The 56,196-nt window shown below is 66.8% G+C and carries 52 protein-coding genes and 1 pseudogene (2 of these 53 cut by a window edge); 33 read left to right on the forward strand and 20 right to left on the reverse strand.

All coding sequences use genetic code 11. The features are described from left to right. The 3 genes in view from ASE66_RS23105 to ASE66_RS23115 are tightly spaced (at most 5 nt apart) and all read right to left on the reverse strand, a layout consistent with a single transcriptional unit that may run on beyond the window. Positions 1-1,087: the 5' portion of an acetyl/propionyl/methylcrotonyl-CoA carboxylase subunit alpha gene (locus tag ASE66_RS23105; protein WP_057192120.1), read on the reverse strand. Its footprint begins 413 nt before the window's first position; 1,087 of the gene's 1,500 nt are visible here — the first part of the coding sequence; it begins with the start codon at positions 1,085-1,087; its stop codon lies beyond the left edge, outside the window. Next, the gene (locus ASE66_RS23110) at positions 1,087-2,907 is read right to left on the reverse strand and encodes an acyclic terpene utilization AtuA family protein (RefSeq protein ID WP_057193293.1); all 1,821 of its coding nucleotides are present in this window, start codon (positions 2,905-2,907) and stop codon (positions 1,087-1,089) included. Before ASE66_RS23110 ends, ASE66_RS23105 begins: the two co-directional genes overlap by 1 nt. 5 nt (positions 2,908-2,912) lie before the next feature. Beyond that, the gene (locus ASE66_RS23115) at positions 2,913-3,695 is read right to left on the reverse strand and encodes an enoyl-CoA hydratase-related protein (RefSeq protein WP_244495036.1); all 783 of its coding nucleotides are present in this window, start codon (positions 3,693-3,695) and stop codon (positions 2,913-2,915) included. Positions 3,696-3,941: 246 nt separating this feature from the next. On the opposite strand from ASE66_RS23115, the gene ASE66_RS23120 reads away from it, so the two are divergent. Next, complete coding sequence (locus ASE66_RS23120) at positions 3,942-5,153, forward strand: acyl-CoA dehydrogenase family protein (protein ID WP_200964639.1); 1,212 nt, start codon at positions 3,942-3,944, stop codon at positions 5,151-5,153. After that, a complete protein-coding gene (locus ASE66_RS23125) occupies positions 5,146-6,033 on the forward strand; it encodes an SDR family oxidoreductase (protein ID WP_057192122.1) in 888 nt (295 codons plus the stop codon). Before ASE66_RS23120 ends, ASE66_RS23125 begins: the two co-directional genes overlap by 8 nt. Before the next feature lie 9 nt (positions 6,034-6,042). On the opposite strand, the gene ASE66_RS32220 is transcribed toward ASE66_RS23125, so the two are convergent. Further along, on the reverse strand, positions 6,043-6,777 hold the full coding sequence (locus ASE66_RS32220) for a TetR/AcrR family transcriptional regulator (RefSeq protein WP_057192123.1): 735 nt from the start codon (positions 6,775-6,777) through the stop codon (positions 6,043-6,045). A gap of 193 nt (positions 6,778-6,970) precedes the next feature. On the opposite strand from ASE66_RS32220, the gene ASE66_RS23135 reads away from it, so the two are divergent. The 9 genes from ASE66_RS23135 (at position 6,971) to ASE66_RS23175 (ending at position 17,197) form a co-directional block, all read left to right on the forward strand. Further along, entirely contained in the window at positions 6,971-7,933 is a 963-nt protein-coding gene (locus ASE66_RS23135) for an NAD(P)H-dependent flavin oxidoreductase (RefSeq protein ID WP_057192124.1), read from the forward strand. A gap of 299 nt (positions 7,934-8,232) precedes the next feature. Continuing rightward, positions 8,233-9,072, forward strand: coding sequence for an ABC transporter ATP-binding protein (locus ASE66_RS23140; RefSeq protein WP_057192125.1), 840 nt, complete (start codon positions 8,233-8,235; stop codon positions 9,070-9,072). After that, positions 9,069-11,021: an AMP-dependent synthetase/ligase gene (locus ASE66_RS23145; protein ID WP_057192126.1), complete on the forward strand. Its 1,953-nt coding sequence runs from the start codon at positions 9,069-9,071 to the stop codon at positions 11,019-11,021. Before ASE66_RS23140 ends, ASE66_RS23145 begins: the two co-directional genes overlap by 4 nt. Then, complete coding sequence (locus ASE66_RS23150; RefSeq protein WP_057192127.1) at positions 11,021-11,908, forward strand: branched-chain amino acid ABC transporter permease; 888 nt, start codon at positions 11,021-11,023, stop codon at positions 11,906-11,908. The genes ASE66_RS23145 and ASE66_RS23150 overlap by 1 nt, the downstream gene beginning before the upstream one ends. Before the next feature lie 4 nt (positions 11,909-11,912). Further along, positions 11,913-12,986, forward strand: a complete 1,074-nt coding sequence (locus tag ASE66_RS23155; RefSeq protein WP_057192128.1) for a branched-chain amino acid ABC transporter permease — start codon at positions 11,913-11,915, stop codon at positions 12,984-12,986. Positions 12,987-13,023: 37 nt separating this feature from the next. Continuing rightward, positions 13,024-14,286 carry an ABC transporter substrate-binding protein gene (locus ASE66_RS23160; protein WP_057192129.1) on the forward strand — a complete coding sequence of 421 codons (1,263 nt, stop codon included), beginning with the start codon at positions 13,024-13,026 and terminating at the stop codon, positions 14,284-14,286. Positions 14,287-14,338: 52 nt separating this feature from the next. Next, a complete protein-coding gene (locus ASE66_RS23165) occupies positions 14,339-15,130 on the forward strand; it encodes an ABC transporter ATP-binding protein (protein ID WP_057192130.1) in 792 nt (263 codons plus the stop codon). Positions 15,131-15,139: 9 nt separating this feature from the next. Beyond that, a complete protein-coding gene (locus tag ASE66_RS23170; protein ID WP_057192131.1) occupies positions 15,140-16,372 on the forward strand; it encodes a phenylacetate--CoA ligase family protein in 1,233 nt (410 codons plus the stop codon). Positions 16,373-16,408: 36 nt separating this feature from the next. Next, positions 16,409-17,197 (forward strand): enoyl-CoA hydratase/isomerase family protein, encoded by a 789-nt coding sequence (locus ASE66_RS23175; RefSeq protein WP_057192132.1) that lies wholly within the window; start codon positions 16,409-16,411, stop codon positions 17,195-17,197. 43 nt (positions 17,198-17,240) lie between these two features. On the opposite strand, the gene ASE66_RS23180 is transcribed toward ASE66_RS23175, so the two are convergent. Further along, positions 17,241-17,951, reverse strand: coding sequence for an orotate phosphoribosyltransferase (locus ASE66_RS23180; RefSeq protein WP_057192133.1), 711 nt, complete (start codon positions 17,949-17,951; stop codon positions 17,241-17,243). A 400-nt stretch (positions 17,952-18,351) separates the two neighbouring features. Between ASE66_RS23180 and pyrC the strand changes: the two genes are divergently transcribed. Then, positions 18,352-19,446, forward strand: coding sequence for a dihydroorotase (gene pyrC, locus ASE66_RS23185; RefSeq protein WP_057192134.1), 1,095 nt, complete (start codon positions 18,352-18,354; stop codon positions 19,444-19,446). A gap of 9 nt (positions 19,447-19,455) precedes the next feature. Here pyrC and ASE66_RS23190 read toward each other — a convergent pair whose 3' ends face one another. Together ASE66_RS23190 and ASE66_RS23195 are read right to left on the reverse strand one after the other, a co-directional pair. Next, the gene (locus tag ASE66_RS23190) at positions 19,456-20,742 is read right to left on the reverse strand and encodes an amidase (protein WP_057192135.1); all 1,287 of its coding nucleotides are present in this window, start codon (positions 20,740-20,742) and stop codon (positions 19,456-19,458) included. 92 nt (positions 20,743-20,834) lie between these two features. Continuing rightward, entirely contained in the window at positions 20,835-21,782 is a 948-nt protein-coding gene (locus ASE66_RS23195) for a LysR family transcriptional regulator (RefSeq protein WP_057192136.1), read from the reverse strand. Between the two features lie 128 nt (positions 21,783-21,910). On the opposite strand from ASE66_RS23195, the gene ASE66_RS23200 reads away from it, so the two are divergent. The 3 genes from ASE66_RS23200 (at position 21,911) to ASE66_RS23210 (ending at position 27,283) form a co-directional block, all read left to right on the forward strand. Continuing rightward, on the forward strand, positions 21,911-22,753 hold the full coding sequence (locus ASE66_RS23200) for an alpha/beta hydrolase fold domain-containing protein (protein ID WP_057192137.1): 843 nt from the start codon (positions 21,911-21,913) through the stop codon (positions 22,751-22,753). Positions 22,754-22,802: 49 nt separating this feature from the next. After that, positions 22,803-24,020, forward strand: coding sequence for an efflux RND transporter periplasmic adaptor subunit (locus tag ASE66_RS23205; RefSeq protein ID WP_057192138.1), 1,218 nt, complete (start codon positions 22,803-22,805; stop codon positions 24,018-24,020). Between the two features lie 80 nt (positions 24,021-24,100). After that, positions 24,101-27,283, forward strand: a complete 3,183-nt coding sequence (locus ASE66_RS23210) for an efflux RND transporter permease subunit (protein ID WP_057192139.1) — start codon at positions 24,101-24,103, stop codon at positions 27,281-27,283. Positions 27,284-27,399: 116 nt separating this feature from the next. Here the strand turns inward: ASE66_RS23210 and ASE66_RS23215 are convergent, their stop codons facing one another. Both ASE66_RS23215 and ASE66_RS23220 read right to left on the reverse strand, forming a co-directional pair. Then, positions 27,400-27,711 carry a hypothetical protein gene (locus tag ASE66_RS23215; protein WP_057192140.1) on the reverse strand — a complete coding sequence of 104 codons (312 nt, stop codon included), beginning with the start codon at positions 27,709-27,711 and terminating at the stop codon, positions 27,400-27,402. Between the two features lie 46 nt (positions 27,712-27,757). Next, positions 27,758-29,815 (reverse strand): prolyl oligopeptidase family serine peptidase, encoded by a 2,058-nt coding sequence (locus ASE66_RS23220; protein ID WP_057192141.1) that lies wholly within the window; start codon positions 29,813-29,815, stop codon positions 27,758-27,760. Between the two features lie 154 nt (positions 29,816-29,969). On the opposite strand from ASE66_RS23220, the gene ASE66_RS23225 reads away from it, so the two are divergent. From ASE66_RS23225 to ASE66_RS23260, 7 genes are all read left to right on the forward strand, one after another. Further along, a complete protein-coding gene (locus ASE66_RS23225; RefSeq protein ID WP_162262528.1) occupies positions 29,970-30,629 on the forward strand; it encodes a TetR/AcrR family transcriptional regulator in 660 nt (219 codons plus the stop codon). 591 nt (positions 30,630-31,220) lie between these two features. After that, positions 31,221-32,363: a threonine synthase gene (gene thrC / locus ASE66_RS23235; protein WP_057192144.1), complete on the forward strand. Its 1,143-nt coding sequence runs from the start codon at positions 31,221-31,223 to the stop codon at positions 32,361-32,363. A gap of 202 nt (positions 32,364-32,565) precedes the next feature. After that, positions 32,566-33,441 carry a transporter substrate-binding domain-containing protein gene (locus ASE66_RS23240; protein WP_057192145.1) on the forward strand — a complete coding sequence of 292 codons (876 nt, stop codon included), beginning with the start codon at positions 32,566-32,568 and terminating at the stop codon, positions 33,439-33,441. 82 nt (positions 33,442-33,523) lie between these two features. Beyond that, positions 33,524-34,189, forward strand: a complete 666-nt coding sequence (locus ASE66_RS23245; protein ID WP_057193297.1) for an amino acid ABC transporter permease — start codon at positions 33,524-33,526, stop codon at positions 34,187-34,189. Between the two features lie 10 nt (positions 34,190-34,199). Then, positions 34,200-34,877: an amino acid ABC transporter permease gene (locus tag ASE66_RS23250; protein ID WP_057192146.1), complete on the forward strand. Its 678-nt coding sequence runs from the start codon at positions 34,200-34,202 to the stop codon at positions 34,875-34,877. 17 nt (positions 34,878-34,894) lie between these two features. Continuing rightward, positions 34,895-35,677 carry an amino acid ABC transporter ATP-binding protein gene (locus ASE66_RS23255; protein ID WP_057193299.1) on the forward strand — a complete coding sequence of 261 codons (783 nt, stop codon included), beginning with the start codon at positions 34,895-34,897 and terminating at the stop codon, positions 35,675-35,677. A 497-nt stretch (positions 35,678-36,174) separates the two neighbouring features. Further along, positions 36,175-36,993: a DUF3108 domain-containing protein gene (locus ASE66_RS23260; protein WP_057192147.1), complete on the forward strand. Its 819-nt coding sequence runs from the start codon at positions 36,175-36,177 to the stop codon at positions 36,991-36,993. A 36-nt stretch (positions 36,994-37,029) separates the two neighbouring features. Here ASE66_RS23260 and ASE66_RS23265 read toward each other — a convergent pair whose 3' ends face one another. Beyond that, positions 37,030-38,034: an AraC family transcriptional regulator gene (locus ASE66_RS23265; RefSeq protein WP_057192148.1), complete on the reverse strand. Its 1,005-nt coding sequence runs from the start codon at positions 38,032-38,034 to the stop codon at positions 37,030-37,032. 326 nt (positions 38,035-38,360) lie between these two features. Here ASE66_RS23265 and ASE66_RS33380 point away from each other — a divergent pair. The 6 genes and pseudogenes from ASE66_RS33380 to ASE66_RS33390 form a co-directional block, all read left to right on the forward strand. Beyond that, positions 38,361-38,988: DUF1254 domain-containing protein (locus tag ASE66_RS33380; RefSeq protein ID WP_244495039.1), on the forward strand; the 628-nt coding region annotated here is incomplete at its 3' end. Between the two features lies 1 nt (position 38,989). Continuing rightward, positions 38,990-39,773: pseudogene (locus ASE66_RS33385) on the forward strand (DUF1254 domain-containing protein); the annotation flags it as partial. 203 nt (positions 39,774-39,976) lie between these two features. Then, a complete protein-coding gene (locus ASE66_RS23275; protein ID WP_057192150.1) occupies positions 39,977-40,333 on the forward strand; it encodes an HdeA/HdeB family chaperone in 357 nt (118 codons plus the stop codon). Between the two features lie 101 nt (positions 40,334-40,434). After that, entirely contained in the window at positions 40,435-41,235 is an 801-nt protein-coding gene (locus ASE66_RS23280) for a hypothetical protein (protein ID WP_057192151.1), read from the forward strand. 142 nt (positions 41,236-41,377) lie between these two features. Continuing rightward, entirely contained in the window at positions 41,378-42,058 is a 681-nt protein-coding gene (locus ASE66_RS23285) for an outer membrane protein (protein WP_057192152.1), read from the forward strand. 71 nt (positions 42,059-42,129) lie between these two features. Next, entirely contained in the window at positions 42,130-42,351 is a 222-nt protein-coding gene (locus ASE66_RS33390) for a hypothetical protein (RefSeq protein ID WP_082613681.1), read from the forward strand. Between the two features lie 30 nt (positions 42,352-42,381). Here the strand turns inward: ASE66_RS33390 and ASE66_RS23290 are convergent, their stop codons facing one another. The 6 genes from ASE66_RS23290 to ASE66_RS23315 form a co-directional block, all read right to left on the reverse strand. Further along, entirely contained in the window at positions 42,382-43,653 is a 1,272-nt protein-coding gene (locus ASE66_RS23290) for an acyl-CoA dehydrogenase family protein (protein WP_057192153.1), read from the reverse strand. 145 nt (positions 43,654-43,798) lie between these two features. Beyond that, positions 43,799-44,839, reverse strand: coding sequence for a phosphotransferase family protein (locus ASE66_RS23295; protein ID WP_057193301.1), 1,041 nt, complete (start codon positions 44,837-44,839; stop codon positions 43,799-43,801). A 61-nt stretch (positions 44,840-44,900) separates the two neighbouring features. Beyond that, positions 44,901-45,215 carry a type II toxin-antitoxin system RelE/ParE family toxin gene (locus ASE66_RS23300; RefSeq protein WP_057192154.1) on the reverse strand — a complete coding sequence of 105 codons (315 nt, stop codon included), beginning with the start codon at positions 45,213-45,215 and terminating at the stop codon, positions 44,901-44,903. After that, complete coding sequence (locus ASE66_RS23305) at positions 45,212-45,490, reverse strand: type II toxin-antitoxin system ParD family antitoxin (protein WP_057192155.1); 279 nt, start codon at positions 45,488-45,490, stop codon at positions 45,212-45,214. Before ASE66_RS23305 ends, ASE66_RS23300 begins: the two co-directional genes overlap by 4 nt. Positions 45,491-45,524: 34 nt before the next feature. Next, positions 45,525-46,937 (reverse strand): bifunctional serine/threonine-protein kinase/universal stress protein, encoded by a 1,413-nt coding sequence (locus ASE66_RS23310; RefSeq protein WP_057192156.1) that lies wholly within the window; start codon positions 46,935-46,937, stop codon positions 45,525-45,527. 9 nt (positions 46,938-46,946) lie between these two features. Then, complete coding sequence (locus ASE66_RS23315) at positions 46,947-47,687, reverse strand: metallophosphoesterase family protein (protein WP_057192157.1); 741 nt, start codon at positions 47,685-47,687, stop codon at positions 46,947-46,949. Positions 47,688-47,981: 294 nt separating this feature from the next. Here ASE66_RS23315 and ASE66_RS23320 point away from each other — a divergent pair, with 294 nt between their 5' ends. Together ASE66_RS23320 and ASE66_RS23325 are read left to right on the forward strand one after the other, a co-directional pair. Then, positions 47,982-48,776 carry a phytanoyl-CoA dioxygenase family protein gene (locus ASE66_RS23320; protein ID WP_057192158.1) on the forward strand — a complete coding sequence of 265 codons (795 nt, stop codon included), beginning with the start codon at positions 47,982-47,984 and terminating at the stop codon, positions 48,774-48,776. Between the two features lie 115 nt (positions 48,777-48,891). After that, positions 48,892-50,478: a CYTH and CHAD domain-containing protein gene (locus ASE66_RS23325; RefSeq protein ID WP_244495090.1), complete on the forward strand. Its 1,587-nt coding sequence runs from the start codon at positions 48,892-48,894 to the stop codon at positions 50,476-50,478. 12 nt (positions 50,479-50,490) lie between these two features. On the opposite strand, the gene ASE66_RS23330 is transcribed toward ASE66_RS23325, so the two are convergent. Beyond that, on the reverse strand, positions 50,491-50,865 hold the full coding sequence (locus ASE66_RS23330) for a hypothetical protein (protein WP_082613683.1): 375 nt from the start codon (positions 50,863-50,865) through the stop codon (positions 50,491-50,493). A 133-nt stretch (positions 50,866-50,998) separates the two neighbouring features. Next, on the reverse strand, positions 50,999-52,237 hold the full coding sequence (locus ASE66_RS23335; protein ID WP_057192160.1) for an aspartate kinase: 1,239 nt from the start codon (positions 52,235-52,237) through the stop codon (positions 50,999-51,001). Positions 52,238-52,387: 150 nt separating this feature from the next. Here ASE66_RS23335 and ubiG point away from each other — a divergent pair, with 150 nt between their 5' ends. After that, the gene (gene ubiG / locus ASE66_RS23340) at positions 52,388-53,140 is read left to right on the forward strand and encodes a bifunctional 2-polyprenyl-6-hydroxyphenol methylase/3-demethylubiquinol 3-O-methyltransferase UbiG (RefSeq protein WP_057192161.1); all 753 of its coding nucleotides are present in this window, start codon (positions 52,388-52,390) and stop codon (positions 53,138-53,140) included. Between the two features lie 5 nt (positions 53,141-53,145). Here the strand turns inward: ubiG and ASE66_RS23345 are convergent, their stop codons facing one another. Beyond that, on the reverse strand, positions 53,146-53,508 hold the full coding sequence (locus ASE66_RS23345) for a DUF4180 domain-containing protein (RefSeq protein WP_057192162.1): 363 nt from the start codon (positions 53,506-53,508) through the stop codon (positions 53,146-53,148). Between the two features lie 176 nt (positions 53,509-53,684). Between ASE66_RS23345 and ccrA the strand changes: the two genes are divergently transcribed. Further along, on the forward strand, positions 53,685-54,959 hold the full coding sequence (gene ccrA / locus ASE66_RS23350) for a crotonyl-CoA carboxylase/reductase (protein WP_057192163.1): 1,275 nt from the start codon (positions 53,685-53,687) through the stop codon (positions 54,957-54,959). Positions 54,960-54,969: 10 nt separating this feature from the next. On the opposite strand, the gene ASE66_RS23355 is transcribed toward ccrA, so the two are convergent. Then, a complete protein-coding gene (locus ASE66_RS23355) occupies positions 54,970-55,827 on the reverse strand; it encodes a YihY/virulence factor BrkB family protein (RefSeq protein WP_057192164.1) in 858 nt (285 codons plus the stop codon). A 151-nt stretch (positions 55,828-55,978) separates the two neighbouring features. On the opposite strand from ASE66_RS23355, the gene ASE66_RS23360 reads away from it, so the two are divergent. Next, positions 55,979-56,196: the beginning of a DMT family transporter gene (locus ASE66_RS23360; RefSeq protein WP_057192165.1), read on the forward strand. It continues 667 nt past the right edge of the window; only the first 218 of its 885 coding nucleotides appear in the window; its start codon is at positions 55,979-55,981; its stop codon lies beyond the right edge, outside the window.

Below are 56,196 nucleotides of genomic sequence, written 5' to 3' on the forward strand. Positions count from 1 at the left end.
TCGTGCCGGTCTCGGGCAGGAAGTCGCGCTCGGGATCCTCGGCGCAGATCCGGCATTCGATCGCGTGGCCATTTGCGACGATGGCATCCTGCGTGAACGGCAGGTCGCACCCAGCGGCGATCTCGATCTGCAGGCGCACCAGGTCGAGCCCGGTGATCATCTCGGTGACGGGATGCTCGACCTGCAGGCGGGTGTTCATCTCCAGGAAGAAGAAGCGGCCATCGGCGCCGAGGATGTACTCGACCGTCCCGGCATTGCGGTAGTTCGAGGCGGCCGCGAGCCTCACCGCAGAGGCGCAGATCTCGTCGCGCAGCGCTGGCGGCAGGTTGGCAGTCGGCGCCTCCTCGATGATCTTCTGGAAGCGGCGCTGCACCGAGCATTCGCGCTCGAACAGGTGGATGGCGCTGCCCTTGCCGTCGCCGAAGACCTGCACCTCGATATGGCGGGGGCGCTCGACGAAGAGCTCGGCATAGACGCGCCCGTCGCCGAAATAGCGCTGCGCTTCGCTCGCGGCGAGGCGCGCCGCGCCCTCCAGTTCCTCGGCCGAGCGCACGATGCTCATGCCCTTGCCGCCGCCGCCCGCCGCCGCCTTGATCAGCAGCGGAAAGCCAATCTCGATGGCCCGGCGGGTGAAATCGGCAAGGTCCTCGGTCGGCATCACCGAAGGCGCGACCGGGACGCCGTGATCGGCCGCGAACTGGCGCGCCGAGATCTTGTCGCCCATCAGCGCGATGGTGTCGGCATCCGGACCGATGAAGGTGAGGCCGGCCTCTGCCACGGCACGGGCGAAGCGCGCATTCTCGGAGAGGAAGCCATAGCCGGGATGGATCGCATCGGCCCCGACGGCGCAGGCGGCGTCGACGATCTGGGCGATGTCGAGATGGGCGGCGACCGGCATCTCGCCTGAAATCTCGATTGCCTGATCCGCCTCGCGCACATGCCGGGCGCGGGCCTCGACCGGGTGATGGATCGCGACCGAGGCGATGCCCATCTCGCGCAAGGTCCGGATGATGCGGCAGGCGATTTCGCCGCGATTGGCGATCAGGACCTTGCGGAACGGTGCTGGCGCGCTCGGAGAGGCCGACATCAAGCGTTGTCCGTTTTGGCGAAGGAATGGAGGGCACCACCCGCTGCGAGCCAGGAAGCAGGCACCGGCACCGGCAGGCTCATCAGCACCTGCGCCATCGCCTTGCCCTGCGGGTCATGGCGTAGCGAGGCGATGCCGCCGCCGCCGAGCGCGCGGTGCATGACGAGGTTAAAGCCGCCGAGGCCCGGCCAGTCGAAGCGTTCGACCTTGCCCGCGACATGGTGGGCGAAGTGCCGGCCGACCGCCTCCGGCGTCAGCGCCCGGCGCAGCCAGGGCAGGAAGGCGGCATCGCGCGCGATCACGCCGATATTGGCGATGTCGCCCTTGTCGCCGCTGCGGCCGAAGGCGAGGGCGACGAGCGGCACCTCGGCCGTCTCGCCGGTCGCGATATCCGGGACGTCCGCGGTGACAGGCGAGGGCGCATTCACCGCCGCTGCGGGGATATGTGCTGGCACCGGCAGTTTCGTCTCGCCGAGGCTGACGGTAGGCTGCAATTCGGCCTTGTCGATCAGGAAGGAGAACAGCCTGATCACCGGCTGCGGCTCGGGCCGGCCGCCGGCAAAGCCGGTCAGGCTCTGGGCCATCGCGGTCGCGGCCGGATAGATCTCGCGGGCGAAGATCTGCAGGGCCTCCTTGGAAGGGTGGCGCACGCCGATCTTGAGCACGACCTCGCGCGTCGCCCGCGTCCGGCTCTGGGCGCCATAGCTCGCCTCGGCGCCGAGCGTCTCGATCGAGCTTTCAGCGAAGTCGGGAAGACCGGCCTCGCGGATCAATCGGCCGCAGCGGGCGAGAACCGCCTTCGCGACCGCTTCGGCCCGCTCGGCCGCGTCGTCGCCGACGATCATCATCGTCGTCGCGCAGCGATAGCCGTCGGGATAGGTGGCGCTGACCTTGTAACTGTTCGACGGAGCCCGCCCGCGCACGCCGGAAACCCGGACGCGATCGCGGCCGGTGGCTTCCAGCTTCACCTGCGACCAATCGCAAGCGACATCCGGCAGCATATAGGCGGCGGGGTCGCCGACCTCGTAGACGATCTGCTCGGCGATGGTCGCCGGGCTGACGCGCCCGCCGGTTCCCTCCGGCTTGCCGACCTCGAAGCTGCCGTCGGCCCGGCAATCGGCGACGGGGAAGCCCATATCGGCCCAGTCGCCGGCGACGTCGCGCCAGTCGGTGACGATGCCGCCGGTCGCCTGCGCGCCGCATTCGAGGATGTGGCCGGCGAGGCTCCCGGCCGAGAGCCGGTCATAGTCCTGAGGGGACCAGCCGAATTCATGGATCAGCGGGCCGAGGACCACGGCCGAGTCGACGCAGCGCCCGGTCACCACGACATCGGTGCCGGCCGCGAGCGCCGCCGCGATCGGGAAGGCGCCGAGATAGGCGTTGATGCTGGCGATCCTGTCGGGGAAGGGCGCGCCGGAGAACATCTCGCTGACACCCGCTGCACGCAGGCGCTCGGCCTCGCCCGAGAGGTCGTCGCCGGTGACGATCGCGACCTTGAGGTCGACGCCGACCTCGTTGAAGGCGGCGAGCAGCGCGTCGCGGCAGGCTTCCGGATTGACCCCGCCGGCATTGGTGACGACGCGGATGCGCTTCTCCGCGATCTCGCGGGCGAGCGGCTTCATTACCAGCGAGACGAAGTCGGTGGCATAGCCGAGCGCCGGGTTCTTCGCCTTCATCCGGGCGAGGATCGACATGGTGATCTCGGCGAGATAGTCGAGCACGAGATAGTCGATGCCGCCGCGTTGGACGAGCTGGCGCGGCCCCTCCGGGCTGTCTCCCCAGAAGCCGGCGCCGCAGCCGATGCGGATGCTCTCGCGCATGGCGTTCACCGCCCGGTCCAGGCCGGCGGACGCTTCTCGGCGAAGGCGGCGAAGCCCTCGCGCGCGTCTTCGGTTCGGGCCATGTTCGCCAGCATGAACTGGGCGTATTCGAGCGCCGTATCGGTCGACATCTCGCGGATCTTGGCGAGGCTCTGCTTGCCCAGGCGAATGCCGGTCGGCGATTTGTCGACGAGGCGGCCGACCAGCCATGCCGTCTTGGCGTCGAGCTCATCAGCCGGCACGGCGTAGTTGACGATCGCGCCAGCTTCCGGATCGCCCGCCTTGATGGTCTCGCCGGTGAGGCAGAGTTCCATCAGTCGGCGATAGGGCAGGACCCGCATCAGATAGGGCAGGATCATCATCGGGAAGAGCCCGACCTTGACCTCGGTGACGCCAAGCAGGGCGTCGTCGCGCGCCACCACCAGATCGCAGGCGCAGATCAGGCCAAAGCCGCCGGCGAGCGCATGGCCGTTGACCCGCGCCACCAGCGGCAGCCGGCAGGCATCCATCCGGCGCAGCAGGCCGGCGACGTAATGGCGGGGATCGGCAGCCTCGATGGTGAAAGGCGTTCCGTCCGCATTCGGCTTGAGGTCGCCGCCGGCGCAGAAGGCCTTGTCGCCGGCTCCGGTCAGGATGATGGCGCGAACCTCAGGGACGGCTTCGGCCGCATCGAGCGCGGCCACGATTCCCGCGGCAACCGCCTCGTTCAGGGCGTTGCGGCGGTTCTCGCGATTGATCGTGACGACCAGCGCCGCGCCCTCGCGTCGGGTGATGACCTCTTCGCTCACGGATTCCATCCCTGCGCGGCTCGCTGAGGGAGCCTTTGTGCAGTAAATGATTTCAATTCATTTGCTGTGTCAATAGGTGTGAAGCGGTGAGAAGGTGCCGGATAGCACGCAAATGGATTGTTCGATTTTGCCGCATAGGCTCACGTTGACAGTCGTTGCCGCCGCTGATGAAATACGCTCAATAAGATCAATCGAGCCGAATGGCTCGCTGCCTGCACGCTGCGTGGGGCGAGGGAGGAACTAGACGTGAATGCCGTGAACGGTAGCAATCGCGCCCACGCCTTCGGGCTCGACGAGGAGCAGAACGCGATCCTCGACGGTGCCGACCGCTATGCCCGCGCCGAGCTCTATCCGCTGTCGCAGCGCATGGACGATGAGGAGTGGTGGCCGGACGAGGCCTTCCGCCATATCGGCGCCAGCGGCTTCCTCGGCGCGACCATCCCCGAGCAATATGGCGGGGCGGGGCTCGACCTGCTTCAGGCCGGGCTGGTGCTTCAGGGCTTCAGCCGCTGGAACCATGCGATGGCGCTGTCGGTCGTCGCCCATGACAACCTCTGCGCCAACAACATCTACCGCAACGGCAATGAGGAGCAGCGGCGCAGGTATCTGCCCGATCTCTGCTCGGGGAAAACGCTCGGCGCACTCGGCCTGACCGAGCCGGGGGCGGGTTCCGACGCGCTCGGCTCGATGCGGACCACGGCGCGCCGCGAGGGCGACCACTACGTCCTCAACGGCAGCAAGATCTTCATCACCAACGGCCCGGTCGCCGACGTGCTCTTGGTCTACGCCAAGACCGACAAGGAGCGCGGCGCCCACGGCATCTCCGCCTTCATCGTCGAGAAGGATTTCCCCGGCTTCAAGGTGGCGCAGAAGCTGACCAAGATGGGCTATCGCGGCAGCCAGACCGGCGAGCTGCTGTTCGAGGATTGCCGCGTCCCGGCCGCCAATCTCGTCGGCGCCGAGAATCAGGGCGTCGCCATCGTGATGAGCGGGCTCGATCTCGAGCGCGCGATGATCTCGCCGCTCTGCCTCGGCATTTCCGAGCGGGCGCTCGAGCTCTCGATCGACTACGCCAAGACGCGCAAGCAATTCGGCAAGCCGATCGGCTCGTTCCAGATGGTCCAGTCGATGCTGGCCGAGATGTATGTGCTGGTCGAGACCATGCGCAGCTTCAGCTATCGCACGCTCGCCGAGGCGGCCCCGCTCGAAGTCGGCGGCGGCGGGCGCGGCGACATCCACCGCCTGACCGCGGCCTCGGTGATGTATGCGGCGCAGGCCTGCCACGATGTCCTCGACAAGGCCGTGCAGGTCCATGGCGGCGCCGGCTATATCTGGGAATCGGAGATCAACCGGCTCTTCCGCAGCACCAAGCTGCTCGAGATCGGCGCCGGCACCACCGAAGTCCGCAAGATGATCATCGCCGGCGAATTGCTGAAGGGGATGGAGCGTCATGGCTGAGGAGGCCGCCGAACCCCGCGAGCTCGGGCTGGAGGATGCCGATCTCGCCCGGCTGCCGACGGTCTATGCGGCCGACGCCTTCGCCGGGCGGACCATTCTGATCTCCGGCGGTGCCGGCGGCATCGGCCGTGCCACCGCCTGGCTGCTCGGCCGGCTTGGCGCGCAGGTGATCATCGCCGGGCGCGACGAGGGCAAGCTGGAGGCGGCAGCCGAGGCGATGCGCGCCGCCGGGCTGAAGGTGGCCGCGAAGACAGTGAACGTCCGCGACCCGACAACGATCACGGCGCTGCACGACTGGATCGCGGCGGAGTTCGGCGGCATCGACATCCTGGTCAACAGCGCCGGCGGCCAGTTCCCGCAGGCCGCGATCGACTTTTCGGTGAAGGGCTGGAACGCCGTCGTCGACACCAATCTCAACGGCACCTGGTACATGATGCAGGAGGCCGCGCGACGCTGGCGCGATGCCAAGCGGCCGGGCAGCATCGTCTCGATCGTGGTGGTGACGCGTCAGGGGCTGCACGGCGTCGCGCATACGATTGCTGCGCGCGCCGGTGTGGTCGGCCTGACCCAGGCGCTGGCGGTGGAATGGGCGCCGCTCGACATCAGGGTGAACTGCATCGCGCCGGGCGCGATCGAGACGCCGGGCTGGCGCGTCTACGATCCGCAGGTGGTCAAGGCCTATCCGCGCTCCAACCCGATGATGCGCACGGCGACGACCTGGGAGGTGGCGGAGGCCTGCGCCTATCTCTGCGGACCGGCGGCGGCCTATGTCACCGGCGAGGTGCTCAACGTCGCCGGCGGCGGACAGCTCTGGGGCGAGACCTGGACGATCCCGCGCCCCGAATTCTTCGATGGCCCCGGTAGTCGCGGTGGCGAGTAGGCGATGATCTCAGCGTGGCCGGCTGGAAGAGGACTTCGCTGGAGCGATCCCGGCCGCCGCCTCAAGCCGCGCCGTCGCGGTTTCCAGCCGGGCGACCACGCTTTCCATCGGCGAGGCCGGCTCACTGCCGAGCGCCAGGCCGTGATGGACCAGATTGGTGATCGCGTCCGCCATCTCGGCCGGGTCGAAGTCGCCTTCGCCGCGCAAGAAGGCCCAGGTGCGATGCTCGATGCAGCCGAAGACCAGGTCGCGCACCAGGTTCGGCGAGCTCTCGGGCCGCAGTTCCCCCGCGGCGATGCCCGCCTTCACCACGTCGACCAGGCGATGGGTGTAGGCGCGGTTCAGCTCGAACAGATGCGAGCCGCGATAGTCCGGCGCCGGCCGGATCTCCTGGAACATCAGGCGCGACAGCGCCGGGTCGCGATGGATCGAGGTGAGGTGGGTGTAGACGATGAAGCGGATCTGGTTCCAGCTGCCGCGCACTGCGGCGAACTGCTCGGCATCGTCGCGCAGCATCTCCTCGAACCAGTGCTCGACGACCTTGACCAGCAATTCGCGCTTGTTGGCGAAGAACCGGTAGATGCTGCCCTCGACCACGCCGGCGCGCAGCGCGATGTCGGTGATCAGTGCGTCGTTGTAGCCCTTCTCGACGAACACCTGCTTGGCCGCGGCCATGATGTCGGAGATGCGCCGCTCGGGCGGAAGCCGGTTGACCTGTCGCTTCAGGGCGCTGCGTGGTGGCATCGATGATCCTTGCTGAGGCACAGCGCGGGAGCGCTGCGGTCGCTTTCCGGCGGCAGCTACGTCCGGACGGGACAGCGGCGCTAATAAATACCATTCATCATCGTCGCATTCCGCGCAAGAGCGTGGCCGCAAGCGGCGCTTTGCGGGATGGCCGCTCGTGCGGAGTCGAGCGCGTTCTTTAGGGGAGGGGTCCTTGCCGTTGCCTGCCGCTTTCGCCGGACGCCTGCGCGTCCCCGTCATCGCCGCGCCGATGTTCCTGATCTCGGGGCCGGATCTCGTCGTTTCCTGCTGCCGCAACGGCGTCGTCGGCAGCTTTCCGGCGCTCAATCAGCGCACGACGGAAGGATTTGCTGACTGGCTCGACGAGATCGCCGGGCGGCTCGGCGATGCGGGCGATGTCGCGCCGTTCGGCGTCAATCTTGTGGTTCATCGCAGCAATCCGCGGCTGGATGCCGATTTAGCCGTCGTCATCGACCGCAAGGTGCCGCTGGTCATCACCTCGCTCGGCCTCAACCGCGATCTGATCAAGGCGGTGCAGAGCTATGGCGGTCTCGTCTTCCACGACGTGACGACGCTTGCCTTCGCGGCCAAGGCGGCCGACGCCGGTGTCGACGGGCTGATCGCCGTCTCGGCCGGAGCCGGCGGCCATGCCGGCCCGCTCAACCCCTTTGCTGCGCTGGCCGATATCCGTCGCATCTTCGATGGCGCGCTCGTGCTCGGCGGAGCGTTGAGCAATGGCGCGCAGGTCGCGGCAGCGATGATGGCAGGCGCCGACATGGCCTATCTCGGCACCCGTTTCATGGCGACGCGGGAAAGCATGGCGCCCGAAGCACTACGCGCCATGCTGCTCGACGCGTCCGCCAACGACATCGTCTACACCCCGGCGATCAGCGGCGTGCACGGCAATTTCCTCAGACCCAGCATCCTGGCGGCGGGACGCGATCCCGACGACCTCAGCAAGCCGGCGAGCTATGATTTCGGCACGGCCGAGGCCAAGGCCTGGCGCGACATCTGGGCGGCGGGGCAAGGCGTTGGCGCGATCGATGACTTGCCTGCGACTGCCGAACTCTGTCGGCGGCTGGCCGATGAATATGAGACGGCTCTGGCCGGCGCGTCGCGCCTGTCATGCCGGGCTGCTGTCGAGGCGGTCGGCTGAGCCCGGTTCATTGGTCGCTAGCCTGGGTGCGCGATGGCGCGTCGCCAGGTCGGCCGGTGCAAAAAATCACAGCTGCCAATGGCGCTGAAGCAGGGGCTCTGAAGAGTTGACAGCACAAGATGAATTGTATTCATTAGCTGCATCGAGCTGACGCTTAGACAGACAACAAACCAGCGCAGCCGGGGAGGACATCGTGGGAGAAGACGCCGTTCATCCGGCGGCGCCGCACGTGCGCCGGGTACCCGTCAATGCTGTGGCAGCGATCGCCGGCCGCAGCGTCCGGATGGCGGGCGCTTCGGATGAATGACGCTCAATACCGTTCCGTCGCGAGCGTGGCCGACGCGCCCGTCGCGCTCTCCTGTACCGGGATCGAGCGCAGCTTCGGCGGCCTGCGTGCGCTGAAGGGCGTCTCTCTCGACGTCCGCAAGGGCGAGATTCTCGGCCTCGTCGGTCCGAACGGCTCCGGCAAGACCACCATGGTCAACGTGATCACCGGCTTCTACCCGCCCAATGCCGGCAAGGTGACCCTGTTCGGCGAGGACATCACGGCGCAAAAGCCGCATCGCATCGCCGCCCGCGGCGTCGCCCGCACCTTCCAGAACCTCGCTCTGTTCAAGGGCATGAGCGTTCTCGACAACATCCTGATCGGCCGGCACACCCACATGAAGCCGAGCGCGCTCGGGGCCTTGTTCTATTGGTGGTGGGCTGAGCGCGAGGAGCTGGCGCACCGGCGCATCGTCGAAGAGACCATCGAGTTCATGCAGCTCCAGGATATCCGCGACGAGCCGGTCGAGGTCATCCCGCTCGGCCTGCAGAAACGGGTCGAGCTGGCCCGCGCCCTCGTTGCGGAGCCGCGCCTGCTGATCCTGGACGAGCCGATGGCCGGCATGAACCAGGAGGAGAAGGAATACATCGCCCGCTTCATCCTCGACGCGCAGGAGGCGCGCGGCGTCACCATCCTGATCATCGAGCACCACATGGATGTGGTCACCTCGATCTGCGACCGCGTCGTCGTGCTGAGCTATGGCGAGGTGATCTCGGAGGGCGAGCCGCAGGCGGCGATCTCGCATCCGAGCGTGGTCAGTGCCTATCTCGGCGAGCGCGCCGCCAAGCGCCATCAGGCCGGGGCCGCGACATGACGGCGCCGCTCGGCAAGATCAAGGAGGCAAGCCGCTGGCCTGTCGCCGCCAATGGCGAGCCGGCGACGCTGATCGCGGCGCTTGCTCGCAACGCTGCCGAGTTCGGCGATCGCGTCGCCTTCCGCGAGCGGCGCTACGGCATCTGGCAGGAGCAGAACTGGCGCGAGGTCTTCGAGGAGATCGCCGCCATGGCGGCGGGCCTCGAAGAGGCCGGCCTGGTCGCAGGCGCCGCGATGACCGTGATCGGCGACAATCGCCCGCGGCTCTACTACGCCATGCTCGCCGCCAACATGCTGCGCGCCTTCCCCTCGCCGGTCTTCCCTGACGTGCCGCTGGAAGAATTGATCGTCGCGACCCTGCATGGCGCACCGCCTGTCGGCGTCGCCGAGGACCAGGAGCAGGTCGACAAGCTGCTGGGGCTCAGGGCCGCGACCGGGCGCGTCGCGACCATTCTCTATGACGACGCGCGTGGGCTCGACGGCTACGATGCGCCCGGGTTGATGTCGCTCGATGCGCTGGTGGCGAAGGGCCGCGAACGGCTGGCACGCGAGCCCGGCCTGATCCGGCGCTTCGTCGACGAACCGCAGGCCGACGATATCTCGGTGCTGCTGCACTCGTCGGGCACTACCGGCCTGCCCAAGGGCATCCCGCTGCGCCATCGCAACGTCACCGGCGGACTGCTCAATGCCGGGGCGAGCGGCTATTTCCATAAGCACGAGGAACTCTACGCCTATCTGCCCACCGCCTGGGTCGGCGACTTCGTCTTCACCTTGGGCGCCGGCATGATGATGGCGGCGACGATCAACATCCCCGAGCGCCAGGAGACGGTGATGCGCGACCTGCGCGAGGTCTCGCCGACCTTCTATCTCGCAGCACCGCGCGCCTGGGACCAGATGCTGACCCGCGTCCAGGTCGGCATGAAGAACTCGACGCCGTTCAAGCGCTGGCTGTTCGAGACGACCATGGAGCGCGCGGTCGCCTATGAGCGCAAGCGCCTGTCCGGCGGCACGCTGACACTCAAGGAGAAGCTGCTCGACGCGGTCGGCAACGCTCTGGTCTATGCGCCGCTGCGCGACCATCTCGGGCTCGGCCGGGCCGAGCGGGCCTTCACCGGCGGCGAGGCGCTGGGCGAGGACACCTTCCTGTTCTTCCGGGCGCTCGGCATCAAGCTGAAACAGTTCTACGGCCAGACCGAGACCTGCGCGCTGACGGCGGCGCAGACCGAGGGGCAGGTCAAGCTCCACACGGTCGGCCGGCCGATGGAAGGCAGCGAGATCAGGATCGACGAGAGTGGCGAGATCCTGGTGCGCTCGTCCTCGGTCGTTGACGGCTACTATGACGACCCAGAGAGCAGCGCCAAGGCGCTGGTCGATGGCTGGCTGCACACCGGCGATGCCGGGCGGATCGACGAGGACGGCCAGCTCGTCGTGCTTGGCCGCGTCAGCGAAGTCGTGCGCACCGCCTCCGGCGAGCGCTACATCCCTAACTTCATCGAGAACCGGCTGAAGTTCAGCCCCTATATCCGCAATGTCGCGGTGATCGGCGCCGGGCGCGACCAGCTCACCGCGATCATCTGCATCGACTTCGACGCGGTCGGCCATTGGGCCGAGGAGCGCGGCATTTCCTACACCTCCTATGCCGAGCTTTCGCAAGGAGCCGAGGTGCAGGGGCTGATCGGCCGGGTGGTCAGGCACGTCAACGGCACGCAGCCGGACGGCCTGCGCATCCGTCGCTTCGTCAACCTGCACAAGGACTTCGACGCCGACGACGGCGAAATCACCCGCACCCGCAAGCTGCGCCGCAACACCATCGAGACGACCTACGCCTCGCTGATCGCTGCGCTCTATGGCGGGCTCGATGAGAGCGTGTTCGAGGCCATCATCACCTATGAAAACGGCGAGCACGGCATGATCCGGCGGACGCTCAAGATCAGTGAGGTCGTCGCCTGATGGACTGGATCCTGCTCGCGGAACTCTCGACCAACGGCGTCTTCGTCGGCCTGATGTACGCGCTGGTCTCGCTCGGCATCGTGCTGATCTACAAGACCTCCGGCACCGCCAATCTCGCCCAGGGCGCGATCGCCATGACCGGCGGCTACGTCACCTGGGCGCTCGCCACGCTGGTCGGGCTGCCGATCTGGCTGGCGATCCCGGCTGCGCTCGTCATCATGTTCGGCTTCGGCCTGCTGATGGAGCGCATCGCGCTGCGCCGGATGATCGGCCAGCCGGTGATCATGACGATCATGCTGACGCTCGGCGTCGAGATCATGCTGCGCGGCGTTCTTCCCGGCGTCTTCGGCGCCGCGGTCAAGCGCCTCGACATCGGCATGCCGCAGCAGCCGCTCTTCGTTGGCGAGCTCCTGCTCAACCGCTCCACGATGATCGGCGGCTCGATCTCGCTGCTGCTGATCCTGCTCTCGCTGTTCTTCTTCAATTCGCGCTTCGGCGTGGTGATGCGCGCTGTCGCCGATGACCAGACCGCCTCCTGGTCGGTCGGCATCAGGGTCGAGCGCGCGATCGCCGTCGCCTGGGGGCTTGCCGCCGTCTCCGCCACCGCCGCCGGCGTGCTCTGGGGCAGCACGCAGGGCGTCGACTGGTCGCTCTCGCTCCTGCTGATCAAGGCGCTCGCCATCGCGATCCTAGGCGGCCTCGACTCGATCCCGGGCGTGCTGATCGCCGGTGTCATCGTCGGCGTGGCCGAGAGCCTCGCCACCGGCGTGCTCGATCCGCTGGTCGGCGGCGGCTCGCGCGACGTGGTTGCCGCCGTGATCATCCTGGTGACGCTCCTGCTCAAGCCGCACGGCCTGTTCGGCCGCCACCATATCGAGAGGGTCTGACGCCGTGTTCTATCGTCGCGCCGGCATCCGCCACACGCGCTATCAGGACGAGCGCCAGCTGTTCCCGCTCGGCTTCGATCGTGGCCTGATCATTGCGGTCCTCGCCATCCTGCTCGCGGCGCCGTTCATCTTCGACCGGCTCTACGTCTCCGGCTACCTGCTGCCCTGGCTGATCTGGACCTCGGCGGCGCTCGGCCTCAACCTGCTGATGGGCTGGTCCGGCCAGATCCATCTCGGCTACGGCGCGGTGATGGGCATCGGCGCCTATGGCTCGGTGCATCTGGTGCGTCTCGGCGTACCGCTCGAGATCGCGATGATCGCCGGCGGCTTGCTCAGTGCGACCATCGGCACGATGTTTGGCGGCGCCGCCCTGCGCATGAAGGGCATCTATCTGGCCATGGCGACGCTCGCCATGCAGTACGTCGTCGACTTCGTCATCTCGCACTCGTCGGTGATCAGCGGCGGCTCGCTCGCGACGCTGCAGGTGCCGCCGGTACGCTTCCTCGGCATCCCGATGCAGGGTGAAATGCCGACCTATTATCTCGCGCTCGGCGTCTGCTTCGTCATCACGCTGTTCATGCTGAACGTCAGACGGACCAGCTTCGGCCGGGCACTGGCGGCGCTGCGCGAGAAGGACTACGCCGCGCAGATCCTCGGCATCTCGACCTTCCGCTACAAGCTCCTCGCCTTCTGGGTCTCGTCCTTCATCGGCGGCGTTGTCGGCTCGGTGCTGGCGGTGACCTATCTTCGGGCGATCTCGCCCGACCAGTTCCACATCGAGCTCTCGATCCAGATCCTGGCGATGATCATCGTCGGCGGGCTCGGCAGCGTGCTCGGGCCGTTCTTCGGCACGGCGCTGATCCTGTTTGCGCCGATCCTGCTCAATAACCTGCTCGGCTTCACGGCCGGCACGTTCGGCCTGTCGCTGCCGATCGACCTGCGCGCCCATCTGCCGCTGATGGCTTATGGCGCGCTGGTGATCGGCTTCCTGCTCTACGAGCCGCTCGGCCTCGCCAAGATCTACGCCAATTTCCGCAACTATTTGCTCGTCTGGCCGTTCCGCCATGCCCAGCGGTGACGGTGCCTCAATCAACGACAGGGCTGGAGGAAACAGGATGTCGCTCGATCGCCGTTCTTTCATCGCCGGTTCGGCTGCGCTGGCCGCGCCGCTCGCCCTGCCGGTTCAGGTCTTCGCCCAGGAGAAGATCGTCCGCTTCACGCTGCCGCAGGACTTCACCCGAATCTACACCTTCGTCACCTCGGAATATAACCAGGGGCAGCGCGACTACTTCACGCTGGTCAATGATCGCGGCGGCATCGGCGGCTACAAGATCGTCGCCGACATCACCGACCACGCCAACGACCTGCCGCGCGCCATCGAGGCCTATGAGCGTGGCAAGCGCGAAGGCGCCGTACTGATAGACCCGCTCTCGACGCCGGTGGCGCGGGCCCTGGTGCCGCGCGCGCTCGAAGACAAGATCAACATGATCACCGCCTATTCCGGCCGCAGCGACGCGGCGGACGGCAGCGCCTTCCCCTATGTGCTGCCGCTCTCGATCAACTACTGGACCCAGGCCGGCCTGATCATCGAGCAGTTCAAGAAGGTCGAGAAGGGCAGTCTCAAGGGCAAGAAGATCGTCTTCGTCCATATCGACACGCCCTTCGGCAAGGAGCCGCTGCCAATCCTCAACGTGCTCGCCAAGAAGGAAGGCTATGAGCTCACCGCCTTCCCCTATACGCCGCCGGGCAACGACCAGTCGGCGATCTGGCCGCAGGTGCGCCGCGCGCGGCCCGATTTCGTGATCTTCTGGGGCGCCGGCGTCGGCCAGACCGTGGCGCTGACCGAGGCGATCCGCAACGGCCTGCCGATGGACCGGGTCTCGGGCAGCGTCTGGCTCTCGGAATCCGACATGGACGTGGTCGGGCGCGAGGCGGCCAAGGGCGTGATGAAGGTCGAGCCCTGCGTCGGCGGACGCGAGCCCAAGGTCATCAAGGACATCCTCGCCGACGTCGTCGGCAAGGGCAAAGGCGCCGGTCCGGAGAACAAGGTCGGCACCGCCTACTACAATTACGGTGTCCAGATGGCGACGCTGATGGTCGAGGGCGTCCGCAAGGCGGCCGAGAAGGCGCCGAACGGTCCGGTCACCGGCCCATGGCTCAACGAGGGCCTGCGCTCGATCACGAACTTCACCGCCGACGGCCTGCTGCCGCCGACCACGATCACCAAGGACGACCACCAGGGCGGCGGCATGGGCCGGATCGCGCGCTGGGACGGCGCCAAGTTCGTGCCGATCACCGACTGGTTCTCCGCCAACCAGGACGTGGTCTGGGAGGAGATCCGCAAGAACTCGGAAGAGTTCAAGAAGTCCGGGAAATGATGGGGTCAGGGCGGCGCGGCCCCTCCGTGCCGCCCCTTTTCGGATCGGGCCGATGACGCTGCTGGCGCTGAACAATATCGAGATCGTCTACGATCAGGTCTTCCTCGCGGTGCGCGGCGTCTCGATCGAGGTGCCCGAGAAGGGGCTCGTCGCCGTGCTCGGCGCCAACGGCGCCGGCAAGAGCACGGTGCTGAAGTCGATCTCGGGCCTGCTCAAGCCCGAGCGCGGCGCAGTCACGCGCGGCGAGATCAGCTTCGAGGGCCGCTCCATCCTGCCGGTAGACCCGCCCGATCGCGTCCGCCTCGGCATCGTCCATGTGCTCGAAGGCCGGCGCGTCTTCGGCCATCTGACGCCGAAGGAGAACCTGATCGCGGCCGCGACCATGCATCGTGAACGCGGCCATGTCACGGCGCTGATCGACCGGATGTTCGAGACCTTCCCGCGCCTCGCCCAGCGGGCCAAGGCCGAGGCCGGCTATCTCTCCGGCGGCGAGCAGCAGATGCTGGCGATCGCGCGCGCCCTGATGACCGAGCCGCGCCTCCTGATGCTCGACGAGCCGAGTCTGGGCCTCGCGCCTTTCCTCGTCGACGAGATTTTCGACATCATCCGCAACGTCAACGAGCGCGACGGCGTCGCCGTGCTGCTGGTCGAGCAGAACGCCACCGCGGCGCTCGAGATCGCCCAATACGGCTATCTGATCGAGAACGGCCGCATCCTGATGAGCGGCGAGGCCGCGGTGCTGAGCGCCAACCCGGACGTCGCCGACGCCTATCTCGGCGGCCACCAGAAGGTCGACTATCACGCGGTCAAGCACTACCGGCGCCGCAAGCGCTGGCTCGCCTGAGAGACTGCGATGGCCAAGCATTACGACCGGCTGGAAACGCGCGCCCCCGCACGCCGCGAGGCCGATCTGTTCAGGCGGCTGCCGCAGGTGATCGCTGCGGCGAAAGCCCTGCCAGCCTGGCGCCGGCATCTGCGCGATGTCGAATCCGAGACCGTCACCGACCGGGCGGCGCTCGCCCGCCTGCCGGTGCTGCGCAAGTCGGATCTGCCGGCGAAGCAGCGCCTGAAACCGCCCTTTGGTGGGCTGCTGCCGGGCCGGCCCAGCGATTATCGCCGATTGATGATGTCGCCGGGGCCGATCTTCGAACCCGAGAGCCGTGACGACGATCCCTGGCGGGTCGCCCGCGCGCTCGCCGCGACCGGCGCGAGCTGGCGTGACATCGTGCTCAACACCTTCTCCTATCACCTGACGCCCGGCGCCTGGTGCTTCGATGCCGGCGCGCGCGTGCTCGGCAGTGCGGTAATCCCGGCCGGGCCGGGGAATAGCGACGCGCAGCTCGATTTGATCGAAGCCTACCGGCCGACGCTCTATGCCGGCGTGCCGGATTTCCTGAAGATCCTGCTTGACCTCGGCGCGGCGCGCGGGCGCGACCTCTCCTCACTGAAGCGGGCGGTGGTCTCCGGCGCGGCCTTTCCGCCTTCGCTGCAGGCCGAATTCCGCGAGCGCGGCATCGACGCCTATCAGTGCTACGCCACAGCCGAATGCGGCATCATCGCCTATGAGACGCCTGCCCGCGACGGCCTCGTCCTCAACGAGGACATCATCGTCGAGATACTGCGCCCCGGCACCGGCCAGCCGGTGGCGGAAGGCGAGGTCGGCGAGATCGCGGTGACCATACTCGACCCGAAAAAACCGCTGATCCGCTTCGCCGTCGGCGACTTGACCGCGACGCTCCCTGGGCCATCGCCTTGCGGGCGTACCAATCAGCGCATCCGCGGCTGGCTCGGCCGGGCCGACCAGTCGGCCAAGGTCAAGGGCATGTTCGTCCGCCCCGAGCAGGTCGCAGCGGTCGCTGCCCGCCATGCCGAGCTCGGCCGCTGCCGGCTGGTGGTGATGCGTGCCGGCGAGACCGATGCGATGTCCTTCAAGGCAGAGGTCGCGGGTGCAGGCGCAGGGCTGGCCGATGCGGTGAAGGCCTCCGTCCGCGAAATCTTCAAGTTGAGCGGCACGGTCGAGCTGGTGGCGGTGGGCGCTTTGCCGAACGACGGCAAGGTGATCGATGATGTCAGGGCGCTGGGCTAACGCCTTCGCGGCGACGGACGGGATGAGGACGAGACGATGAGCGATCCGGCAGGCGAAGTGGTGATCACGCAGCGGCAGGGCCCGGTCCTCACCGTGACCATGAACCGTCCCAAGGTACTCAACGTCCTCGACGAGGCGATGGCCGATGCTTTGGTCGCGGCCTTCTCCGGACTGGCCGCAGATCAAACGATCCGCGCCGTCATCCTCGCCGGGGCAGGGCGCTCCTTCATGGCGGGCGGCGATCTCGCCCGCTTCCAGGCCGATCTGCCTGGCGCGCCTCAGACCGCGACGCTGCTGATCGACCGCTTCCACACGCTGATGCGCCTGATCAAGGCGATGCCGCAGCCGGTGATCGCGGCGGTGCAGGGGCCGGTCGCGGGTGGTGGCGTGGGCTTGGCCTTCGCCTGCGATGTCGTCGTGGCTGCCGAGGGTGCGAGCTTCCTGTCGGCCTATACTAAGCTCGGAACCAGCCCCGATGGCGGCACGACCTGGACGCTGACGCAATTGCTCGGCCCGCGCCGGGCGCTGGAATTCGTGCTGCTCAACGAGGCGGTGAGCGCCGATACTGCGCTCCAGCTCGGCCTGGTCAACCGGGTGGTGCCAATTGGCGAGCTGATGGAGGCGGCACGCGCCATGGCGGAGAAGCTCGCCCGCGGCAGCATGGGCGCCCAGGGAGCAAGCAAGACGCTGGTCCAGGCTGCGACGCATGGCTCGTTCGACGCGCAGCTCGAGCTGGAGAAAAAGGCCTTCGTCGCCAATGCCGGCACCGCGGATTTCAGCGAGGGTATCAACGCCTTCTTCGCGCGGCGGCCGCCGGAGTTCTGAAACGGCGGGCTTATCGGCCCGCCGCCCCGATCGAATTTCGTCCTCAGCCGGTCTTGGCCTGGTTGAAATCCGAGATGCCGCCATGCGCCGCCGACCACTTGGCCGGCTCGTTGAGGAAGCTCTCGACCTCGTCCAGCACCTTCGGCTCGAAATGGCCACTCGCCTTGGCGACCTTGAGCACGTCCCACCAGGTGGTGAGATAGTGCAGGCCGACGCCGATCTCCTTCATCATCTCGCGCCCTTGCGGGAAGATGTCGTAGTAGAACAGCACGAAGCAGTGATCGACCTTGGCGCCGGCATCGCGCAGCGCCTTGCAGAAATTGACCTTGCTGCCGCCGTCGGTGGCGAGATCCTCGACCAGCAGGGTGCGCGCGCCTTCGACGACTTCGCCCTCGATCTGGGCATTGCGGCCGAAGCCCTTGGGCTTCTTGCGGACATACTGCATCGGCAGCGAGAGCCGGTCGGAGATCCAGGCGGCGAAGGGGATGCCCGCCGTCTCGCCACCGGCGACGATGTCGATCGATTCGTAGCCGATATCGCGCACGATCGTCGTCGCGGCGAAGTCGATCAGCGAGGAGCGCAAACGCGGGAAGGAGATGATCTTGCGGCAGTCGATATAGACCGGGCTCGCCCAGCCCGAGGTGAAGATGAAGGGCTTGTCGCTGTAGAAGTGGACCGCCTTGATCTCCAGCAGCATCTTGGCCGCTTCGAGCGCGATGGTGTCCCGGTCGACCGGCATGTAAAGATTGGGCATGGTCTGGTTCTCCAGGGCCAGCGCGCGCCATCCTTCGCCGTTTGCAGGCGTTGGCGCGGCTCTGATCAAATTCGCAAACGGCCTCTTCTCGACAGGTTGCCGGTTAAGGTCAATCCCTGCTGCGCACTGTCCCCGAAAGATCGAGGGGCCTTGCCTTGTTCCTCCTCGCGAGTCGTCCCGGGCGACCGCAGGGAGACCCGGGGCCCATTCCGGAACCTCCATCGGAAAGGCTCCGGAATGGGTCCCGGATCTCCGCTTCGCTGCGTCCGGGACGACCCGAACTTTTGTGAAAGAGGTTGTGATGATTCGCAGACGGCATGGCGTCGGAGATCGCAGCCGCTATGAAGAGTGACGCCTGTCTTTGGATTCGCGAGGCGGGCAGGCAGCACAGGGGCAGGGCATGAGCGTCACGGAACTCTTCGGCAGCACGGAAGCCAAGCCAGCCGCCCCGTCGCAGACGCTGACGATCCGCCGTCCGGACGATTGGCACGTCCATCTGCGCGACGGCGCGATGCTCAAGGCGGTGCTGCCCTTCACCGCGGCCCAGTTCAAGCGCGGCATCATCATGCCGAACCTGGTGCCGCCGGTGACAAGCATCGATGCCGCGAGCGCCTATCGCGAGCGCATCCTGGCGGCGCGGCCGGAGGGCAGCGACTTCATTCCGCTGATGACCTGCTATCTTACGGACTCAACCCAACCCGACGAGATCGAGCGCGGCTTCCGCGAGGGCGTCTGGGCGGCGGCCAAGCTCTACCCGGCCGGCGCCACCACCAATGCCCATCACGGCGTCACCAGCATCTTGAAGCTCGCGCCGGTGCTGGAGCGGATGGAGAAGATCGGCATGCCGGTCCTCGTCCATGGCGAGGCGACCGATCCGGCCGTCGACATCTTCGACCGCGAGGCGGTGTTCATGGAGCAGGAGATGCTGCCGCTCCTGAAGCGGCACCAGGGCCTGAAAGTGGTGGTCGAGCACGTCACCACCGCCGAAACGGTCGACCTGGTGCGCGCCCATGCCGGCCGGGCGGCGGGCACGGTCACGCCGCACCACCTGATCATCAACCGCACCTCGATCTTCCAGGGTGGCCTCCGGCCGCATCTCTATTGCCTGCCGGTCGCCAAGCGCGAGCGGCACCGCCTTGCCTTGCGCAAGGCTGTGACCTCCGGCGACGGCAACTTCTTCATCGGCACCGACACCGCCCCGCATCTGCGCGGCGCCAAGCAGGCCGAATGCTGCTCGGCCGGCGTCTTCGGTGGCGCGACCGCCTTGCAGACCTATGCCCAGGTCTTCGACGAGGAGGGCGCGCTTCCCCATTTCGAGGCCTTCGCCTCGGAGAACGGCGCGCGCTTCTACGGCCTGCCGCTGAACGAAGGCACGATCGCGCTGGAGAAGCGGCCCTGCCGGGTCGCAGCCGTGGTCGCGGTCGGCGAGGAGGACGTCGTCGTCTTCCGCGGCGGCGAGGAATTGCCCTGGGCGCTCGGGGAGGTGAAGGGCTGAACTGCCCGCTCAGCCCGCCGCAGCCGGCTCGATCAGTTTCGCAATGTTGAGCAACTGCAGGTCCCGCCCTGCCACCGCGCTCAACATCATCCCGCCGGAGAGCCCACCACCGAGCGGCATCGGTAGCGAGATCGAGCACAGGTCGAACAGGTTGCCGAAGGCGGGATTGCGCAGGATCAGGCGGTTGGCCGTGAAGAAGGCCTCGTCGTCGGCCTCCATCGCGGCGATCATCGGCGCCTCGATCGGCACGGTCGGCGCGAGGAAGCCGTCGAGCCCGTCGAGCTGGGCGGCGAGCCTTGCGACCAGCGCCCGGCGCTTCTCCATGGCGATGATGTAGTCGGCGGCCTTGCAGGGCACGCCGATGGCGATGCGCGCCGCGACGCGCCGATCGTACGCGTCGGCCCTGCTGGCCATCAGCTCGCGATGCACCGCCGCGGCCTCGACCGTGACGATCGGCACCGGGCCGATCGCGAACATCTCCTTGTAGAGCGCGTCGAAGTCGACCGGCTCGACCGCGATGCCGAGCCGCGTCACCCGCTCGATCGCCGCCTCATAGGCCTTGGCGACGGACGGGTCGGCCTCGGCCAGGAAGGCACCGCCCGCCACGCCGAGTCGGACCCGGCCGGCGGAGATGCCGTCCGTAAGCGCGAAAGGCCTGTCGGCCAGCACCGAGAGCAGGCGCGCGCAGCCGGCGACGTCCTTGGCCAGCGGGCCGATCGAATCGAGGCTCGGCGCCAGCGGAAAGCAGCCCTCGGCGGGTACGGTGTTGTGCGTCGGTTTCATCCCGGTGATGCCGTTGAAGGCGGCGGGGATGCGGCAGGAGCCACCAGTATCGGTGCCGACGGTCAGCTCCGACGAGCCTTCCGCCACCGAGACCGCCGCGCCGGAAGAGGAGCCGCCGGGGATGCGCGCCTTGTCAAGGGCGCTGCCCGGCGTGCCGAAGGTGGCGTTGAGGCCGATGCCGGAGAAAGCGAACTCGGTCATGTTGGTCTTGCCGATGATCACCGCGCCGGCCCGGCGCAGCCGCGCGACCGAGGGCGCGTCCTGAGTCGCCGGAGCAGCGCCCTTCAGCGCGCTGGAACCGGCCCAGGTCGTCACCCCCTTTACGTCGAGCAGGTCCTTGACCGAGACGATCGTGCCGTCGATCGGGCTGAGTTGCAGCCCGGCCTCGCGCCGGCGGTCGGCAGCGTCGGCCTCGGCACGGGCCGTGTCGAGCAGGAGCCTGGTGAACACCGGAGCGCCGTCACCGATGCGGGCGAGGGTAGCTTCGAGCTTGTCGCGGACGCTGCGGGACATCGGGCAGACCTGGCTTGAGAGGGGACGGCGCACGGCGCTCGCCGGCCCTTCTGGTTAGCGCATTCCGCCTTTGAAGAAACCCCGCGCCCGGCTCATGGCGCCGTGCTGCGGGTAGCGGATGGAACGAGTCGGCGCTGGATCGTCTCATCCCTGGCAAAGAGCTCGGCCAGCCAGTCGACGAAGACGCGGACCTTGTTCGAGAGGTGTCGGTTCGGTGGGTAGATGAGGTGCAGCGGCCGTGGCGCCAGGCTCCAATCGGGCAGGATCGGGACCAGCCGGCCGTCGGCGAGGTGCTCGTGCGCCATGAACAGCGGGATCTGCATGAGGCCGAGGCCGGCGAGCCCGGCCGCGAGATAGCCGGCGCCCTCGTTGACCGAGACGATATAGGAACAGCTGATCTCGATCGTCTCCTTTGAGCCCGTAAAGTTGAAGGGCAGGATGCGGTTCACGCCGGTGGAGCGGTAGCCGATCGCGAGATGGCCGGCCTCCAGATCGCGCGGATGCTGCGGCGTGCCGTATTGCGCGAGGTAGCCGGGCGTCGCGCAGGCGATCAGCTGCATCTCGCCGATGCGGCGGGCGATCAGGTTCTGGTCCTGGATCGCGCCGGCGCGCAAAGCGAGGTCGAGATTCTCGCCGATCAGGTCGGCCGGGCGGTCCGACAGGCCCATGTCGATCTGGATATCAGGATAGCGCGCATGGAAGCGCGGCAGGGCCGGCAGGATGACATCGGTCGCGAACGGCAGGCTGACATCCATGCGCAGGCGCCCGCTCGGCCGGGCTTGCGACGAGGTCATGCTCTGGTCGAGCTCGTCGATCTCGCTGAGCACACGCAGCGCTCGTTCGTAATAGGCAGCGCCGTCCATGGTCACGGTGACCCGCCGCGTCGTGCGGTTGAGCAGTTGCGCGTGCAGATGGGCTTCGAGCTGCTGGATCAGCTTGGTCACCGTCGGTTTCGGCAGGTCGAGCAATTGCGCCGCGCGGGTGAAGGTGCCGACTTCGACGACGCGCACGAAGGCGCGCATGGCGGTGAGCTGGTCCACGGTTCGAGCCTCGATTGCCCTGCTGATTGTTTCTATGCGGAAACAATGTAGGAGCATTTCGGTGGTTTATTAGCGCATTAGCATCATCTAAATCAGGTTGCATCGCAACACCAGCAAGGCGAACCGTCATGCTCGCTCCGCTCCTTCCCGAAAGCCGCTATCGCCGCGCCGTCTTCTGGCGCGAGCAGAGCGTTGCGGCCGGGCGCGAGAAGCTGAGCGGCCGGCTCTATGCGCCGGCGGCCGTGCCCGATGATGCCGGCCTCGTCTTCCATCTGCATGGCGGCCACTTCAACAGCGGCTCCCTTGCCTCTGGCGAAGCTGTCGCGACCACTTTGGCCGAGGCCGGCGCGATCGTGATCTCGCTGCCTTACCCGCTTGCGCCGGAGCATCGTTTCCCGCAGGCGCTGGAGACAGCCTATGCTGCGCTCGAGCGGATCGGGCGCGACAAGGCGCGCTGGGTCGGCAAGCAGGCGCCGCTCTATGTGGCGGGCGAGGAGGCCGGCGGCAACCTCGCCGCGGCGCTCGCCATGATGGCGCGCGACCGGCATGGCCCGGCACTCGCCGGCCAGATCCTGTTCTCGCCGATGCTCGATGCCTGCCTCGGCACCTATTCCTTCCGCGAGGCCGAGGCCGGCGCTTGCGGATGCCCCTGGGCCGATGGCTGGCAGGACTATCTCGGTTCGCCCGACAAGGCGGCGCACCCCTATGCGGCCCCGGTCAACGCCACCAGGCTCTCGGGCCTCGCTCCGGCGCTGATCGTCACCGCCGAGGACGATCTGCTGCGCGACGAGAGCATCAACTATGGCAAGCGACTGAACGCAGCCGGGGTCGATGCCACCGTTCGCATCATTTCCGGGCCGAGCCGCTGGCCGGTCGCCTTCGCCGAAGGGCCTTGCGACGGCTCCTGTCTCTGTACGGCCTGCCAGCATGTCAGTGAGTTTCTCACCGTGACCGCGCCTCAACCGCACTAGGCGCGCTCACCACAGCTTTCGAATTTCCATCCCTGGAAAGGAATGACCCATGATTCTGGGAACGATCCGTCACGCCCTGTTGGGCACCGTACTTTTCGCCGGCGTCTCGTTCGCGGCCCTCGCCGTTGCCGTCAATGGCTCGGGCAAGGCGCAGGGCGATACCGCCTCCGCCGCTGTGGCGCCGACCCCGGTTTCGGTGGCGCTGGTCGAGCAGCGCGCGCTGGTCAGCTGGGCCGAATTCTCCGGCCGGCTCGAGGCGATCGAGCGCGTCGAGATCCGCTCGCGCGTCTCCGGCGTGGTCGAGCAGGTGCACTTCTCGCAAGGCGCACTGGTCAAGCAGGGCGACCTGCTGGTCAGCATCGATCAGGCGCCCTACCAGGCCGAGTTCGAGCGGGCCCAGGCGCAGTTGCTCGCCGCCGAGGCGCGCGTTGCGCTCGCCGCGGGCGAGCATGAGCGCGGCCAGAAGCTGATGTCGACGCAGAACGTCTCGCAGCGCGATCTCGACACCAGGCTGAATGCGCTGCGAGAGGCGCAGGCGAACGAACGTGCGATCCGCGCCGCGCTGCAGTCGGCACGGCTGAACCTGGACTATACCCAGATCCGCGCCCCGATCGGCGGCCGCATCGGCCGGCTCGAGGTCACGGTCGGCAACCTTGTCGCTGCCGGCGCCAATGCGCCGCTGCTGACCACTCTGGTCTCGGTCGATCCGGTCTATGCCGGTTTCAACGCCGACGAAGGCTCGCTGCTCAAGGCGCTGGCGACGCTGCCGGTCGAGCCTGGCAAGCCGCGCGACCTGAGGCGCATCCCGGTGCAGATGACCACGGCGACGAACGAGACGGCTCCGGTCTCCGGCCATCTCAACTTCGTCGACAACGGCATCGACGCCGCGACCGGTACCGTCCGCGTCCGCGCGATCTTCGACAACCCCGACGGCGCGCTGATGCCCGGCCAGTTCGTGCGCCTGCGCATGGGCCAGGCGAAGTCCGAGCCGGCGCTCGTCATCAACGAGCGGGCGGTAGGCACCGACCAGAACAAGAAGTTCGTCTTCGTCGTCGGCAAGGATCACAAGGCGGTCTGGCGCGAGGTCACGCTCGGTACTGCCGCCGAGGGCCTACGCATCGTCACCAGCGGGCTGGAGGCCGGCGAGCAGATCGTCGTCAACGGCCTGCAGCGCATCCGCCCGGGCGCCACCGTCGCGCCCGAGCAGGTGCCGATGGCCGAGCGCTCCGAGCTGAAGAAGCCCAAGACCGAGCTCGCGCAGCGCTAAAGCGCGCGAGCCTTTCCCAGTTCTATCGCCCCGCCGGCCGCTTCGGGACCGGCGGGGCCGCCGCCTTGAAGGGGCACCCCATGAACCTCTCGAAGTTCTTCATCGACCGGCCGATCTTTGCCGGCGTCCTCTCCGTCCTGATCTTCCTCGCCGGCCTGCTGGCGCTGCGGGCCCTGCCGATCTCGGAATATCCCGAGGTCGTGCCGCCGACGGTGGTGGTGCGCGCGCAATATCCCGGCGCCAATCCGCGGGTCATCGCCGAGACCGTCGCTACCCCGATCGAGGAGCAGATCAACGGCGTCGAGGGCATGCTCTACATGTCGAGCCAGGCGACGACCGACGGCGTGATGACGCTGAACGTCACCTTCAAGCTCGGCACCGACCCGGACAAGGCCCAGCAGCTGGTCCAGAACCGGGTCAGCCAGGCCGAGCCCCGCCTGCCGGAAGAGGTGCGCCGCCTCGGCGTCACCACCATCAAGAGCTCGCCGGACCTGACGATGGTGGTGCACATCACCTCGCCGAACGGCCGCTACGACATGACCTATCTGCGCAACTACGCCGTCCTCAACGTCAAGGACCGGCTGGCGCGCATCGACGGTGTCGGCCAGGTCCAGCTCTTTGGCTCGGGCGACTATTCGATGCGCGTCTGGCTCGACCCGCAGAAGGTCGCCGAGCACGCCCTCTCGCCCTCCGACATCGTCCGCGAGATCCGCGCCCAGAACGTCCAGGCCGCGGCCGGCGTGATCGGCGCCTCGCCGAGCGGGCCGGGGCTCGATCTGCAGCTCTCCGTCAATGCGCAGGGCCGCCTCGCCAGCGAGGAGGAGTTCGGCGAGATCATTGTCAAGACTGCCCCGAGCGGCGCGGTCGTGCGCCTCAAGGACGTCTCCCGCATCGAGCTCGGCGCGGCCGAATACGCCCTGCGCTCGCTGCTCAACGGCAAGTCGGCCGTCGCCGTGCCGGTCTTCCAGGCGCCGAACTCGAATGCCATCGCCATTGCCGACCGCGTCCAGGAGACGATGCGCGAGATCAAGCAGAACATGCCTGAGGGCGTGGACTATTCGATCGTCTACGACACCACCCAGTTCGTGCGCGCCTCGATCAAGGCGGTGATCACCACGCTGCTCGAGGCGATCGCGCTGGTCGTGCTCGTCGTCATCGTCTTCCTGCAGACCTGGCGCGCCTCGATCATCCCGCTCGTCGCCGTGCCGATCTCGGTCGTCGGCACCTTCGCGGTGATGTATCTGCTCGGCTTCTCGATCAACGCGCTCTCGCTGTTCGGCCTCGTGCTGGCGATCGGCATCGTCGTCGACGACGCCATCGTCGTGGTCGAGAACGTCGAGCGCAACATCGAGAACGGCCTGTCGCCACGCGAAGCCACCTACAAGGCGATGCGCGAGGTCTCCGGCCCGATCATCGCGATCGCGCTCGTCCTCGTCGCGGTCTTCGTGCCGCTCGCCTTCATCTCCGGCCTGACCGGCCAGTTCTACCGCCAGTTCGCGCTCACCATCGCGATCTCGACGGTGATCTCGGCGATCAACTCGCTGACCCTGTCGCCGGCGCTCGCCGCATTGCTGCTGCGTGGCCATGACGCGCCCAAGGACGCGCTGACCCGCGGCATGGACTTCCTGTTCGGCTGGTTCTTCCGCGGCTTCAACCGCTTCTTCAACCGCTCCTCCGAGGCCTATGGCAGCGGCGTCACTCGCATCCTCGGCCGCAAGACGGTGATGCTCGTGGTCTATGCCGGCCTCGTCGGCCTGACCGTCGTGCTCTTCCAGAAGGTGCCGTCAGGCTTCGTGCCGGGCCAGGACAAGCAGTACCTCGTCGGCTTTGCCCAGCTTCCCGACGCGGCGACGCTCGACCGCACCGAGGACGTCATCCGCAAGATGGACGCGATCGCCCTGAAGCACCCCGGCGTCGAGAACGCGATCTCGTTCCCGGGCCTGTCGATCAACGGCTTCACCAACTCGTCCAATGCCGGCATCGTCTTCGTGGCCTTAAAGCCGTTCGATCAGCGCAAGACGCCCGAGCTCTCCGGCAACGCCATCGCCATGCAGCTCAACAAGGAGTTCGCCGGCGTCAAGGAGGCGTTCATCGCGATGTTCCCGCCGCCGCCCGTCCAGGGCCTCGGCACCATCGGCGGCTTCAAGCTGCAGATCGAGGACCGCGCCGGCCTCGGCTACAAGGCGCTCGACGAGGCGACCAAGGCCTTCATGGCCAAGGCCGCGGCGGCGCCCGAGCTCGCCGGCATGTTCTCGAGCTTCCAGGTCAACGTGCCGCAGCTCTATGCCGACATCGACCGCACCAAGGCGCGCCAGCTCGGCGTCCCCGTCACCGATGTCTTCGAGACGCTGCAGATCTATCTCGGCTCGTCCTATGTGAACGATTTCAACAAGTTCGGCCGCACCTACACCGTGCGCGTCCAGGCCGATGCGCCCTACCGCGCCTATCAGGAGGACATCGGCAAGCTCAAGGTCCGCTCGAACTCCGGCGAGATGGTGCCGCTCTCGGCCGTGCTCAACGTGCGCACCGATTCCGGCCCCGAACGGGCGATGCGCTATAACGGCTTCCTCAGCGCCGACATCAATGCCGGCCCGGCCCCGGGCTTCTCCTCGGGCCAGGCGCAGGACGCGGTCGAGCGCATCGCGGCGCAGACCCTGCCCAAGGGCTTCGCCTTCGAATGGACCGAGCTGACCTATCAGGAGATCCTCGCCGGCAACTCCGCCATGCTCGTCTTCCCGGTCGCGATCCTGCTCGTCTTCCTGGTGCTGGCGGCGCAGTATGAGAGCCTGACCCTGCCGGTCGCGATCCTGCTGATCATCCCGATGGGCCTGATGGCGGCGATGGCCGGCGTCTGGTGGAGCGGTGGCGACAACAACGTCTTCACCCAGATCGGCCTTGTCGTTCTGGTCGGACTATCGGCCAAGAACGCCATCCTGATCGTCGAATTCGCGCGCGAGCTCGAATTCGAGGGCCGGACGCCGGTCGAGGCCGCGATCGAGGCCAGCCGCCTGCGCCTGCGGCCGATCCTGATGACCTCGCTCGCCTTCGTCATGGGCGTGGTGCCCCTCGTGCTCTCGACCGGGGCGGGCGCCGAGATGCGCCAGGCCATGGGCATCGCGGTCTTCGCCGGCATGATCGGCGTCACCGCCTTCGGCATCTTCCTGACGCCGGTCTTCTACGTGCTGATGCGTAAGCTCTCGGGCAACAAGCCGCTCAGGCAGCATGGGGTGGAGGGGAAGGGAGAGCTTGCCGAGGCGGCGTGAAGACTGGTCAGCGAGGTTGTGCCGGGCACTGCGGTTTGGTCGCCCTGACGCAGCTTAGCGCCCCGCCATAGTCACTTCATGGCGGGGCTATCTCGCTTTTGGCGTCCTGCTCTAGGTTACCAGCGGTCGTTCCGCCGATAATAGCCATGACGCGGCGGCGGGCCATGGGGGCGGCCATAGCCGGGATGGCCGTAGCCATAGCTATTGCCGCGCCTGCGGTCGTGCCAGCGCTGCTGGCGCGTCGCATCCTGCATCATCATCAGACGACGACGCTTGGCGTCGGTCATCGTGAAGGCAGCGGGCAGCTCGTCGAGCTTTGCGGCAAGGCTCGCCGGGACGGCTTCGCCTGCCTCGGCGCCGGACGTGAGTGCCGGGGTAAGCAGCGCGGCGCCGAGCATGACGGCGGCTGCGATGGACAATCGCTTCATAGGGGTCTCCAGTTTTCGGGTTGGGTTGCTTCGAAGAGCGATGTCGTTAGGCGCGCCCGACCTCGAGCCCGGTCCAGCAGGCTGCGAAGGCCCACATATCGGCGGCCTCGGCGATGACCTTGCCGAGCGGCTTGCCGGCGCCGTGGCCGGCGCGGGTCTCGACGAGCAGCAGGCGCGGCTTGCTGCCGATCTCGGCGGCCTGGATCGCGGCGGCGTATTTGAAGCTGTGGCCGGGCACGACGCGGTCGTCGGCATCGGCGGTGGTGACGAGGATGGCGGGGTAGGGCTTGCCGGCGGCGATGTTGTGATAGGGCGAGAGGCGCAGGAGGTTCTCGAACGCCGCCTCGTCCTGCGGATCGCCGAAATCGTATTTCCAGAAGGTGCCGCCGGTGAAAAGGTGGAAACGCAGCAGGTCCATCACGCCGATACCGGGCAGGGCCGCCGCGAACAGCTCCGGGCGCTGGTTCGTCACCGCGCCGACGAGCAGGCCGCCATTGGATTCACCCTGGATGGCGATGCCGTCCAGGCAGGCGATGCCCTGGTCGCGCAGGAACTCGGCCGCCGCAATGAAATCGTCATAGGAGTTCTGCTTGTTGGCGAGGCGGCCGGCATCGTGCCAGGCCCGGCCATATTCGCCGCCGCCGCGGATATTGGCGATCGCCAGCGTGCCGCCTTGCGCGACCCAGGCCAGCTGCGTCGGCGCGTAATAGGGCGTCAGACTGATGGAAAACCCGCCGTAGCCGTAGAGCAGCGTCGGCGCAGGTGCCTGCACGCCCTTGCGGCGGATGACGAAGATCGGAACCTTTGTGCCGTCCTTCGAGGCGTAGACGTGCTGGTCGACCGCGATCTCGCCGAGGTCGAAATCGATCGCGGGCTCTGCCCAGACGGTGCGCTTCCCGGTCGAAACTGCGTAGCGATAGATCGTCAGCGGCGCATTGAAGCTGGTGTAAGCGAGGAAGGCCTCGTCATCCGCGAGCGTGCCGCGAATGCCGGCGCTGCCGATCCCGGGAAGCTCGACGATGCCGTCCGGCGTTCCGTCGAGCTGGTGGCGCCGCAGCTCAGTGCTGGCGTCGACCAGATAGGACAGGATCAGGCGGCCGCCGACGAGCCAGCTATGCTCTAAGGCGGAATCGGCCTCGCCGATGATCTCGCGCGGTTGCGGTGCGGCCTCGGCGAGATCGAAGGTCACGATCCTGCGGCGCGGCGCGCCCTCGCTGGTGACGACGAAGAGCGTCGTGCCGTCATTGCCGAAGGCCGACCATTCGGCGCTAAAATCCGCACCGGCCACGGTTCGGACCGTCCAGTCGGCGGTCGTCAGGTCGACCACGCTGACCATGGTCATCGACGCTCCGGGCGTGGAGTGGATGATCAGATAGCGCCCATCATCGGTTACGCCGGCCAGGTGCAGCAGGTCGGGGCGATCAAGCGTCGCGTGGACCAGCCGGTCTTGTGCCTGCCCCGTTCCCAACTGGTGGAAGTAGATGGCGTGATTGGCGACATTTGCCTGCGCCTCCGTCCCCGGCTCGGGCTCCGGATAGCGCGAGTAGAAGAAGCCCGAGCCGTCCTTCGCCCAGGCAATATTGCCGAAGCGCACCCATTTGATCTCGTCGGTCAGGGTTTCGCCGGTGGCGACGTCGAGTACCTTGATCTCGCGCCAGTCGATGCCGCCGCGCTGCACGCCATAGGCGACATGGGCGCCGTCATCCGAGGCGTCCCATTCGGCGATGGCGTCGGCGCTGTCCTCCGACCATTCGTTCGGATCGAGCAGCAGCCGGTCGGGCCCGTCGACGCCCTCTCTGACATGCAGCGTCGCCTGGTTCTTGAGGCCCTGCCGCATGGTGTGGAAGTAGCGGTTACCGCGCTTCAGCGGCACGCCGGACTGCTCACAGTCGAACAGCGTCGAGATCTGCCGGCGAAACACCTCCCGAGCTGGCAGGCCGTCGAGGTGGCCGCGCGCCAGAGCGGTCTGCTCCTGCACCCACCGGGCCACCTCGCCATCGCGGCGGGGATCGTTCTCCAGCCAGCGATAGGGGTCGGCGATCTCGTGCCCGAACCGGCTCTCGCTCACGTCGACGCGGCGCGTCTGCGGATAGGTGAGAGGCATAGTTGTCTCGCTGGGGCTCATGTGCGGTCACCTCGTCGGCGATTATGGTCAGGAAGCGATATCAGTATATGTCACTTAGTGACATATAAAATGTCTGTAAGTGGCGTAATTATGACGACTTGAATGACTCTGGTTTCGGGAGCACATGAAGAGGATGAGCAGGAGCCTTGCCCGAGAGAACACCCGGCTGGAGCTGTCCAGGCATGCGGCGCGGCTGTTCCTCGAACGAGGCGTCTCGGACACCAGCGGCGATGACATCGCCGCTGCGGCGGGCGTCGCGACGCGCACGGTCTGGCGGCACTTTCGCTCCAAGGAGAGCGCGGTCGAGCCGCTCTTCGCGCATTCCTCGCTGCGATTCGCCGCGATCCTGCGGCGCTGGCCTCGGGATGTCGCGATCGAGGACCTGTTCCATTCGACTCTCGGCCCCGACAAGATGGCGCCGCAGGATCTCGCCGACGACATCCTTGTCGTAAGACTCTTGGCCAGGCTTCCGGAGGAGCCGGCGCTGCGAGCCGCTTGGCTGATGTCCTGTCACATCGGCGAAGAGCAGCTGATCGAGCTCATCGCCGAGCGCCTCGATCGCCCACAGGGTGACTTCGACGTCCGCCTCTGCGCTGCGACCGTGATGGCGGCGATCCGGATCGTCGACGAAACCGTCAGCCTGGCCGCGGTGAAATACGGGTTGAAGACGACCACGGCGGAGGTGAACGAGCATCTCGCGCAGGCCATCCGCAAGGCCAGCACCCTGCCGTTCTGCGATCCGGTAACTCCACGAATCTGGCCTGACGGCAAGCTCATGCCCGCCTCAGTTTAATCGGCGACGGGCTCTGTCACGCACCCTTTACCCAAGGCCGCACCACCCTGTTCCGCGAAAGTGCTCCGCCTGCTCTCCATGCGCTTCTTGATCTCGGCGCAAGCAATGGTGCGCGGAGGGCCGACCCGGAAGCCATGAAGGCACATCGCGTCGTCGGATAGCCCGCCGGCACCGAAGCCCTTCATTGCCCGATCTTCGACCGCAACGCGTCGCGCTTTCGTGCATGGCGGGGCTCTGGTCGTCCGCGCAACAACGGCACATCGCCTCGGCCATGGCCCGGTAACACCGGGCGGTCACGCGGAGGGAAGGGGACCTGCCGGTCCTGTGCGGGATGATGCGGATGCTCGGGCGCGAATTCGACATCGATGACGCGGAGGGAATGTGAGGCTGCGCTGCCTCTTCGGCGACGACGATGATGCCTGAGCGCGGCGGGAGGGCAGGTCCTTGACCGGCATCGCAGCGAGACAGGCCCCGCAGGGCGGCCCACCGCAAACGAGGGCAGTGCCGGTCGGCGTTTTCGGTCTAGGCTGAGGCCATGGCCCCCTTGCGAGGGGCAGGGCGGCCGGCCGACAGCCTAAAGGAGTGCTCGCGATGGAACTGCGCTGCGTCGATTGCGCAAAAACCTATCCGCCGGTGCTGCTCTATCGCTGCAAGGCCTGCGGCGGCATCCTGGAGATGGTCGGCGACGATGAGACGCCGCGCGTCTCTCTCGGCGAGAGCGTCACCCCGCTGCTGCGAGCCCGCCGGATCGAGGCTTCGCTGCCGGGGTTCTCGGGCGAGATCTGGCTGAAGGACGAGACCCGCAACCCCTCCGGCTCGTTCAAGGATCGCCTCGTTGCTGCCGCCATGGGCCGGGCGCTTTCGCTTGGGATCGAGAAGGTCGTCTGCGCCTCCTCCGGCAATGCCGGGGCCGCGACCGCCGCCTATTCGGCGCGCGCCGGCATCCCTGCCGTGATCATCGTGCCGGCCCATACCCCGCTGGGGAAGGTCACGCAGATTGCGGCCTATGGCGCGATCCTGCTCCTGGTCGAAGGCCATTACAGCAGGTCCTACGATCTCGCGCTGGCCCTTGCCGAGCGGCACGGTTTTGCCAACCTGACCACCACCTTCATCAACCCCTATGCCGTCGCCGGCCTCACCGCCGTCGGCACCGAGCTGGTCGCGCAGCTCGGTGGCGCGCCGAGCCATGTGCTGGTGCCGACCGGCAGCGGCCCGCTGGTCAAGGGCGTCTGGCAGGGCATCGCCGATGCCGGCGCGACGACCCGGTTGATCGCCGTGCAGGCAGAGGGCTGCGCGCCGATCGTGCAGGCCTTCGAGACCGGGGCTGAGGACGTCACCGCCTGGGGCATGCCGCAGACCATCGCATCCGGCATCAGCGACCCGCTGATCGGCTATGAGCGCGACGGCACCTACACGCTGAAGCTCGTCCGCCAGAGCGGCGGCCGGGCGATCGCGGTCGGCGATGGCGAATTGCGTGAGGCGATGCGGCTGCTCGCCCGCAGCGAAGGCGTCTATGCCGAGCCGACCGGCGCGAGCCCGATCGCGGCGCTGCCGCGCCTGCTGGCGCAAGGCGCGCTGCCGCCCGGCTCGCGCGTCGTCTGCATGGTCACCGGCCACGGCTTCAAGGACGGCAAGGTCTACCAGGAGATGCCGGTGCGGACCCACAAGGTCGATGATCCCGCCGATATCGCAGCGGTCGCCGGGCTCTGCGAGGCTGCCCTGCAGGCGGCATGAAGGTTGCACGAAGGTTGCCGGATGTTCCCTAGAGTCAGGATGCATAATTCGGCTTTGCAGCTGGCATTTTTCTTGCCACGTTCATGAGGCTGCGGGCCGAAGTCTGCAGGGAACGTGGATCAAAAGAGGGGAGTTCGTGATGGGCATTCATGACGACGGAACTTTGGACGGCGCCACTCCCCCGAAAGACGAGGCGGCCCTGATGCTGGAGCGCCGCAGCCTGTTCGGCCTCGGGCTTGCCGGGGCTGCGATCGGCGCGGCGGCGACCGGCCTGCTCACTCCGGCTTTGGCCCAGGCCCAGACGGCGGCCAGGAGCAAGCTCCATGCGGTCAAGGAGCGCGGCAAGCTGATCGTCGGGACAGGCAGCACCAACCCGCCCTGGCACTTCCAGGACGCCAGCGGCAAGCTCGTCGGCATGGATATCGACCTCGCCCGGCTCCTGGCGAAAGGCCTGTTCGACGACTACGAGAAGGTCGAGTTCGTGCTGCAGGGCTCCGACGCCCGCATCCCCAGCCTGATCACCGACAAGGTCGACATCGTCGTGCAATGGATGACGGTGACGCCCGGCCGCGCCCAGCAGGTCGATTTCACCTTCCCCTATTACCGCGAGGGCGTCGGCCTGCTGATGCTGGCCCGGGGTGGCAAGTTCAAGAACTATGAGGAACTGAAGGCGGCCGGCAAGGAGGTCTCGGTCGGCGGCATGCAGAACGTCTTCCTCGAGGAATGGATCCACAAGGCCCTGCCGGGGGCCAAGGTCGACGCCTTCGACAGCCCGGACGCGGCGATGCAGGCGCTGAATGCCCGCCGCATCGACGCCTCGATGCAGGACCAGTCGGCCATGCGCTGGCTGATGCAGCAGGCACCCGGCCGCTTCGTCGATTCCGGCTTCGGCTGGATGCCGAACTCCTATGCCTCGGCGGTCAAGCCGGGCGACCCGATCTGGCTGAACTGGGTCAACACGGTCTACAAGGAGGCGATGATGGGCGTCGATTTCGACTATTTCGCCGCCTCCTACAAGAAGTGGTTCGGCATCGACCTGCCGATCCCCAAGGTCGGCTTCCCGCAGGAATTCGCCTGATCCCGCATTCGCCTGATCGCAACGTGGCGATGGCGGGCCGGACGTCCGGCCCGCCGCTTTCGGGAACCTCGCGACCGACATGATCGACTATCATTTCGACTGGTCCGTCATCGCGCGGAACTGGGACAAGCTGACCGACTCGCTCCTGCTCGGGCTCTGGCTGGCGGTGATCTCGCTGGCGATCGGCTGCATCATCGGCATCCTCACCGCCTATGCCCGGCTTTCGGGCAAGAAATGGCTCTCGATCCCGGTCTGGGCCTATGTCGAGTTCATCCGCTGCACGCCGCTGCTGCTGCTGATCTTCTTCCTGTATTTCGGCCTGCCCGAATTCGACGTGAACTTCCTGAACAAGACCGAAAGCTTCGTGCTCTCGCTCTCGCTCTATGCCGGCGCCTACATGTCCGAGGTCTTTCGCGCCGGGCTCTCCTCGATCCCGAAGCAATATGTCGAGGCGGCCAAGGCGATCGGCCTGCGGCCCTGGCAGCGTCAGGTCTATGTCGTGCTGCCGGTGATGTTCCGGATCACCCTGCCGGCGGTCAGCAACAACCTGATCTCACTGTTCAAGGATACCTCGCTGGCGGCCGCGATCGCCGTGCCGGAGCTCACCTTCACCGCCCGGCAGATCAACGCCAACACCTTCCGGGTCATGGAGGTCTGGCTCACAGCGAGCGCGCTCTATCTCGCCACCGCCTATCTCATCGCCATCCTGCTGCGCATGGTCGAGCGCCGCTACGCCTCGATCCGCTAGGGGGCACGCGATGGATTTCTCGATGGCTCCCGGCACCTTCCTGTTCGAGGCCTGGCAGGCCCGCGCCTCGCTGCTCTCGGGTCTCGGCGTGACCCTGCTCAGCTCGGCGCTGAGCATTGTCATGGCGACCTTCTGCGGCATCCTGATGGGGGTCGCGCTGTCCTATGGCTGGTGGTGGCTGAAGCTGCTGTCCCGGCTCTATGTCGACCTGATGCGCGGCATCCCGGTGCTCGTGCTGATCCTGTTCACCTATTACGGGCTCGCCTTGTTCGGCGTGAACGTCGCCGCCTTCTGGGCCGGCGTCATCGCGCTCGGCGCCTTCGCCACTGCCCATGTCGCCGAGAACTTCCGCGGCGCGGTCGAATCCGTGCCCGCCGGACAGATGGAGGCGGCCAAGGCGATCGGCCTCACCTTTGGCAAGCGCCTGTACTACGTGATCCTGCCGCAGGCCTTCCGGCGCATGCTGCCGCCCTGGGTCAATACCGGGCTTGAAATCGTCAAGGGTACGACGCTGCTCTCGATCATCGGCGTCGTCGAATTGCTGCTCTCGGCCCAGCAGCAGATGGCGCGCAACTACATGATCGTCGAGTTCTACCTGCTGACGATGGTGCTCTACCTCATCATCAACTTCGCGCTGGCGCAGCTCGGTGCACTGCTCGAACGCAAGACTTCCTATCTGCGCTACTGAATGGGATGCCACTGCCGATGACCGAGCCAGCCCTGCTACAGGCCACCGATGTCCGCAAGCATTTCGGCGAGATCGAAGTGCTGAAGGGCATCGACCTCACCGTCAAACAGGGGCAGGTGGTCTCGCTGATCGGCGCCTCGGGCTCCGGCAAGACCACTTTTCTGCGCTGCGTCAATCTGCTGGAGGAGCATGATGGCGGCGAGATCCTGCTCGACGGCGACCCGGTCGGCTATCGAACGGTGGGTGGCACTCGCAAACGCCTGAGCGAGACGAAGATCTCGGCCCAGCGAGCCCGCATCGGCATGGTCTTCCAGCAGTTCAACCTGTTCCCGCATCTGACAGCCGGCCAGAACGTCATGCTCGGGCTGACCAAGGTGCAGGGCAAGAGCGCCGCCGAGGCCAGGGAGATCGCCGACCACTGGCTCGGCCGCGTCGGTCTCGGCGAGCGCCGAGACCACTATCCCTACCAGCTCTCGGGCGGCCAGCAGCAGCGGGTCGCGATCGCGCGCGCCGTCGCGATGCAGCCACGTCTGCTGCTCTTCGACGAGGTTACATCGGCGCTCGACCCCGAGCTGGTAGCCGAGGTGCTCGGCGTGATGCAGGCGCTTGCCGAATCCGGCATGACCATGCTGCTGGTCAGCCACGAGATGCTCTTCGTCCGCGAGGTCTCGCACCACGTTCTGTTCCTCGACCAGGGCCGGGTCGCGCAGGAGGGCAGCCCCTCTGAGGTCTTCGACAATCCCGAAAGCGAGCGCGTGCGCAGCTTCCTCGGGCGCTTTCACGGCATCTTCAGCCGTTGATCCAGTTTGCCTGAAATGGTGGCGCAGGCTTGGCTCAGCACATTGTTGGCTTCACCCAAGGCCATGCCACCTCCTGTTCCGCGAACGCGCGGCGCCTGCTCTCCTTGCGCTTCTTGATCTCTGCGCGGGTGATGTGCGCAGGCGCCCGGCCCGTCGATAAGGCGTAGCGTTCGGCCCAGGAGTCGATGAAGCGCAGCCGCGTGTCGTTGGGACCCCGCCGGCACGGAGGTCCTGCATCGCCCGATCTGCGTCTGCAACGCGTCGCGCCTTCGTGCATGGCGGGGCTCTCGTCGTTCACGCTACAACGGCGCATCGCCTCGGCCATGGCCCTGTAACGCCGGGTGCTCGCGCGGAGGGAGAGGGGACCAGCCGGTCTCGAGCGGGATGATGCGGATGCTTGGGCGCGAATTCGACATCGATGACGCGGAGGGAATGCGAGGCTGCGCTGGCTCTCCGGCGATGGCGGTGATGCCTGAGCGCGGCGGGAGGGCAGGTCGTTGACAGGCATCGCATCGAGACAGGCCCGCGCAAGGGCCATCGCGGCAGGCGCCCTGGTCGCCGGCGCGCTTGCCTGCGCCGCGCCCTCGGCCGCCTCGGCGCGCGAGATGCGCCTTCGATACGACGTCACGGTGCTGGGCGGGGTTTCGCTGGGCGAGATCGAGGTGACGACGATGCTCGACCGCGCCGGCTATCGCATCGAGATTCGCACGCGCCCCTACCGGGCGGCTCAGCTGGTCGGGGCGGCGGAGCAATCCGGCCGGGTCGAAGGCCGCTGGGGCCGCAGTGGCCCCGAGCCGCGGCTCTATGCTGCGAACGGCTCATGGCGCGGCCGGGCCTATGTCAGCGAGCTGCACTATCAGCGCGGATTGCCGACCATCCGGCGGCAGGAGCCGTCGAACGAGGATCGCGAGGCCGTGCCGCCCGAACTGATCCGCGGCACGATCGACGCGCTCTCCGGCGTCGCCGGGATGCTCAGGAAGGTGGCCGAGACTGAAGCCTGCGACGGCTCGACGGCGATCTATGACGGCCGCCGCCGCTCGGTCGCGGTCATGACCTCGTCGGCGAAGCTGCAGGTGAGCGACCAGGGGCACTTGAACGGTCGCGCGCTGCGCTGCGGCTTCACCGTCCGGACGATCGCCGGCTTCAGGCATGACGATGATCGCGAGGCGGCGATGCGGCCCTTGAAAGGCTCGGTCCTGATCGCGCTGCGCGAGGGCGGCGAGTTTCCGCTGCCCTTGCGCTTCGAGGTCGAAACGCGCTGGTTCGGCACGGTTGCGGTCCAGCTCGCCGGACCGCCGGTCGACGTCGATCGGTAGCTTGCGGTCGGTCGGGCAGGGTCCCAGCGGGGACTTCTACAGGCTCGAGCGAAACTCGCTGGGCGTGCGGCCGGTCGCCTTTTGGAAGGCGCGCGCGAAATTGGCGGGAGAGGAATACCCCATCTCTGCCGAAACACGGGTGATCGAGCCATTCATGTGCCGGAGCAGCTCGGTTGCCCTTTGAATCCGTGCCGCGTTCGTCAAGCTGCGGAAATCGGTGCCGATCCGATCCAGCTCACGCTGCAGCGTTCGGACGCTTGTACCCAATGGCCGCGCAACATGGTCGATCGACACGCTGCCGGTGAGGACCTGAGCCCGAATCTGCTCCATGACGATGTCGAGCAGGCCCCGTGGCGCGCCGCCAGGCCGGTCCCGCGCCACGTCCTCGATGGTGACGATCGGCCATGAGGCGCAGCGCGACGCGGCCGATAAATGACGGCGTTCGACGACGATGGTCACCGCAGGCGCGTTGAACATGACCGGGCACTGGAACAGATCTTCGAACAGGCCGGTCTGGCGTGGCCGGTTGATATCGAGTTCGACGCGCAGCGGGCGCCAGTCAAAAGGCAGGTGGGCCCGGACGACGCTCAGCAGGACGCCGGCAGCCGCACCCGCGATCATGTCGTAGCCAGCATGGCCAGCCAAGGCAAAGACATAGCTATATCGCGCCTCGTCGCCGACGATCGCGACCGACATCCGGTCAGCCGTGCTGTGGTAGCAAAGGGCCGTTATGCTCCGCTGGATGGATTGGCCGAGGGTCTCGCCCCCCAAGACGTAGCGCCCGAAGCTGCCGTAGTTGGCGGCATTCATCATCGGGGCGATCAGGAGCCCGAGATTGGGCTCGCCCGCCGCCCTTGCGGCGGCATTGACGAAGCCGATCACCGCGGCGTGCGGGATGAAGCAATTGCGGCCCTCGGTCAGTTCGAGATCGAAGCCGGCCGCGCGGTTCGCCCGCAGGAGCGCCCTTTCCCCGACTTCCTGCCGCATGAATGCGGGCAGGCCGTGCAGGATATGGCTGGAGATGACTGGAATCTCAGCCACGCGCTGGACGCTCCGGAATGCCGCAAGGTTGGCGCAAAATGAGTGGTTCCGACGCCCGATTGCTGCTTTGTCGCACAGTATAAGCGCTTCGGGCAAACGGGAAATCCGGTTTTGGTCGTCGAATCAGCTTTAATATAATTGACGTAAACTCGCGCTTTGACCGTATGAAACGTGACGAAATTGACTAATATGCTGTCTGTATTTGCAATTATGGGCGCATCTTGAGCGTCATATGTCGCAGCGTTCGTTTCTGGAAGCGTAAATAGTCTTAGACCGTCGTTTGAGCGCACTTGAATAGCGCCGAGAAACACAAGGAAGCCGTTCAAATGCTTACGAAACGCGATCTGCTTGCGTCCGCAGCGATGGCTGCACTCGCCGCCACGACGGCGAAGGCCAACCCGGTCTCCCCCCCGGTCATCGAGCAGGACGATGCCGCATGGCCCAGCTTGTTGGAGGCCAAGGACATCGCTGAGGAAGGCTTCATCTACGGCTTGCCGCTGGTGATGTATTATGCGGTGATGCAGGAGTTCGCCGTCGACAGGAACTCGGGGCAGTTCAAGGCGCCGTTCAACGAAATCAACAATCAGCACAAGGTCTCGACCCCGGCGGACACGGCAGTCATCACGCCGAACAGCGATACGCCTTACTCGATGACCTGGCTGGATTTGCGGGCCGAGCCGATGGTCATCTCGGTGCCGGCAATCGCAAAGGACCGCTATTACTCGGTCCAGCTCATCGACGGCAACACCTACAATTTCGGCTATATCGGCACGCGCGCCACGGGGGCCGAGCCTGGCGACTATCTGGTGGTTGGCCCCGGCTGGACAGGTGGAACGCCGACCGGGATCAAGCAGGTCTTCCGCTCGACGACGCCGTTCTCGCTCGCGCTGATCCGCACCCAGCTCTTCAACCCCGGCGACATGCCGAACGTCGAGAAGATCCAGGCCGGCTACANCGCCGCGCCGACAATCGCGTTCGTTCCCGCCAGCACGGCGGGGATCAGGCATAACTTCTTCGAGTATCTCGACGCGGCCCTGCAATTCGTCCCCGAAACGCCAAGGGACAAGGCGGTTCGCGCGAAGCTTGCGAAGATCGGCATCGGCCCCGGCAAGACCTTCGCGTTCAAGGATCTGTCGCTCGAACACAAGGCCGAAATATTGGTGGCCATGAAACAGGGCAATGGCAAGGTCGACAAATGGCTGGCCGGTGGAAACAAGAACATCAATGGCTGGAATGTCGGCTCGTTCTTCGGTGACGAGGCCTTCTACAACGGTGATTGGGTGATGCGGGCAGGCGCCGCCAAGGGCGGTCTCCTCGGCAACGACGCCGTGGAAGCCATGTACCCCTATACCCGAACCGACGCGACCGGTGAGCCGCTCGACGGCAGCAAGCACAAATACACCATCACCTTCGCATCCGGCCAGTTGCCGCCGGTGAACGCGTTCTGGTCCGTGACGATGTATGACGGCAAGAGCCAGTTCCTGGTCAAGAATCCGATCAATCGCTACCTGATCAACTCTCCGATGGTGCCGGCGATGAAGAAGGACGTGGATGGCTCGCTGACGCTGTATATTCAGAAAGACAGCCCTGGAGCCGACAAGGAAGCGAACTGGCTTCCGGCGCCGGATGACAAGATCTATCTCGTGATGCGCCTCTATTGGCCGAAGCCCACGGCGCCGTCGATCCTGCCGGCAGGCGCCGGGACATGGCAGCCGCCCGGTGTGAAACGGGTCTCATAGAAGACGAAAGCTTCGTCCGCCTCTCTGTCGCCAGGCTCCTTGCGATAACGCTGCCAATTCCCGTGCTGCCGGCAGCTTGCGCTGCCGGCCGGGGATGCGGCGCGCGATCTCGCCAAGCCGGCCCGGATGCCGGCGGCCGATCGATCAACCTGCCATTCCGGCCCAAAAGCTACGCTTCTTACGATTCAATACAGGAGATCATCATGTCCAGAATTCTTGCCGCCATGGCGGTGTCGATCGTCTGCGCCGCCTCGTCTCCGGCGACGGCCCAGGTTCCGCTCACGAGCTATGTCGATGCCAACGGCTTCATCGATGTCCAGGCCCTGACCTGTGCACAGCTGGCCGGGACCTTTCAGGAGGACGCCGATCTCCTCTCCGCCTGGTATAGCGGCTGGTATAACGGCCTCGCCAAGAAGCATTTCCTCGATCTGAAGAAGGGCAAGGTCGTCGAGCACGAGGTCATCGTCTACTGCAAGGCCAATCCCGGGAAGAAGGTCATCGAGGCGCTTGCCGTCGTTTTCAAGGATGAGCGCGCCAAACTGGGAATCCACATGAAATGAGCGCGAGCGGCTTGGCCGGCACGGCCAGGCTCCTGCGCCTTTTTTGATCGGCTCAGCATGCCGCGAGATCGCGGTTGCGAGCGACTATCGGATGAGGGCCCATGCATCGTCGAGTGCTTCTTTCTGCTGCGGCTGTCTGCAGCCTCGGCGCCGTCTCGCTCGCTCGCGCCGAAGAACCGAGCGCCGGAGATCTTGCGAAGGCTGCCCAGAATCCCATCGCCAGCATGATCAGCCTGCCGGTTCAGAATAACCTGAATTTCGGCGTCGGCCCCTATTCGCGCGTGCAGGACGTCCTGAATATTCAGCCGGTCATCCCGATCTCGTTGAACGAAGACTGGAATCTGATCACGCGCTGGATCGTGCCCGTCATCTCGCAGCCGGCGCTGTCGATCGGAGGGGAGCGCGAATTCGGCCTGGGCAATGTGAACCCGAGCTTTTTCTTTTCCCCCAAGCAGCCGACGGGAGGCCTCATCTGGGGCGTCGGGCCGACGGTCCTGCTTCCGACCTCGACCGACAAGGTTTTCGGCAAGGCCGTTTGGGGAGCCGGCCCCGGAGCGGTTGCGTTGACGATCTCGGGGCCCTGGGTGATCGGCGGGCTGGTCAATCACATCTGGTCCTTCGACGAGAGCCGCACGGTCAGCCTGACGACGATCCAGCCCTTCGTGAACTACAACTTCCATGGCGGCTGGTATCTGACCACGTCTCCGGTGATCACCGCGAATTGGAAGGCGAAGTCGAGCGATCGCTGGACCTTGCCGATCGGCGGTGGCTTTGGCCGTGTCTTCAAGATCGGCGAGCAGGCCGTGAACATGCAGCTCGCCGCATATTACAATGCCGTCACGCCGAGTGGTGGTTCGTCCTGGCAAGTAAGGACGCAAGTTCAGTTCCTGTTTCCGAAATAGGGTTCGTCTGACGAACTCCATAGAAGAAATGGCCCTGTATTAACTTGCAGGCCAGTTCAGGCAGCAATTCTGTCGCTCAAGAAGGGGTGTATTCGAGATGTCTACTTCCACTACAGGCATTGGTATCGGGATTGCGTTTGCAATGTTCTCGATCGCCGCGCAGGCTGCCGACCTGCCGTCGCGGAGGATCGAACCTGCCGCTCCCTTGCCGCCTGCGTTCACATGGACAGGTTTTTATATCGGTACCCAGGTCGGCTGGGCGCAGACCAGGACCGAGTTGACGGCCGGCGCCGCGATTGCCGGTCGGGCCGCTGTCGCGTCTTTGCCCAGCCTGGACAAGAACGGCGTCGCGGCCGGCCTGATGGTGGGCTACAACTACCAGATCGGGCGGCTTGTCGTCGGTGGCGAGATCGACGGCTCAGCCCTCATCACCGGAAAGCAGCGACATACCGCACTGACCGGTGACTTCATCACCGCCCATACCAATTGGGTGGGTTCGGCCAGGCTGCGTGTCGGCTATGCCTTCGACCGGCTCATGATCTATGCAACCGGCGGACTTGCATTGGCCGCGCCCAAGTCGACGGTGACGGGTACGGGTTACTCCTACGGCGCAGGCGATAGCACTCGCTTGGGCTGGACACTCGGTGTCGGCGCCGAATACGCTATCACGAACAACTGGATCGCTGGTCTGGAATATCGGTACTCCCAGTTCCAGGAGGATACCTACACCTATCCGGTTGGCGTCGGCGGGCTCGGTATTGTCGGTTTCAAGCAGCAGTTGAGCACCAATCAGGTCGTTGGACGGCTGCTTTACAAGTTCTGACCCTCTCGGACAGGCTGCATGCAGCTTGTCCGAGATCCATCTCACCTCTCGGTTCCGAAAGGGACGACGACATGAAATTCTCAATCTTCGGCTTCGGAATCCTGGCCTTGGCGGCGACCTTCTCGCCGACCGAGGCCAGCGCCGTCGTTTGCGCGCGCGGGGTCGTGCGGGCTGGTTGCGCGGGACCTAATGGTGCGGTGGTGGTGCGTCGCCCGGTGGCTCCGCGTGCCGTGGTTGTCGCGCCCGTGCGGCGCGGCTGCACTGTCGTCAACGGCAGGCGCGTGTGTCGCTGAGGTCGCGCCGGTCCATTTCAGGACCATTTCCTACCCCGCCGGCTTCACCCACGGCCTGACCACGCCCTGTTCCGCGAAGGTGCTGCGGTTGCTCTCCTTGCGCTTCTTGATTTCGGCGCGGGCGATGGTGCGCAGGTGGACCTCGTCCGGCCCGTCGATGAAGCGCAGGGCCCGGCCCCAGGAGTAGATGAAGGCCAGCGGCGTGTCGTTGGAGAGCCCGCCGGCGCCGAAGACCTGGATCGCCCGATCGGCGAGCCTGGTCTGCAACCGCGTCGCCGCGACCTTGATCGCCGAGACCTCGGTGCGGGCGGCCTTGTTGCCGTGCTTGTCCATCATCCAGGCGGCGCGCAGGCAGAGCAGGCGGGCCTGGTCGATCTCCATCCGCCCTTCCGCGATCCAGTCCTGGACATTGGCGTAGTCGGACAGGTTGCGGCCGAAGGCCTTTCGCTCCAGCGCGCGCTCGACCATCAGTTCGAGCGCGACCTCGCATTGGCCGATCGAGCGCATGCAATGGTGGATGCGGCCCGGCCCGAGCCGCGCCTGCGCCAGCGCGAAGCCTGCGCCTTCCTTGCCGAGCAGGTTTTCCGCCGGCACCCTGACCTCGGTGAAGTCGGTCTCGGTATGGCCCTCGATCGAGTAGTGGTTCAGCAGCGGCAGGTTGCGCATCACGCTGAGGCCGGGCGAATCCATCGGCACGATGATCATGCTGTGGCGCTTGTGCGGATCGGCCTCGGGCCGCGGATCGGACAGGCCCATCACGATGCAGAACTTCGCGTTGGGGTGCAGCGCCCCGGTCGTCCACCATTTGCGGCCGTTGATGACGTAATGGTCGCCGTCGCGGATGATCGTGGTCTGCAAATTGGTCGGGTCGGAGGAGGCGACGCCCGGCTCGGTGATCCCCACGCAGGAGCGGATCTCGCCGGCGAGCATCGGGTTCAGCCAGCGTTCGCGCTGTTCCGGCGTCGCGAACATGTGCAGGATTTCCATGTTGCCGGTGTCGGGGGCGTTGCAATTGAACACCTCCGAGGACCAGTAGATTCGGCCCATGATCTCGGCGAGGGGGGCGTATTCGAGGTTGCTCAGCCGCGTGCCGGGCTCGTCCGGCTTGAGCGCCGGCAGGAACAGGTTCCACAGCCCTACCGCCTTCGCCTTGGCCTTGAGGCCGTCGATCAGCGCGGTGGGATAGCGCCCGGCCTCGACCTCGTGTTTCCAGGCGGCGTCGGCCGGCTGGATATGGGCGTCCATGAAGGCCTGTAAGCTGGCGCGCAGCTCCTCGACCCTGGCCGAATAGGCGAAATCCATGGTGCTCTCCTCAAACCTTATGGCGTCATGCTCGGGCTCGACCCGAGCATCTCAGGCCGGAAGAAGCGCCGGTCAGCGCCGTCTCGTCCAGAGATTCTCGGGTCTGCGCTTCGCTTCGCCCGAGAATGACGGCAAGTCTCAGCCCTCACGCCGCGCCCTCGACCAACGCTTCCGCCCGCTCGGCAAAACTCTCCGCCATCGCGCCGACCGCCACCGCGTTCTCGGCGGCGGCATTGCCCGTCTTGGCCCGTGCCGCGATGCCGTCGAGGATGACGGCGAAGCGGAAGAGCGAGAAGGCGAGGTGGAAGCGCCCCGGCCCCTGCGCCCGCCCGGCGGCAGCGCAATAGCGGGCGATGTATTCAGCTTGCGTCGGGATGCCGAGGCCCTCGCGATCGAGCCCGACGATGCCGGCATACATCTGCGGCGTCGAATGCCAGGGCAGGCAGGAGAAGGCGACGTCGGAGAGCGGGTGGCCGAGCGTCGAGAGCTCCCAGTCGAGCACCGCGACGATGCGCGGCTCGTTCGGAGCGAACATCAGGTTCCCCAGGCGGAAGTCGCCATGGACGATGGTCGTGTCCGGCGTCTCGTCGAGATTGGTGCCGAGCCAGTCGATCAGCCGGTCGATTGCCGGGATGTCGCGCGTCCTGGTCTCGCGCCATTGCCGGCCCCAGCGCGCCAGCTGGCGGGCATAGTAATTGCCGGGCTTGCCGAAGTCGGCGAGGCCGGCTGCCTGCCAGTCGAAGCCGTGCAGTGCCGCCAGCGTCTCGGCCATGGCGAAATACATGGCGCGCCGCTCGTCAGGCGTGACGCCGGGCAGGCCGGTGTCGTGGAAGACGCGGCCCTCCAGCCGCTCCATCAGGTAGAACGGCGTGCCGACGACGTCGTCGGCTTCGTGCAGCAGCAGCACGGGCGGCACCGGTACGGAAGAGCCGGCGAGCGCCTTCAGGATGCGGTACTCGCGCTCGACGGCATGGGCCGAGGGCAACAACGGCCCCGGCGGCTTCTTGCGCAGCACCAGCCGCGCGCCGGCATCGGGATAGCTGACGAAGAAGGTCGGATTCGACTGCCCGCCACCGATCCGCTCGAGCTCCATCTGCCCGATGGCGCGGCCGGGCAGGGCAGAACGCAGGAAGGCATCCAGCCGGGCGGAATCGAATTCGGGCGGGACGGAGGGGGCGGCCGGCATGGTCGGCATAGTCGGAGGTGGGGGCGGGGAGGTCAACGCGGCTGAGACATGGCGGATCCGCTCAAGCTGGCTCATCGTCCTGAAGCAGAGCTTCGATGTCGCGGCCGCGCTGGAAAACCCGCAGGATCGTCACGTCATTGCCGAGCACGGCGAAGGCGATAGTCGCTTGCCTGCGGTACCCGATCAGTCTCAGACCCGGGCGCAGGTCGTCTCGGTGGACGCCTCGTTCGGGAAAGACCTGAAAATCGAGGCAATAGGCGTAGAGGCGAGCGACATAGTCGCGCGCGATTCGCTCGCTTCCACGCGGTGCGATGTAGTCGTAGATGCTTTGGAGGTCGGCGATCGCCCGCTCGGAGAAGCCGACCCGAACGCTCATGCGCCGGTCTTGCCGCCGCTGATATGCGCTTCAATCCGGGCCCAGGCCTCTTCTGCCGGCACGGCCTTGCTTGGATCGGCGGAAATCTCATCGTAGACCGGCAGGACTTCCTCGCGCAGCCAGTTGTCGACTGCCTGGTCGCGGGCGGCAAGTACGCGCAAACCGTCGCGGATCACCTCGCTTTCGCTGGCATATTCGCCCGAAGCGACTTTGGACTTCACCATCTGTGCCATCTCATGCGGCAGCGTGATGCTGAGGGATTGGGTCGCGCGCATGCAAGCCTCCGATCGAGGTCCATCTTAGCACGATTTAATCCTGCTCGCGATCGTTGCCCCTACCCTTCACCCTGACCACCGAGACCGAGCACAGCGCCTCGGCGACGACCTTGGTCGAGACGCTGCCGAGGTGGCGCCGTAACGGCGACGAGGAGCGGGCGCCGAGCACGATATGGTCGATGTCGTTGTGCTCGGCATAGCGCAGGATCGCGTCGGCCGGGCTGACCGCCTCGATGACATGGTAGCTGACGCGGTCCTCCGGCAGATGCAGCGGCCTCGCCCAATCCTTCAGCGCCACCAGCCGGCCGATATAGAGCGAGCGGCCTTCTGCATCGACGGTTTTGGTCTCGCCGATGATCTCGGTCCTGAGCACCGTCAGGCAGGCGAGCGAGGAATCCGGCCGTGCCGCCAGCAGCCGGCTGGTTTCGGCGAGGATCACCGCGGCTAGTGCGTCCGGCCCCTCGGAGAGATCGACGGCGGTCAGCACGATCGAGGGGCCGGCCTTGCGCCGTGCCACCGTCGGCGTGCCGGTAACCTCGGCCTCGTCGCGCTTCTGGAACAGGTCGACCAGCCGCTTGCCCAAGCCACGCTCCTGCGCGGTCCGGCGCTTGCGCGAGACGGTGACTTGCTCGGGATGGCGCAGGTCGAAGGCGAGCTTGCCCGCATCGGCATAGCGCCGGCCGCGATCGACCTCGAGGCAGCGGGATATGATCGCTTCGAGCCAGGCCGGCGCCTGCTCGTTGACGGCGCGCAAGGGTTTGGGCGCGTGATAGAGCCGCCGCTTCATGCCGGGCACGGTCTTCGGCCGGCCGAACGGCTCCTCGCCCGACGCCATCTGGTAGAGGATGCAGCCGAGCGCGAAGAGATCGCTCGCCGGGTCGGAGCGTTCGCCCAGCACCTGTTCCGGCGCGATGTAGGCCGCCGTCCCCATCGGCTCGCGGCTTTCCTCGCCGAGCAGGTCCGGCAGTTCGGCATGGCGGGCGAGGCCGAAATCGAGCAGCACCGCGCCCTTGTCGGTCAGGATGACGTTCTCGGGCTTGAGGTCGAGATGGACCACGTTCTGCCGGTGCAGATCGGCGATTGCCGTCGCGATCGCGATGCCGATGCCCTGCACTTCGGCGAAAGGCAGCGGCGCCAGCTTGATGTGGTCCGCAAGGCTGGTCCCGGCGACGAAGCCCATGGCGATGAAGGGGATGCGGGCAAGATCGCCCGACGCGACGAAGCGCGGCAGATGCGGTCCCGACAGGCGCTTGTGGATCAGCACCTCGGTCTCGTAGCCGACGATGGCCGAGACGTCCGCGCCGGGATCGAGCACCGGGATCTTCAGGACGAGCGGCCCGGCATGGTCGGGGTGAGTGGCGCGCCAGAGCGTCGCCATGCCCCCGGCCTTCAATCGCTCGCCGAGCGTGAAACCGTCGATCACCGAACCGGTCTGAGGCCGTTCCATCCCGTCCCCCTATCTGCCGATCTGCAGGCGCAGGCCGAGCCAGTCCGGCAGGCCGGCGGCTTTGATCTTCCGCGCGGTGTCTTGGCTGTCATAGGGCACGCGCACCATGGTGACCTCGCGCGCCTGCGTATCGAGCAAGGCAAAGCAGGCGGCCGGGTCGCCATCGCGCGGCTGGCCGACGGCGCCGACCACCACGACATGCCGGTGCACGGCCGAGAGCGGCGCAGCCACGTTGCGCAGGGGGATGAACGCCACCGGCTCGCGCCCGGTGCGGGCATAGAAGATCGTCGGCAGATGGGTGTGCCCGCAGACGACCGTCCCCGCGTCGGTTGCCGCGAGGCACGCTTCGGCCCCGCGTAGGTCGCGGACATAGTGCCAGGCAGCAGGGTCGCGGGCGCTGGCGTGGACGAAGAGCGTGCCGTCGAGCTCCGCCACCAGCGGCAGATCGCCCAGGAAAGCGCTCTGCTCGGCGGAGAGTTGCGCCTTGGTCCACAGCGCCGCCTCATGTGCGTTCGGCGTCATGCCTGAGGGGCCGCGCACGGCAGCCTCGTCATGATTGCCGCGAATGCAGACCGCGCCGGCTGCCACGAGTTCGCGCGCTGCATCGACGCAGAAGCCCGGCTCGGGTCCGTAGCCAACGATATCGCCGAGCAGCACCAGCCGGTCCGGCGCGAGCCGGCGCACGGCCGCCAGCACCGCCTCGAACGCCTCGCGGTTGGCATGGATGTCGGAGAGGATGGCGATCCGCATTCAAGTTCCGGGCCCGAATCCTGGGGTGTGCGCATGGTGGCAGTGCCGCCGCCGGCTTGGCCAGCGCGCCTTTTGGCTCAGCTTCGGCTCGCAGGGTTGATCGCTCAGGCAGCCGCTGCGATACTGTCGCCACCATGATGATGTTCGCCGTTTTCGATCTCGCCTGACCTTCCTGCGGACCTGACGCGCATAGCGCGCTCCGGTCTGCAAACGGACGCCTCGCGTCCGAAGGTCCCTTGCCAGCCTGCCCGCGTGGCGGGCGCTTCGGCTGGCCGATATCGAAAGACTCTCCTTATGGCTCACACTGATTCCGGTGCGCGCGTCCTCGGCGGCGCGCAGATTGCTCATTTCGTCGAACACGGCTTCGTCCGGATCGACCATGCCTTTGCGCCGGCGCTCGCCGAGGAGGCCCGCGCCATCCTCTGGCGCGATCTCGACTGCGATCCAAACAACCCTGCGAGCTGGACGAAGCCGGTCATCCGGCTCGGCATGTACGCCGACGCGCCCTTCGTCGCCGCGGCGAACACCCAGCGCCTGCATGGCGCCTTCGACCAACTCGTCGGCGCCGGGCGCTGGCTGCCCTGCCGCGCCATGGGCAGCTTCCCGGTGCGCTTTCCTTCGCCGGAGGACCCGGGCGATGCCGGCTGGCATGTCGATGTCAGCTTTGGCTTCGACGATCCTGACTTCATGAATTGGCGGGTCAATGTCGGCTCGAAGGGCAGGGCGCTGCTGATGCTCTTCCTGTTCTCCGATGTCGGCGAAGACGATGCGCCGACGCGCATCCGGGCCGGATCGCATCGCGATATCGCCCGGCAGCTCGCGCCGGCGGGCGAGGCTGGACTGTCGCTGCGCGAGCTCGCCGCCGACGGCTTTGCCGGCAGCGCCGGGCGCGATGAGGTGTTGGCGACCGGGGAGGCCGGCACGGTCTATCTCTGCCATCCCTTCCTGGTGCATGCGGCGCAGCCGCATCGCGGCACGACGCCGCGCTTCATGGCGCAGCCGCCCTTGCTGCCGCGCGAGCCGCTCAGCCTGGATCGCCCGGATGGCAACTACTCGCCGGTCGAAGCCACGATCCGGCAGGCGCTCTGATGCCTGCGCCACTTCGCCCGGGGCATCGTCTCCGGGCGGAGTGGTGACAAGCGGCTGCGGGCGACGCTACTGTCCCGGCTCACGCACCGCCCAGTGGAGAGAAGCCTTGGACGCCGTGCCGAGAGACGAAGTCGCCCACTCCGACGACGCTGCGCCTTCCGCGTCGCAGAAGCAGCCACCGCGCGAGATCGAACTGAAGCTCGCCGCTTCGCCTGAAGCGCTGGAGACATTGCGCGGCGCGGACTTGATCGAGCGCCATGCCCGCAACCAGGGCGTCACCCGCCGGCTCGACGCGGTCTACTACGACACGCCCGACAGGCTGCTCGACCGCAACGGCCTGTCGCTGCGGGTGCGCCGCAGCGGCAAGCGCCATGTCCAGACGCTGAAGCGGTCGGGCTCGGGCAGTCCGCTGGCGCGCGACGAATGGGAGGTAGCGCTGCCGGACGGCACGCTCGACCTCGCCTTGCTGCCGCTAGCCGAGATCGGCGAGCCGCTCGCGAGCCTGTCAGCCGGGCAACTCGCGCCGGTCTTCGCCACGCGCATCAGGCGGCGCCTCCGCCGGCTCGACTATGCCGGCGCGCTGATCGAGATCGCCTTCGACGACGGCACGATCGAGGCCGGCGAGAACAGCCTGCCGGTCAGCGAGGTCGAGCTCGAGCTGAAGGAGGGCGAGGCGGCTGTGCTCTATGAGCTGGGGCTGGCCATGCTGGATGTCGCCCCGCTGCAGGTCGCGACGCAGAGCAAATCGGCGCGCGGCTACGGGCTCGCCTTTTCGCGTTTGCCACGTGCGGTGAAGGCAAAGCCGGTCGAGATCGGCGCGCATGACAATGCCGACGCGGCGATCGCCGCGATCCTCGGCAACACCTACAGGCAGCTCCTCGGCAATCTCGCGCCCGTCGCCACGCGCTCGGGGCCGGAAGCGGTCCACCAGATGCGGGTGTCGCTGCGCCGCCTGCGCTCGGCGCTGTCGGTGCTGAAACGCGAGGTCGCATCGCCCGCGTTCGAGCCGATCGGACGGGAGGCCAAGCGCCTCGGCCATGTGCTGGGCCCGGCCCGCAACTGGGACGTCTTCATCACCCAGACCGTGCCGGATATCGAGGACGAGGGGTTGGGCGATGCCGGATTGTCGGTGTTGTGCAAGGCGGCCGAGCCGTTTCAGGCCATGTGCTACGCCGCGATCGAGGAGCGGCTGGCGAATCCGCAAACCGGCCGTTTCCTCTTGTCCTTCGGCGCCCTGATCGAGCGACGCGGCTGGCGAGGCGGCCTTCCCAGCGAGGCCATGACGGTGCTGGCCGAGCCGGCTTCCGCTTTCGCGGAACGGGTGCTGGCGCGGACCCATCGCCAGGCGTTGAAGCGCGGTCGTGGCTTCGGCAGCCTCCAGCCAGAGGCGCGTCACGAACTGCGGCTGGCATTGAAGAAACTGCGCTACACCGCCGAGTTCTTCCTGCCGCTTCACGACGGCGCAGCCGCCCGCAAATATCTCGGGCGGCTGTCGCGATTGCAGGAGGCGCTCGGCCTCGCCAACGATGCGGCGACAACGCACCACCTCATCGCCGATCTGCGCCACGGCAAGGCGAGCCCGGAGCTGCAATTCGCCGCCGGCGCCGTTCGTGGCTGGCAATCCCGCCAGACCATCGAGGCCGGCCGCAAGCTCAAGCGCCGCTGGCGGGGATTCGAGGCGGCGAGCCCGTTCTGGACTTAAAGCCGGATCCGATCAGCCGGCCTTGCGGGCGACGATCGTCAACTCGCCGTCGTTGTTGACCTGGGCCAGCACGACGTCGCGCGAGGAGAAGCCCTTCGCCTCGACGGCGGACTTCACAGCCGGCGCCGCCTCGATCGCCTCCCGGAGCTTCTGCAACTCGTCGGCGGTGCGTGTCGCCACCAGCTGGTTGACCTGCGCCTTGGTGGCCTCGGGCAGTTCATCGAGCTCGACGACCTTGACCGAGGTGATCGTCGGCGCGGACGCTGGCGCTTCCTGAGACGAGGCAGGCGGCTTGGCCGCGGGACGTTCTGTCGCCGGTGCCTGGGCATTGGCGGCGCCGGCGAGGATAGCTGCGGCGCCGACGGCGGCGATCGTGATCATACGCATGGCGTGTCCTTCCATCGTTGCGGAAAGGACGATTTGACACCAGCAATGGGATCAGAGGCTGGAAGCGATCAGGTCATTTCGTGACCATATGGCGGCGCGAACAGGGCAGCGCCGCGGAGACTTCGCCCTGATCTCAGGCCGCGTCGAGCCCGTAGAGCGAGTGCAGGGTGCGGACCGCGAGCTCGGTATAGGCGGCGTCGATCAGCACCGAGAACTTGATCTCGGAGGTCGTGATGGCGCGGATGTTGATGCCCTTCTCGGCCAGCGCCCGGAAGGCGCGCGCCGCGACGCCTGCATGGCTCCTCATGCCGACGCCGATCGCCGAGATCTTCACCACGTCGGTCGCGCCCTGCAGCGCCTGATAGGCGATGTCGTTATGCCGATCTTCGAGCAGCTTGCGGGCGCGCTCGTAGTCGGCGGTCGGCACGGTGAAGGTGATGTCGGTCGTCGCCTGATCGTCGGAGACGACCTGGATGATCATGTCGACATTGATGTTGGCGTCGGCCAGCGGCCCGAAGATCGCCGCGGCGACGCCGGGCTTGTCGGCCACGCGCCGGAGCGTGATCTGGGCTTCGTCGCGCGAGAACGCGATGCCGGTGACGATCTGCTGTTCCACGATGTCGTCCTCGTCGCAGATGAGGGTGCCTGGATTGGGGTTTTCGGGGTCGTCGAAGGAGGAGCGCACATAGGTCGGCACGCGCTGGACCATGGCGATCTCGACCGAGCGCACCTGCAGCACTTTCGAGCCGAGAGACGCCATCTCCAGCATCTCCTCGAACGAGACCTTGTCCATGCGCCTCGCCTTCGGGACGATGCGCGGGTCGGTGGTGTAGACGCCGTCGACATCGGTGTAGATGTCGCAGCGATCGGCCTTGAGGCCGGCGGCGAGCGCGACCGCGCTGGTGTCCGAGCCGCCGCGGCCGAGCGTGACAATGCGGTGGCTGCGCGGGTTGACGCCCTGGAAGCCGGAGCAGACCGCGATCTCGCGATTGCGGTCGAAGCCGGCGAGGATGCCGGCGCCGTCGACGCCCTCGATCCTTGCCGAGCCATGGGCATCCGAGCCGTAGAGCGGGATCTGCCAGCCCTGCCAGGAGCGCGCCGGCAGACCCATCTCCTGCAGCGCGATCGCCATCAGCCCGGAGGTGACCTGCTCGCCCGAGGCAACGACGGTGTCGTATTCGGCCTGGTCGAAGGCGGGCGATGCCTCCTTGCACCAGGCGACGAGCTCGTTGGTCTTGCCCGACATCGCCGAGACCACGACGGCGACCTGATTGCCGGCCTCGAATTCACGTTTGACGTGGCGGGCGGCGTTCTTGATGCGCTCGACAGTGGCGACCGAAGTGCCGCCGAATTTCATCACCAGACGGGCCATGACGTCCAAGAGCTCTCAGAAACGGACCGGCGCGGGGCCGGGACAAATAGCGCTCTCGCACTCGGCGAAAGGCGCGTGTAGATGACGGGAGGTGCGGGCGGTGTCAATGCGGCCGCGCCCGGCAGACGCGTAAACGGGACATCAAGGGCGATGACGGCAGCGGCACGCGAAGGCTCCACCATCGACCCGGCCGAGGTCGCGCGCTTCGACGCGCTGGCCAAGAGCTGGTGGGACCCGAAGGGGCCGATGGCGGTGCTGCACAAGTTCAATCCGGTGCGGCTCGCCTTCATCCGCGACCTCGCCTGCGAGCGCTTCGGTCGCGATCCGAAGTCGCTGCGGACGCTGGAGGGCCTGAGTCTCGTCGACATCGGCTGCGGTGGCGGCGTGCTCTCCGAGCCGCTGGCACGCCTGGGAGCGAAGGTGACGGGGCTCGACCCGGCCACGACCAATATCGCCGTCGCCCGGGCGCATGCTGAGAAGGCCGGCATCGCGATCGATTATCGCGAGGAGACGATCGAGACCGTGGTCGCCGCAGGGGAGCGCTTCGACATCGTGCTCGCCATGGAGGTGGTCGAGCACGTCGCCGATGTTGAGGTCTTCGTCGCCTCCTGTTGCGCGGCGGTGAAGCCGGGCGGCCTGCTGGTCATGGCGACGCTCAACCGCACGCTGAAATCCTATGCGCTTGCCATCGTCGGCGCCGAATACATCCTGCGCTGGCTGCCGCGCGGCACGCATGACTGGGAGAAGTTCGTGACGCCGGACGAGCTGGAAGCGGCGATCGAGACCGGCGGGCTCTCGGTCTTCGCCCGCGAGGGCGTTGCCTACAATCCGCTGGCCGACCGTTGGTCGCGCTCGCGCGATCTCGACGTCAACTACATGCTGGCGGCCAGCCGGCCCGCTTGACTGCGTCAGGCTGCGAGCCGGGCGTCGAGCGCTGCGATGTCCTCGACGAACCAGAGCGCCTGCCCCCGATTGCTCTCGTAGACGAAGTCGCGCAGCGCCTTGCTCTGCGCGCAATGGGCCGCGATGTCGCCGACGATCGCGAGCCTCACCCGGTAATTGACGAATTTCTGCGCAACGTCGCCTGCGAGTCGCGTGGCGAGCTGGAAGAAGGCGGGATCGATCCGCGCGACCGGGATCGCGACCATCGTCGCCTCGACTCCCCAGGCGGCACCGAGGAAGTCGTTGGCATCGCGCTCGCTGGCGAGCAGCGGGCCGTCCTCTGCGCAGATCAGCACATTTGTGCCGTGAAGCTCTCGAATCATGTCCATGGCGGCGGTATCGTCGCAGCTTCGGCGCGAAGCAAGCGGCGAGGGAACTTATTGATCTTCTCTCTTGTTTTTTGCGTTGCGGCATAATTCGATAGGCGTATGGCGCAGCGCAGCATTGGTCTGCATGATGCCGGCAACGCCACCGGAATGAGGCGTGGCGACAAGGGAGAGACCAGATGGCACAGCCGCAACCCGTCGCGAAGCCCGCACTCAAGGATCTCTACGAGCTCGGCGAACTGCCGCCGCTCGGCCATGTCCCGGCCAACATGTACGCCTGGACGATCCGCCGCGAGCGCCACGGCCCGCCGCAGGACAGCTTCCAGGTTGAGGTCGTGCCCACCTGGGCGATCGGCGAGGAGGAGGTGCTGCTCCTCGTGATGGCAGGCGGCGTCAACTACAACGGCATCTGGGCCGGCCTCGGCCAGCCGATCTCGCCCTTCGACGTCCACAAGGGTTCGCTCCACATCGCCGGCTCGGATGCTTCCGGTATCGTCTGGGCGGTCGGTTCCAAGGTGAAGCGCTGGAAGGTCGGCGACGAGGTCATCGTCCACTGTAACCAGGATGACGGCGACGACGAGGAGTGCAATGGCGGCGACCCGATGTTCTCGTCGTCTCAGCGCATCTGGGGCTACGAGACGCCGGACGGCTCCTTCGCCCAGTTCTGCCGGGTCCAGTCGCGGCAATTGATGCTGAAGCCGAAGCACCTCTCCTGGGAAGAATCGGCCTGCTACACGCTGACGCTGGCGACGGCCTACCGCATGCTCTTCGGCCACGCCCCGCACACGATCAAGCCGGGCGACAACGTGCTGATCTGGGGCGCCTCGGGCGGCCTCGGCGTCTTCGGCGTGCAGCTCTGCGCAGCGTCCGGCGCCAATGCGATCGGCGTGATCTCCGACGAGAGCAAACGCGACTACGTGCTTGGCCTCGGCGCCAAGGGCGTGATCAACCGCAAGGATTTCAACTGCTGGGGCCAGATGCCCACGGTCAACTCGCCCGAATACAACGACTGGACCAAGGAAGCCCGCAAGTTCGGCAAGGCGATCTGGGACATCACCGGCAAGAAGGACGTCGACATCGTCTTCGAGCATCCGGGCGAGGCGACTTTCCCGGTCTCCTGCCTCGTCGCCAAGCGCGGCGGCATGGTGGTGTTCTGCGCCGGCACCTCGGGCTTCAACATCACTTTCGACGCCCGCTATGTCTGGATGCGCCAGAAGCGCGTGCAGGGCTCGCATTTCGCCCATCTCAAGCAGGCGAGCGCCGCCAACCAGTTCGTCATCGACCGCCGTATCGACCCCTGCATGTCCGAGGTGTTCCCCTGGGACAAGATCCCGCTCGCCCACCACAAGATGTGGAAGAACGAGCATGCTCCCGGCAACATGGCGGTGCTGGTCTACGCCCCGCGCACCGGCCTGCGCACCTATGAGGACGTGGTCGAGGCGTTGGAAGGCTGAACGGAGGGCATCATAGTGAGCTCAGCACGTCGCCGGTCGACTTCTCCGGCGCCCTGACCAGCGCGATCGCGGCGTTGAGCTCGGCGCCGTAGAGGAAGATCGCCGCAAGCCAATAGAGGAAGACGAGCGCGATCATCGCGGTGGCGAGGCCGGCATAGGTGGTGACATAGGCGCCAGCGAAGGAATCGAGATACCAGCCGAAGCCGACGCCGCCAATCAGCCAGACCACCAATGTCATCAGGATGCCGGGCCACATCGCGCCGATATGCGGGGCGCGGGCCGGCAGCAGCTTGTGCGCGACGGCGAGCGCCATCACCACCAGCACGGTCGCACTCGCAATGCGCAGGAAGGCGAGCATGAAGCCGAGCGGGGCAAGGGCCGGGGCGAAGCCGACGATGCCGCGCCAGAGCAGCGGGCCGAGCACGACCAGCAGCGAGAAGGCGAGCATGAAGACCGCCCCGCCGACCACATAGACGATCGATTCCAGCCGCGTGCGCCACCAGCTGCGCCATTCATAGGCCTCGTAGGCGCGGTTGAGGCCGATCCTGACCGCCTCGACCCCGGAAGAGGAAAAGTAGAGCGCCAGCATCGCGCCGAGCGTCAGCGCATCCTTGCGCACTGCGGTGAGCACCGAGCGGACCTCACGCGCGATCGGCTCGGCGACCTCGCGCGGCCAGGCCTCCAGCAGCAATTGCGCGGCTTCGTCGGCCGCCTCCTGTGAACCGAACAGGCCACCGAGCGCGGTGACGAGGATCAGGAAGGGGAACAGCGACATCAGCACCGAGAGCGCGATGTGGCTGGCGATCGCCCAGCCGTCATGGGCGATGAAGCGCTCGAAGGCGAGGGCGGGAACTGAGCGCAGCGACATACGGATCTCGGACGGGGCAGGGTGGTGATTGTCGCTGCTTCGAGGCGGCTGGCAAGATGTAAGGGCGCACGCGAAACATGCCGCCACGGCGTCCACAAGCGGCGACAACGCCTTTCGCGCGGCGTATCAGCACCCGGACGAGGCCGCTGCGATGTTCGATTCTCCGCTTTTCCTGCGCCTGTCGCCGGCGCTCTTCGTGTTCCTCTGGTCGAGCGGCTGGATCGTCGCCGGCTATTCGGCCCGCTATTCCGACGCGCTGACTTTTCTCTCTGTGCGCTTCGCCTGCGCCGGGCTTGCGCTCTCTATCCTCGCTGTCGCTCTCGGGGCGCAGTGGCCGAAGACGAGGCGCGCCATCATCGATTGCGCCAT

The sequence above is a fragment of the Allobosea sp. Root483D1 genome, assembly GCF_001429505.1.
Taxonomy (GTDB): Bacteria; Pseudomonadota; Alphaproteobacteria; order Rhizobiales; family Beijerinckiaceae; genus Allobosea.

Coding starts and splice junctions, on each gene's coding strand:
- ASE66_RS23145 (WP_057192126.1), top strand. CDS start 9,069: ATGACGGCGCCGCTCGGCAAGATCAAGGAGGCAAGCCGCTGGCCTGTC.
- ASE66_RS23330 (WP_082613683.1), bottom strand. CDS start 50,865: ATGCGTATGATCACGATCGCCGCCGTCGGCGCCGCAGCTATCCTCGCC.
- ASE66_RS23275 (WP_057192150.1), top strand. CDS start 39,977: ATGTCCAGAATTCTTGCCGCCATGGCGGTGTCGATCGTCTGCGCCGCC.
- thrC (WP_057192144.1), top strand. CDS start 31,221: ATGGAACTGCGCTGCGTCGATTGCGCAAAAACCTATCCGCCGGTGCTG.
- ASE66_RS23240 (WP_057192145.1), top strand. CDS start 32,566: ATGCTGGAGCGCCGCAGCCTGTTCGGCCTCGGGCTTGCCGGGGCTGCG.
- ASE66_RS23255 (WP_057193299.1), top strand. CDS start 34,895: ATGACCGAGCCAGCCCTGCTACAGGCCACCGATGTCCGCAAGCATTTC.
- ASE66_RS23210 (WP_057192139.1), top strand. CDS start 24,101: ATGAACCTCTCGAAGTTCTTCATCGACCGGCCGATCTTTGCCGGCGTC.
- ASE66_RS23345 (WP_057192162.1), bottom strand. CDS start 53,508: ATGGACATGATTCGAGAGCTTCACGGCACAAATGTGCTGATCTGCGCA.
- ASE66_RS23305 (WP_057192155.1), bottom strand. CDS start 45,490: ATGCGCGCGACCCAATCCCTCAGCATCACGCTGCCGCATGAGATGGCA.
- ASE66_RS23355 (WP_057192164.1), bottom strand. CDS start 55,827: ATGTCGCTGCGCTCAGTTCCCGCCCTCGCCTTCGAGCGCTTCATCGCC.
- ubiG (WP_057192161.1), top strand. CDS start 52,388: ATGACGGCAGCGGCACGCGAAGGCTCCACCATCGACCCGGCCGAGGTC.
- ASE66_RS23295 (WP_057193301.1), bottom strand. CDS start 44,839: ATGCCGGCCGCCCCCTCCGTCCCGCCCGAATTCGATTCCGCCCGGCTG.
- pyrC (WP_057192134.1), top strand. CDS start 18,352: ATGAGCGTCACGGAACTCTTCGGCAGCACGGAAGCCAAGCCAGCCGCC.
- ASE66_RS23250 (WP_057192146.1), top strand. CDS start 34,200: ATGGATTTCTCGATGGCTCCCGGCACCTTCCTGTTCGAGGCCTGGCAG.
- ASE66_RS23175 (WP_057192132.1), top strand. CDS start 16,409: ATGAGCGATCCGGCAGGCGAAGTGGTGATCACGCAGCGGCAGGGCCCG.
- ASE66_RS33390 (WP_082613681.1), top strand. CDS start 42,130: ATGAAATTCTCAATCTTCGGCTTCGGAATCCTGGCCTTGGCGGCGACC.
- ASE66_RS23165 (WP_057192130.1), top strand. CDS start 14,339: ATGACGCTGCTGGCGCTGAACAATATCGAGATCGTCTACGATCAGGTC.
- ASE66_RS23110 (WP_057193293.1), bottom strand. CDS start 2,907: ATGCGCGAGAGCATCCGCATCGGCTGCGGCGCCGGCTTCTGGGGAGAC.
- ASE66_RS23315 (WP_057192157.1), bottom strand. CDS start 47,687: ATGCGGATCGCCATCCTCTCCGACATCCATGCCAACCGCGAGGCGTTC.
- ASE66_RS23285 (WP_057192152.1), top strand. CDS start 41,378: ATGTTCTCGATCGCCGCGCAGGCTGCCGACCTGCCGTCGCGGAGGATC.
- ASE66_RS23205 (WP_057192138.1), top strand. CDS start 22,803: ATGATTCTGGGAACGATCCGTCACGCCCTGTTGGGCACCGTACTTTTC.
- ASE66_RS23300 (WP_057192154.1), bottom strand. CDS start 45,215: ATGAGCGTTCGGGTCGGCTTCTCCGAGCGGGCGATCGCCGACCTCCAA.
- ASE66_RS23310 (WP_057192156.1), bottom strand. CDS start 46,937: ATGGAACGGCCTCAGACCGGTTCGGTGATCGACGGTTTCACGCTCGGC.
- ASE66_RS23180 (WP_057192133.1), bottom strand. CDS start 17,951: ATGCCCAATCTTTACATGCCGGTCGACCGGGACACCATCGCGCTCGAA.
- ASE66_RS23225 (WP_162262528.1), top strand. CDS start 29,970: ATGAGCAGGAGCCTTGCCCGAGAGAACACCCGGCTGGAGCTGTCCAGG.
- ASE66_RS23220 (WP_057192141.1), bottom strand. CDS start 29,815: ATGCCTCTCACCTATCCGCAGACGCGCCGCGTCGACGTGAGCGAGAGC.
- ASE66_RS23200 (WP_057192137.1), top strand. CDS start 21,911: ATGCTCGCTCCGCTCCTTCCCGAAAGCCGCTATCGCCGCGCCGTCTTC.
- ASE66_RS23150 (WP_057192127.1), top strand. CDS start 11,021: ATGGACTGGATCCTGCTCGCGGAACTCTCGACCAACGGCGTCTTCGTC.
- ASE66_RS23160 (WP_057192129.1), top strand. CDS start 13,024: ATGTCGCTCGATCGCCGTTCTTTCATCGCCGGTTCGGCTGCGCTGGCC.
- ASE66_RS23280 (WP_057192151.1), top strand. CDS start 40,435: ATGCATCGTCGAGTGCTTCTTTCTGCTGCGGCTGTCTGCAGCCTCGGC.
- ASE66_RS23215 (WP_057192140.1), bottom strand. CDS start 27,711: ATGAAGCGATTGTCCATCGCAGCCGCCGTCATGCTCGGCGCCGCGCTG.
- ASE66_RS23335 (WP_057192160.1), bottom strand. CDS start 52,237: ATGGCCCGTCTGGTGATGAAATTCGGCGGCACTTCGGTCGCCACTGTC.
- ASE66_RS23320 (WP_057192158.1), top strand. CDS start 47,982: ATGGCTCACACTGATTCCGGTGCGCGCGTCCTCGGCGGCGCGCAGATT.
- ASE66_RS32220 (WP_057192123.1), bottom strand. CDS start 6,777: ATGCCACCACGCAGCGCCCTGAAGCGACAGGTCAACCGGCTTCCGCCC.
- ASE66_RS23290 (WP_057192153.1), bottom strand. CDS start 43,653: ATGGATTTCGCCTATTCGGCCAGGGTCGAGGAGCTGCGCGCCAGCTTA.
- ccrA (WP_057192163.1), top strand. CDS start 53,685: ATGGCACAGCCGCAACCCGTCGCGAAGCCCGCACTCAAGGATCTCTAC.
- ASE66_RS23170 (WP_057192131.1), top strand. CDS start 15,140: ATGGCCAAGCATTACGACCGGCTGGAAACGCGCGCCCCCGCACGCCGC.
- ASE66_RS23125 (WP_057192122.1), top strand. CDS start 5,146: ATGGCTGAGGAGGCCGCCGAACCCCGCGAGCTCGGGCTGGAGGATGCC.
- ASE66_RS23190 (WP_057192135.1), bottom strand. CDS start 20,742: ATGTCCCGCAGCGTCCGCGACAAGCTCGAAGCTACCCTCGCCCGCATC.
- ASE66_RS23140 (WP_057192125.1), top strand. CDS start 8,233: ATGAATGACGCTCAATACCGTTCCGTCGCGAGCGTGGCCGACGCGCCC.